Annotated in this window: 39 protein-coding genes and 1 tRNA gene; 24 read left to right on the top strand and 16 right to left on the bottom strand. The window is 62.4% G+C overall.

What is annotated here, in order from left to right; all coding sequences use genetic code 11:
* Positions 1–919: 919 nt before the first annotated feature.
* Genes QWE_RS23915 through QWE_RS23905 form a run of 3 tightly spaced genes read right to left on the bottom strand, consistent with a single transcriptional unit; the run spans position 920 to position 2,555 of the window.
* Complete coding sequence (locus QWE_RS23915; RefSeq protein WP_006728765.1) at positions 920–1,498, bottom strand: cob(I)yrinic acid a,c-diamide adenosyltransferase; 579 nt, start codon at positions 1,496–1,498, stop codon at positions 920–922.
* Between the two features lie 4 nt (positions 1,499–1,502).
* Positions 1,503–1,700, bottom strand: coding sequence for a twin transmembrane helix small protein (locus QWE_RS23910; RefSeq protein WP_006728764.1), 198 nt, complete (start codon positions 1,698–1,700; stop codon positions 1,503–1,505).
* A gap of 30 nt (positions 1,701–1,730) precedes the next feature.
* Positions 1,731–2,555, bottom strand: coding sequence for an SDR family oxidoreductase (locus tag QWE_RS23905; RefSeq protein WP_006728763.1), 825 nt, complete (start codon positions 2,553–2,555; stop codon positions 1,731–1,733).
* A 93-nt stretch (positions 2,556–2,648) separates the two neighbouring features.
* Here QWE_RS23905 and QWE_RS23900 point away from each other — a divergent pair, with 93 nt between their 5' ends.
* Complete coding sequence (locus QWE_RS23900; RefSeq protein ID WP_006728762.1) at positions 2,649–3,542, top strand: YihY/virulence factor BrkB family protein; 894 nt, start codon at positions 2,649–2,651, stop codon at positions 3,540–3,542.
* Here QWE_RS23900 and gluQRS read toward each other — a convergent pair.
* On the bottom strand, positions 3,513–4,409 hold the full coding sequence (gene gluQRS / locus QWE_RS23895; protein ID WP_006728761.1) for a tRNA glutamyl-Q(34) synthetase GluQRS: 897 nt from the start codon (positions 4,407–4,409) through the stop codon (positions 3,513–3,515). The genes QWE_RS23900 and gluQRS overlap by 30 nt on opposite strands.
* A 44-nt stretch (positions 4,410–4,453) precedes the next feature.
* On the opposite strand from gluQRS, the gene QWE_RS23890 reads away from it, so the two are divergent.
* Together QWE_RS23890 and QWE_RS23885 are read left to right on the top strand one after the other, a co-directional pair.
* A complete protein-coding gene (locus QWE_RS23890; protein ID WP_006728760.1) occupies positions 4,454–5,098 on the top strand; it encodes a DNA-3-methyladenine glycosylase family protein in 645 nt (214 codons plus the stop codon).
* Positions 5,099–5,205: 107 nt separating this feature from the next.
* Entirely contained in the window at positions 5,206–5,763 is a 558-nt protein-coding gene (locus QWE_RS23885; protein WP_006728759.1) for an HNH endonuclease, read from the top strand.
* Positions 5,764–5,814: 51 nt separating this feature from the next.
* On the opposite strand, the gene QWE_RS23880 is transcribed toward QWE_RS23885, so the two are convergent.
* Both QWE_RS23880 and QWE_RS23875 read right to left on the bottom strand, forming a co-directional pair.
* Entirely contained in the window at positions 5,815–6,330 is a 516-nt protein-coding gene (locus QWE_RS23880; protein WP_006728758.1) for a disulfide bond formation protein B, read from the bottom strand.
* 11 nt (positions 6,331–6,341) lie between these two features.
* Positions 6,342–6,923 (bottom strand): YqaA family protein, encoded by a 582-nt coding sequence (locus QWE_RS23875; protein WP_040300934.1) that lies wholly within the window; start codon positions 6,921–6,923, stop codon positions 6,342–6,344.
* 179 nt (positions 6,924–7,102) lie between these two features.
* Here QWE_RS23875 and QWE_RS23870 point away from each other — a divergent pair.
* From QWE_RS23870 to QWE_RS23860, 3 genes are all read left to right on the top strand, one after another.
* Positions 7,103–7,187, top strand: a tRNA-Leu gene (locus tag QWE_RS23870).
* 22 nt (positions 7,188–7,209) lie between these two features.
* Positions 7,210–7,701 (top strand): hypothetical protein, encoded by a 492-nt coding sequence (locus QWE_RS24915; RefSeq protein ID WP_157790757.1) that lies wholly within the window; start codon positions 7,210–7,212, stop codon positions 7,699–7,701.
* Between the two features lie 203 nt (positions 7,702–7,904).
* Positions 7,905–9,539 (top strand): AMP-binding protein, encoded by a 1,635-nt coding sequence (locus QWE_RS23860; RefSeq protein WP_006728755.1) that lies wholly within the window; start codon positions 7,905–7,907, stop codon positions 9,537–9,539.
* A 32-nt stretch (positions 9,540–9,571) separates the two neighbouring features.
* Here the strand turns inward: QWE_RS23860 and QWE_RS23855 are convergent, their stop codons facing one another.
* From QWE_RS23855 to secA, 4 genes are all read right to left on the bottom strand, one after another.
* Entirely contained in the window at positions 9,572–10,843 is a 1,272-nt protein-coding gene (locus tag QWE_RS23855) for a GNAT family N-acetyltransferase (RefSeq protein ID WP_006728754.1), read from the bottom strand.
* Positions 10,840–12,234, bottom strand: a complete 1,395-nt coding sequence (locus QWE_RS23850) for a lipopolysaccharide biosynthesis protein (protein ID WP_006728753.1) — start codon at positions 12,232–12,234, stop codon at positions 10,840–10,842. The genes QWE_RS23855 and QWE_RS23850 overlap by 4 nt, the downstream gene beginning before the upstream one ends.
* Before the next feature lie 62 nt (positions 12,235–12,296).
* Positions 12,297–13,502 (bottom strand): acyltransferase family protein, encoded by a 1,206-nt coding sequence (locus QWE_RS23845; RefSeq protein ID WP_006728752.1) that lies wholly within the window; start codon positions 13,500–13,502, stop codon positions 12,297–12,299.
* A 100-nt stretch (positions 13,503–13,602) separates the two neighbouring features.
* A complete protein-coding gene (secA, locus tag QWE_RS23840) occupies positions 13,603–16,299 on the bottom strand; it encodes a preprotein translocase subunit SecA (protein ID WP_006728751.1) in 2,697 nt (898 codons plus the stop codon).
* 245 nt (positions 16,300–16,544) lie between these two features.
* On the opposite strand from secA, the gene QWE_RS23835 reads away from it, so the two are divergent.
* The 6 genes from QWE_RS23835 (at position 16,545) to QWE_RS23810 (ending at position 20,548) form a co-directional block, all read left to right on the top strand.
* A complete protein-coding gene (locus QWE_RS23835; RefSeq protein ID WP_006728750.1) occupies positions 16,545–17,396 on the top strand; it encodes a peptidylprolyl isomerase in 852 nt (283 codons plus the stop codon).
* A 66-nt stretch (positions 17,397–17,462) separates the two neighbouring features.
* A complete protein-coding gene (argJ, locus tag QWE_RS23830) occupies positions 17,463–18,704 on the top strand; it encodes a bifunctional glutamate N-acetyltransferase/amino-acid acetyltransferase ArgJ (RefSeq protein WP_006728749.1) in 1,242 nt (413 codons plus the stop codon).
* On the top strand, positions 18,685–19,488 hold the full coding sequence (locus QWE_RS23825) for a GNAT family N-acetyltransferase (RefSeq protein WP_006728748.1): 804 nt from the start codon (positions 18,685–18,687) through the stop codon (positions 19,486–19,488). Before argJ ends, QWE_RS23825 begins: the two co-directional genes overlap by 20 nt.
* Complete coding sequence (gene mutT, locus QWE_RS23820; RefSeq protein ID WP_006728747.1) at positions 19,485–19,898, top strand: 8-oxo-dGTP diphosphatase MutT; 414 nt, start codon at positions 19,485–19,487, stop codon at positions 19,896–19,898. The genes QWE_RS23825 and mutT overlap by 4 nt, the downstream gene beginning before the upstream one ends.
* Positions 19,899–19,996: 98 nt before the next feature.
* A complete protein-coding gene (locus QWE_RS23815) occupies positions 19,997–20,317 on the top strand; it encodes a hypothetical protein (RefSeq protein WP_006728746.1) in 321 nt (106 codons plus the stop codon).
* Positions 20,318–20,374: 57 nt separating this feature from the next.
* A complete protein-coding gene (locus QWE_RS23810) occupies positions 20,375–20,548 on the top strand; it encodes a Flp family type IVb pilin (RefSeq protein ID WP_006728745.1) in 174 nt (57 codons plus the stop codon).
* Positions 20,549–20,557: 9 nt separating this feature from the next.
* On the opposite strand, the gene QWE_RS23805 is transcribed toward QWE_RS23810, so the two are convergent.
* Positions 20,558–21,442, bottom strand: coding sequence for a methyltransferase domain-containing protein (locus QWE_RS23805; protein WP_006728744.1), 885 nt, complete (start codon positions 21,440–21,442; stop codon positions 20,558–20,560).
* Between the two features lie 69 nt (positions 21,443–21,511).
* Here QWE_RS23805 and QWE_RS23800 point away from each other — a divergent pair, with 69 nt between their 5' ends.
* The 5 genes from QWE_RS23800 to QWE_RS23780 are packed head-to-tail and all read left to right on the top strand — an operon-like array spanning position 21,512 to position 24,466.
* Complete coding sequence (locus QWE_RS23800; protein WP_083872999.1) at positions 21,512–22,288, top strand: ComF family protein; 777 nt, start codon at positions 21,512–21,514, stop codon at positions 22,286–22,288.
* 46 nt (positions 22,289–22,334) lie between these two features.
* On the top strand, positions 22,335–22,589 hold the full coding sequence (gene grxC / locus QWE_RS23795; protein ID WP_006728742.1) for a glutaredoxin 3: 255 nt from the start codon (positions 22,335–22,337) through the stop codon (positions 22,587–22,589).
* A 13-nt stretch (positions 22,590–22,602) separates the two neighbouring features.
* Positions 22,603–23,460, top strand: coding sequence for a carbon-nitrogen hydrolase family protein (locus QWE_RS23790; RefSeq protein WP_006728741.1), 858 nt, complete (start codon positions 22,603–22,605; stop codon positions 23,458–23,460).
* Positions 23,457–23,885, top strand: coding sequence for a DUF1178 family protein (locus QWE_RS23785; protein ID WP_006728740.1), 429 nt, complete (start codon positions 23,457–23,459; stop codon positions 23,883–23,885). The genes QWE_RS23790 and QWE_RS23785 overlap by 4 nt, the downstream gene beginning before the upstream one ends.
* On the top strand, positions 23,882–24,466 hold the full coding sequence (locus tag QWE_RS23780; RefSeq protein ID WP_006728739.1) for a DUF3291 domain-containing protein: 585 nt from the start codon (positions 23,882–23,884) through the stop codon (positions 24,464–24,466). Before QWE_RS23785 ends, QWE_RS23780 begins: the two co-directional genes overlap by 4 nt.
* 8 nt (positions 24,467–24,474) lie before the next feature.
* Here the strand turns inward: QWE_RS23780 and QWE_RS23775 are convergent, their stop codons facing one another.
* Together QWE_RS23775 and ubiG are read right to left on the bottom strand one after the other, a co-directional pair.
* Positions 24,475–25,026, bottom strand: coding sequence for a DUF924 family protein (locus QWE_RS23775; RefSeq protein WP_006728738.1), 552 nt, complete (start codon positions 25,024–25,026; stop codon positions 24,475–24,477).
* Positions 25,023–25,778, bottom strand: a complete 756-nt coding sequence (gene ubiG, locus QWE_RS23770; protein WP_006728737.1) for a bifunctional 2-polyprenyl-6-hydroxyphenol methylase/3-demethylubiquinol 3-O-methyltransferase UbiG — start codon at positions 25,776–25,778, stop codon at positions 25,023–25,025. The genes QWE_RS23775 and ubiG overlap by 4 nt, the downstream gene beginning before the upstream one ends.
* 169 nt (positions 25,779–25,947) lie before the next feature.
* On the opposite strand from ubiG, the gene QWE_RS23765 reads away from it, so the two are divergent.
* Positions 25,948–26,502 carry an SH3 domain-containing protein gene (locus tag QWE_RS23765; RefSeq protein ID WP_083873001.1) on the top strand — a complete coding sequence of 185 codons (555 nt, stop codon included), beginning with the start codon at positions 25,948–25,950 and terminating at the stop codon, positions 26,500–26,502.
* Between the two features lie 45 nt (positions 26,503–26,547).
* Here the strand turns inward: QWE_RS23765 and QWE_RS23760 are convergent, their stop codons facing one another.
* Positions 26,548–27,924 (bottom strand): virulence factor family protein, encoded by a 1,377-nt coding sequence (locus tag QWE_RS23760; protein WP_006728735.1) that lies wholly within the window; start codon positions 27,922–27,924, stop codon positions 26,548–26,550.
* Positions 27,921–30,521 carry a bifunctional lysylphosphatidylglycerol flippase/synthetase MprF gene (gene mprF, locus QWE_RS23755; protein ID WP_006728734.1) on the bottom strand — a complete coding sequence of 867 codons (2,601 nt, stop codon included), beginning with the start codon at positions 30,519–30,521 and terminating at the stop codon, positions 27,921–27,923. Before mprF ends, QWE_RS23760 begins: the two co-directional genes overlap by 4 nt.
* A gap of 282 nt (positions 30,522–30,803) precedes the next feature.
* On the opposite strand from mprF, the gene QWE_RS23750 reads away from it, so the two are divergent.
* The 6 genes from QWE_RS23750 (at position 30,804) to clpB (ending at position 40,294) form a co-directional block, all read left to right on the top strand.
* Entirely contained in the window at positions 30,804–32,078 is a 1,275-nt protein-coding gene (locus tag QWE_RS23750; RefSeq protein WP_006728733.1) for an aspartate kinase, read from the top strand.
* A gap of 86 nt (positions 32,079–32,164) precedes the next feature.
* The gene (gene ptsP, locus QWE_RS23745) at positions 32,165–34,432 is read left to right on the top strand and encodes a phosphoenolpyruvate--protein phosphotransferase (RefSeq protein WP_006728732.1); all 2,268 of its coding nucleotides are present in this window, start codon (positions 32,165–32,167) and stop codon (positions 34,430–34,432) included.
* 27 nt (positions 34,433–34,459) lie between these two features.
* Entirely contained in the window at positions 34,460–35,539 is a 1,080-nt protein-coding gene (gene prfA / locus QWE_RS23740) for a peptide chain release factor 1 (RefSeq protein WP_006728731.1), read from the top strand.
* Positions 35,539–36,411: a peptide chain release factor N(5)-glutamine methyltransferase gene (prmC, locus tag QWE_RS23735; protein ID WP_006728730.1), complete on the top strand. Its 873-nt coding sequence runs from the start codon at positions 35,539–35,541 to the stop codon at positions 36,409–36,411. The genes prfA and prmC overlap by 1 nt, the downstream gene beginning before the upstream one ends.
* Positions 36,412–36,742: 331 nt before the next feature.
* Entirely contained in the window at positions 36,743–37,483 is a 741-nt protein-coding gene (locus tag QWE_RS23730; RefSeq protein WP_006728729.1) for a DUF4167 domain-containing protein, read from the top strand.
* Positions 37,484–37,690: 207 nt separating this feature from the next.
* Complete coding sequence (gene clpB, locus QWE_RS23725) at positions 37,691–40,294, top strand: ATP-dependent chaperone ClpB (RefSeq protein ID WP_006728728.1); 2,604 nt, start codon at positions 37,691–37,693, stop codon at positions 40,292–40,294.
* A gap of 87 nt (positions 40,295–40,381) precedes the next feature.
* Here clpB and QWE_RS23720 read toward each other — a convergent pair whose 3' ends face one another.
* A complete protein-coding gene (locus QWE_RS23720; protein WP_006728727.1) occupies positions 40,382–42,325 on the bottom strand; it encodes a M23 family metallopeptidase in 1,944 nt (647 codons plus the stop codon).
* Between the last annotated feature and the right edge of the window lie 747 nt (positions 42,326–43,072).

The raw sequence follows: 43,072 nt of genomic DNA, 5'->3' as shown, positions 1-43,072 counted from the left end.
CAACGGTCTCCCTCCGGACGAGGGGCTGGTAACGAAGGTTAAGGGGTCGGATGCCTCTTCACCGGATACCCCGATCGGAAGGACGTGCCTCAGAGGCACACAGACAAGGCGCCCACGCCGTCGCGAACATCACCAGACGGCGGGGCGGATAAAACGGCGGGGATGATGGTCGGTCGCGAATGACCAGGGCTTCATCCCCCGGGCGAGGGTCCCGGTCGGAATGGTGCACCATCCGGCGGGAACCTCCCGGGCCACCGGCCAGGCTTTGGCAGACATTCCGCAAGGAGGTGACTGCCAAGCCGGACCCGCGCCCGGTCATCCTCGGTCCTCGGGTCAAACCCGAGGATTACGAGGACCGTCGCCGCCTTGCCAGAGAGACGCATGCAGCGGGAAAAAACGCCGAACGAGGCGCCGGAAGGAGCCACATAAAACTACTTAGACAGGTTGCTTCTGGCGCCTCGTCCGAGACAAGTTTCAAGCAACCCGGAGGGAGCAATCCCGACCGGAGGCGAAGCTTGGGGTTTTTGACAGCACTAGATTTCCCCTCACCCTGAGGTGCCCGACCCAGTCGGGCCTCGAAGGGCCAGGCCACCAGCGCAGGATGCTTCGAGGCCCGCGCTTCACGCGGGCACCTCAGCATGAGGGATCGTGCCGAAAATGCGGAGCCCACCTCCCCCCGTGTGGGGGAGGACGGAAAATCGAAGGCTTAGGCGAGCGCAAGCCGCCTAAACTTCAGATTTTCCTGGTGAGGGGATCAGTGCAGTTAGCAAGAGAGAACGGCCCCCGCCATGAAGAGTGATTTGGGGACAATGCCCGCAGCACCGATCCCCTCACCAACAAAATCTGAGGTTTAGCCCTGATCGGGCTAAACCCTCGATTTTGTAACCTCTCCCACAAGGGGGAGAGGGGGATTCACTGCCTACCTATTCTTCCCCGGCACCCACAAAATATCCGCCTTGCCGCCGTCATTGGCATGCCGTGCCGCCACGAACAGAAAGTCCGACAGCCGGTTCACATATTTCAGCGCGGGTTCGCCGACGTCCTCGCCGTCGAAGCGGGAGAGCTCGACCATGATGCGTTCGGCCCGGCGCGAGGTGGTGCGGGCGAGATGCAGATAGGCGGCGGCGGGGGTGCCGCCGGGGAGGATGAAGGATTTGAGCGGGTCGAGATCGGCATTCAGCTGGTCGATCTCCTTCTCGATCCGGTCGACCTGCGCTTCGATGACGCGCAGCGGTTCGTAGGAGAGCACTTCCCCGGTTTCGGGGGCTGCCAGATCGGCGCCGAGGTCGAAGAGGTCGTTCTGGATGCGCATCAGCATGGCATCGAGCTCAGGCATATCTGCCGTGTGCAGCCGTGCGATCCCGATTGCCGAATTGGTCTCGTCGATCGTGCCATAGGCATCGACGCGCAGGTCGTGCTTCAGGCGGCGCGGGCCGGTGACCAGTGCCGTGGTGCCGTCATCGCCGGTGCGGGTGTAGATCTTGTTGAGCTTGACCATGGGTTCAGCGTCCCCCGCCCGTCAGCCAGAGTGTCAGCATGATCAGCGCGATCGCGATCGCCTGCAGCACGATACGGGCCTGCATCAGCTTGTTCGAGGTATTGCCGTCGCCGCCCTTCAGCATGTTGAAGAGGCCTCGCAAGAGGACAAGGGCAACAAGCCCCATGACGATGATGGCGAGGACATAGGTGAATGTGGACATAACGTGGGATGTGCCTTTGTTCGTCGCCGGTCAGTCCAGCGAGCGCATCAGTCGATAGAAGAGGTCGGCCGGCAGCCAGCGCTTGATCAGGGCCCCCTGTTTCGCCGGCTTGGTTACGAGATAATGTGGGCGGGCACGCCGGGCGGTCAAGGCGTGGATGAGGACTTTGTATACGGCTTCCGGCCCCAGTTTGTGCCGGTTGACGGGGCCTGTGCCATCGAGTCGCGCCAACTGCCGGCGGTAGTCCTCGGCATGCACGGAGTTTTCAAGGTCGATTACGCGGCGGATGTGATGGAGCGCATTGGCGGTGAAGCGGCTTTCAATCGGGCCGGGCTCGATCAGGCTCACCTGCACGCCGGAGCCTTGGAGCTCCATGCGAAGCGTCAGCGACAAACCTTCCAGCGCAAACTTCGAGGCCGTATAGGCGCCGCGCCAGCGATAGGGCACGATGCCGAGGATGGAAGAGCATTGCACGATGCGGCCCTCTCCTTGCGCCCGCATTGCCGGGATGACACGGCGGGTCAGATCGTGCCAACCGAAAAGATTCGTTTCGAACTGGTCCCTCAGCGCTTCCGTCGGCAGATCTTCCACGGCGCCCGCCTGGCCATAGGCGCCATTGTTGAAGAGGGCATCGAGCCGGCCGCCGGTGCGCTCGAAGACCGTGGCGACAAGGGCTTCGATGCTGGCTTGATCGGTGTAATCCATGAGCAGGGCCTCAATGCCCTTCGCCTCGAGCGGGCCCAAGTCTTCCGGCTTGCGCACCGTCGCAAAGACCCGCCAGCCGTCGCGCTTCAGGGCCTCGGCACAATAGGCGCCGATGCCGGAGGAACAACCGGTGACGATGATGCTCTTCACGGGGATAACCTCGTTATTGCTTTGCAAACGGCGATGGGTTTCCCATATTCGGCCCGAGCCTGCAATCGTGCCCCGCGTTCTTGAGGAGACTGGATGCCGACTTTCCTGCGTATGCTCTACAAGGTCGGCTTTGACGCGTTCTGGCATTTCACCGAGGACGATGGCTGGGCGATGGCGAGCCATGTCGCGCTGTCGGCAATTCTTGCGCTTTTTCCATTCCTGATCTTCGGCACGGCGCTTGCGAGTTTCCTCGGCGCCGACCAGTTCGCCGAGACGGCGGTGCATCTGATCTTCGACACCTGGCCGGAGACCATCGCCAAACCGTTGTCCGACCAAGTGGTGCAGGTGCTGACCATACCGCGCGGCGGGCTGCTGACGATTTCGGTGCTGGCAGCCGCCTATTTCGCCTCGAACGGGGTGGAGGCACTGCGCGTCTCGCTCAACCGTGCCTATCGCGTACCCGAGACGCGGCCGTGGTACGTGACCCGTCTGGTGAGCCTTGGTTTCGTGCTCGCCGCCGTCGTCGTGCTGGCGGCCATCAGCGCGCTGCTTGTTGCCGTCCCCGTGGCGCTCGCCTATGCGGAAAACCTCTTCCCCTTCCTCAAGGATTTTCTCGCGACCGTTGCCAACTGGCGGGTCTACGGAACGGTTCTTTTCCTGGTCCTGGCGCTGGTGGTCTTCCATCTCGGCCTGCCGGCCGGGCGGCGGCGGCTGATCGACGTCTTGCCTGGCGTGCTTCTCACGCTGGCGCTCTGGCTCGTCGGCGCGCTTCTGTTTGCCTATTACCTTGCCGCTTTCGCGAATTACGCCGCGACCTATGCCGGTCTCGCCTCGATCATGATCGTGCTGGTCTTTCTCTACATGGTCGGCGCGATCTTCATCATCGGCGCAGAATTCAACGCGGCGCTGATGAAATTCCGGGTGGTGCCGGTCAAGACCCTGCCGGAAGGCGGGATCTCAAATCCCGACCATGGCGCGAATATCTGACGGCGTCTTGCCCTCCGTTCTGAGCGCCGACAAGGCCGTGTCGCCGAGGCTCTTGGAGAGCTTGCGGCCATCGGGCCCAAGGATCAACCGGTGATGATGGTAGAGGGGCGCGGGCAGGCCGAGCAGGGTCTGCAGCAGGCGATGGATTGAGGTCGCATGGAAGAGGTCGAGGCCGCGCACCACGTGGGTGACGCCCTGGGCTGCGTCATCCACAGTGACGGCGAGGTGGTAACTTGCCGGCGCATCGGATCGCCAGAGCACGACATCCCCCCAGGCGGCCGGATCCGCTTCGATCTCCCCTGTCGGCCCGTCGCCGGTTTCCTGCCAGGTCACAGGTCCCCCAAGCAGACGTTGTGCCTTGTCGATGTCGAGCCGCCAGGCGTAGCGTTCGACTGTGGCCAGCCTTTCGGCCCGCTCGGTCTCGGACAGCATGCGCTCCTCGGTCGGATAGAGCGGTGCGCCGTCCGGGTCCCGGGGCCAGAGGCCGCCTTCGCGCTCGAAGGCCGAGACACGGGCTTTCACCTCGCCACGCGTGAGAAATGCGGGATAGACCAGCCCCATGGCCTTCAGGCGGTCGAGGGCTTCGCGGTAAAGCGGAAAGTGTTCCGACTGGCGGCGGACGGGTCGATCGAAGGGAATTCCGAGCCAGATGAGATCGTCGATGACCGCCTGTTCAAGCTCGGGCGTGCAGCGCGTCAGATCGATATCCTCGATTCGCAGCAGAAGGCGCCCACCCGTTTTTTCGGCCATATCGGCGTTCAACAGAGCAGACAGTGCGTGGCCGAGATGCAGCCGGCCGTTGGGGCTCGGTGCGAAACGAAAGACGGGGGCATTGTGTCCGGTGGTTTGACGATCGCGTTCGGTCATGCTTTTCCTTCGCATGAGAGTGGAATGAGGAAAAGGGGACGGGTTTGACGACGATCCGATGCGAGGCCGATCTCGCTGCGGGGCTTTCCCTTTTGCTGACATGCGATCCCCGGCTCTGTCCGATCGCAGACGCCTGCGGGCCGCTGCCGCTTCGCCTGTCGCCACCGGGCTTTGCGGGGCTTGCCTCGATCATCGTCTCGCAGATGGTGTCGAGGGCCAGCGCCGATGCGATCTGGCGGCGGATGACGGCGGTCTTGGGAAACAGGCCGCTGGCGGAGGATTATCTGGCGCTCGGTCCCGAACTGATCGGCACCTTCGGCCTGTCGCGTGGCAAGGCCCAGGCACTCGAAGAGGCCGCCAAGGCCGATCTCGGTGGACCCTTCCGGCTCGATGAACTGGCGGAAATGCCGGCCGAGACCGCAATGGCAGCGCTGACCGGTCTCAAGGGCATCGGCCCCTGGACGGCCGAGGTCTATCTGATGTTCTGCGGCGGCCATCCGGACATCTTCCCGGTCGGCGACGTGGCACTCAGGATCTCCGTTGGCGATGTTTTCTTTGCCGGAGAACGGCCAGCTCCCGAGCTCGTGGCGGAGTTGGCAGAAGCCTGGGCACCCGTCCGATCGGTCGCTGCACGGCTGTTTTGGGCGCATTATGCCCTGATCACCGGCCGCACCGCTTTGCCCCGTTGAAGGGCGCGCCGAGAGGTCGCAATGCGTCTCAAAGATTCAGGCTTCACAATGCTGTAACAACGGACCTAATATAGAAGGGCAGATGCCGAATCGATCAGGAGTACCCCTTGACGATTGCAGTTTCTCCCCAGGCCCTGCCGGCGCTCGTCCTGAATGCCGACTACCGGCCACTGAGTTATTATCCCTTGTCGCTCTGGTCCTGGCAGGACGCGATCAAGGCGGTCTTCCTCGACCGTGTGAACATCATCGCCGAGTATGAACACTCCGTCTGCTCGCCGAGTTTCTCGATGCGACTGCCAAGCGTGGTCAGCCTCAAGACCTATGTTCAACCGACCCGGAACCCGGCCTTCACCCGCTTCAACGTCTTCCTGCGCGACAAGTTCGAATGCCAGTATTGCGGTTCGCCCGAAGACCTGACCTTCGACCATGTCATCCCGCGCGCCCATGGCGGCGAGACGACCTGGGAGAATGTCGTCGCGGCCTGCTCGCCGTGTAATCTGCGCAAGGGATCGAAGCTCCCCAAGCAGGCCGGCATGCATCCGCACCAGGCTCCCTACCGGCCGACGGTGCAGGACCTGCACAACAACGGCCGGCTTTTCCCGCCGAACTACCTGCACGAAAGCTGGATGGACTATCTCTACTGGGATACGGAATTGCAGCCGTAGGGCGTGGATCCAATCGAGTTGGGGCGGCGCGATCGCGCCGCCGAAACGACCTCAGACGGCTGGCTTGCGGAAGACGCCCCAGAGCGCGAGAGCTGCAAGGGCCGCACTCGTGAGCACATTCCAGCCGGCGAAGGACAGGCCAAGAACGCGAAGCGTCGCATCCGTGCAGGACGGCGCCTTGGTGGTGTTCAAGGCTTCCAGCACATTGACCGGGGTATCCCCGCCCGTGGCGCCGATGGTGCAGCTTGATGGACCTTCCCAGAATCCCCATTCGACGCCCGAGTGATAGATGCCGAGGCCCATGCCGGTAAGCATCAAAAGCGCAATTGCGACCAGCAAGACCTTGGTGACAACAGGCGGCAGGCGGAAGACGGCAGAAAGGACGGCCAGGATGCCGACACCGATGCCGATGTAGTAGGGATTGCGCTGCATCAGGCAGAGCGCGCAGGGGATATAGCCGCCGATATGCTCGAAGCCGAGGGCAGAGCCCACAACGAGCGCCATGCCGAAGGTGAGCAAGGCGGCGAGCGCGCCGTCGGACTTCAGGGGTGTCAGGATCGAATTCATCTGCAGCACTCTCACAAGGCGAATTTCACGAGGTAGAAGCCGCCGATCAGCAGCAGCATGAAAAGGGTAAAAAGAAGACCGAGATATTTCTCGATGAAGAGGCGAATGGGTTCGCCATAGAGCTTCAGCAGGAAGGCGACGAGGAAGAAACGGAACGCACGGCCAATGATGCTGACAATGGTGAAGACGAGGAAGTTCAGCCCCGTTGCCCCGGAGAAGATCGTCAGGACCTTGTAGGGGAAAGGTGTGATCGCGGCAAAGAGCACACCCCAGCCACCCCAGGTGTTGTACCAGCCCGCCACCTGTTCGAAGGCGTCCTCCTTGCCGTAGAAGGCGAGGATGGGGCGTCCGATCGCCTCGAACAGGAACATGCCGATGGCATAACCGAGGAATGCACCGAGGACGGACGCGAGCGTGCAGAGGAGTGCCAGCCTGAACCAGTGGTCCCGGCGCCTGATGACCATGGGAATGAGCAGAACGTCCGGCGGAATCGGAAAGAAAGAGCTTTCGACGAAGGACACGCCAGCTAGGGCCCGATCGGCGTGGCGCGTGCCGGCGAGCGACATCGTCCAATCATACATACGACGCAGCATTGAGACTTCCGTGGGTAGATGGTTCACGGCGTTCTAGGGTGCGCATGGCCGCCTGTAAATGGTGCCGCCGCGCCGTCGGACGCAAGCAGTGAACGATTGCGTGAAGTGATGCTCGAAAAAGGCGTTGACCGAAACACCCCGGCTCGTATAGTCCGGCGCTGTCCATCCGACGCTCATGTGCCCCATTGGCGGAACTGGTAGACGCGCTCGACTCAAAATCGAGTTCCGAAAGGAGTGCTGGTTCGATTCCGGCATGGGGCACCACAATCTCAAAAAGGCAGAAGGCATGAGCAACACCGGGAAGAAGATCCGTATGGCGCAACCTGTCCAGCAGGTGGTGGTGGATGCCGGCCTGTTGCCGAAGGTGCCGGCGCAGCTCGTTGCCGCCAAGGGCAAAGGCAAGCCGCAGGCGGCTGCATCCCTGGCCGCGTCGCCTGCCGCTCCTGTTGATGGCAAGCAGAAGATCAACATCGTGGCACCGGTTGCGCCGCAGGTTGCGGCCATGCGCCAGAAGCTTCGGCAGCAGTCTGTCCAGACGCAGATCGCCCGTATCGATGCAGCTATCGAGGCCGGTACCGTGTCGGCTGCCGATGCAAAGACGCTGGTTCTGACGCTTGCGATGAAGCGGCTCGGCGCGAAGGAGGCGGCAGAGAAGTGGTATCGCAGCCAGAAGCTCGAGGCTTTTGCCGGGCGCACGCCGGCGCAGATGGTACGTGCCGGCGAGCTCAAGGCGCTGGTTGCCTTGATGCGCGCAGAGGGCGCCCAAGCCAAGGGCTGATCTTTCAAGGCAGTTCGCGCGCATGGAGGGGCGTTGCTCTGCCTTTGGAGAGCTGATGTCATCGCCTCTTGCCGGTTCCTCGCCTATTGCCCAGCCTGTCGCCTTCTCCCGTTTGCCGGTCGTTCACGCTAATGTGTGCCGCTTGTTGTGCACTTGCGAGATGAATGTTAGCACTGACAACATGACGATCCGGACACTCAGCCATGCTGCTTGAGCCGCGCGAGACCTTCGAGGCCCTGCGCCGCGAATTCCGCTGGAAAATTCCTAACGATTTTAACATCGGGCGCGTGGTCGCCGACGACTGGGCGGCGAAGCATCCCGAGCGCGTGTGCCTTCAGCACTTCTCGCCCGATGGCCGGCATCTTTCGATGACCTATGGCGAACTCTCGTCGCAGTCCTCGGCACTGGCCGAGGCCTTGACCGAGCTTGGCGTCTTCAGGGGTGACCGTGTGGCGCTTCTCATGCCGCAATGCTTTGAAACGTTCATTGCGCATGTCGCGATCTACAAGATGGGTGCGATTACGCTGCCGCTTGCACTGCTCTTTGGCGAAGAGGCGCTGGAATACCGGCTCAGGGATGCCGGCGCCCGCGTGATCGTCACCAACAGTTTCGGCCTGCAGAGGCTCAAAGCCATCAAGGCCCGTCTGCCGGCGCTGCAGACGGTGATCTCGGTCGATGGTCCCGGTCCCGATGTCATCGGTTTCCGTTCAATGATCGAGGGCCGGTCCGGCATGTTCGACATTGTCGAGAGCGGTCCCGATACGCCCGCGTTGATGATCTACACCTCGGGTACGACGGGGCCGCCCAAGGGTGCGCTGCACGGACATCGCGTGCTGGCCGGTCACATCCCCGGCTTCCAGTTGGCGCATGACTTTCTGCCGCAGCCTGACGACAAGATCTGGACACCCTCCGACTGGGCCTGGGCCGGCGGGCTGCTCAATGCGCTTTTGCCGGCGCTGATGCTCGGTGTGCCGGTCGTGTCCTCACCGGCGCAGAAATTCGATCCGCATATGGCCTTCCGGATCATGGCAGAGATGAAGGTGCGCAATGCCTTCATTCCGCCGACGGCGCTTCGGCTGCTGAAGTCGGTCGAGAAGCCCCGCGAGGCCTATGATCTCGTGCTGCGCAGCATCGGGTCAGCCGGAGAATCGCTCGGGCGCGAGACCTATGAATGGGTGAAGACGGCGCTCGGCATCGTGCCCAACGAGTTCTACGGCCAGACGGAATGCAATTTCGTGCTGTCCTCGGCGGCCCATCTCGGGATCTCCAAGGGCGGTTTCATCGGCAAGGCCGTGCCGGGCCATGAGGTGGCGATCATCGATGCCGAGGGGCGGGAATTGCCGGCCGGCGAAACCGGGCAGGTGGCGATCAAACGTCCGGATCCGGTGATGTTCCTGGGATACTGGAACAACGATAAGGCGACGGCGGAAAAGTTCGTCGGCGACTGGATGAAGACCGGCGATCTCGGACGGCAGGACGAAGAGGGCTATGTGCAGTTCTTCGGCCGTGACGACGATGTGATCACCTCGTCTGGCTATCGCATCGGGCCGGCCGAGATCGAGGACTGCCTGATCGGGCATCCGGCGGTGCGGCTCGCAGCCGTCATCGGCAAGCCGGATGTGCTGCGGACGGAGATCGTCAAGGCCTTCGTCGTGCTGCAGGACGGATATACGGCGCAGCCAGCGCTGTCGGCCGAAATTCGCGACTGGGTGAAGAACCGGTTGTCGATGCACGAATATCCGCGCGAGGTAGAATTCGTCACCGAGCTTCCGCTGACGACCAGCGGCAAGGTGATCCGCCGGCTCTTGCGGGATCAGGAAATCGCCAAGGCGAGCTGAGCCTCTGCGCTTGCTCGCCGCTCAACCCGCTTTCAGCCGCCAAAGCGGCGGTTCAGCACCTTGTCGCGCAGGATGCGGGCGATGTTGCGCGTGTTGCGATACATGTGCAGCTGTGCACCGACCTGGCGCACGTCACGGTCGGCATTGGTTTTCAGGCCGATCACCAGGGTGCCCATGGCCTCGCGCTCCGTCCAGAAGCGGCTCATGATCGGGTGGTCGGGGGCCGCACAGCTGTCGGTGCGCTCGATGTTGGCATCGTCGAGATGCCATTCGGTGAGATCCGCCATCAACAGCTTGCCGGGCGAGAACCTCGCATAGCGCTCGTCATAGGCGGTCTTCCAGGTATAGGCCTCGCCGGCCATGATGAAGACGACCATGGAGGCGATCGCCCGGCCATCGAGGTCGAGCGTGTGGATACGCACGGCATCGGCTTCGGCAAGATTGGTGATGGCCTCGCGGGCGAAGGCCGCACGCAGACGATCGTTGACCATGGCGGAGCGCTTGCGCCCCTTCCAGCCGCTGGCTTCCAGCGCCAGAAACTCTTCCATCCGCAGACGGATCTCTTCCGGCTGGCGGGCGACGTTGTAGCTTAGCGTTCCCTGGGCGGAGAGCAGCTTTGCCTGACGTCGCATCTCGCGCAGGTGGCTCTTGCTGAGCGTCGACTGCAGATAGGCTGGTCCGTCCAGCTGGCTCTCCAGCATGGGGCGCTGGTATTCGTTGGTGATGGTCAGAGGCAGGTCACGGGCAAGCGCCACGGCACGGGCGAGCTGGGCGAAACGTCCGTCGAGCCGCAGATCCGGAATGACGAGTACGCCGGGAAGCCGCGCTTCGGCATGGGCGAGAGCGTCGAGCATGTTGTCGATCGTCTCCGCCGCCCCTTCGGCATCGACCAGAGGCGTGCCGAGCGGCCCGAAGGGATTGGCCCAGACACGAATGATCGAGGGGCCGACGGAGAAGCCGGGCTTTTCGATCGAGAAGGGAAAGAGGAGACGCAGGCGCGAGCGGCGATCGTCCTCGTCACGGATGACGGCAAAACGGACCTGGCGCTCCTCCAGCCGCGGCATCGCCGGGGCGAGGAAGCGCGGGGCGAAGAAGACATTGGCTTCCATGACCCGGTAGGTCAGGTAGTCGAGTTCGTCCTGGAGCTCGTAGCCCATCTGGCTCGGATAGATGCTCAGCCGGCGGCCGGCGCGGCCGGTCGCGACCTCCGTTTCCGCCACGGGCTTCACACGGGCACCGGCAAGGCTGCCGACCAGGCGGTTGGCGCCGCTGTTCATGCTCTCGTCGTAGATGCTGTCGGTCATGGGCGGACGGCCTCCGTGCGGGGCGTCAGGGCATGCGGATCGGCAAAGGCGAAGACGACGATGCCGAGTGCGCGGCGGACCGCGATGTGCAGGAGCACGGCTTCGACGGCCATGGCCGTGGCGGTCGCGGTTGCCGCGCCGGCCAGGCCCCAGGCGGGGATCAGTGTGATGTTGAGGCCGATATTGCAGGTGAGCGCCACCGCATAGACGGCGACGCAGAGCTGCTGTCGCCCGGCCATGGTCAGGAGCATTTCGGCCGGACCGACAAGCGCCTTTGCCATGTTGCCGGCAAAGAGGATCACCATCAGCATGTAACCGGCGGTGAAGGCGGAGCCGAAGAGACCGAGCAGCAGATCCCCGAGCATCAGGACGACGATGCCGACGGCCAGTGAGGGCCAGAAACTCCAGCGCGCGGCCGTGCCCGCAAAGCTGCTCAGTCCCCGGCGGTCACCTTCGGCCATCAGGCTGGAAAAACGCGGCGTCGCGCCGGCCTTTACCGCGAAGAAGACAAACTGCATGAGCGCCATGGTCTTGGCGGCGGCAAAATAGACGGCGACCTGGTCCGGCGGCAGATAGAGGCCGACGACGATGACATCCGAATTGGTCAGCAGAAAGCCGAAGCCTTCGATGAAGAATATCGGCAGGGCGACCTTGAACCAGCCGGCAAAATCGATCTTGCGATCGCCACGCGCGTAGCGGTTCACCAGGCGGCGGTCGACCAGCAAGAACTGTCCGAGTGTCGTCAGATAGGTTGCGGCGAGCGCTGCCTGCATAGCGGTGACAGCGGTTGCGGGCGCACCGCCGCTGACGGCCAGAAGCATGATGGCCAGGATCAGGGTCGGACGGACGATATAGGTGGGGCTCAAGCCGAGCAGGGCCCAGCGATTGGCCCGGGCCGTGCCGTCAAGCACGTCGCCAAGCGCGATCATCGGCAGGGCGAAGACGGCGAGAAAGAGGGGGACGAGGTAATAGTGCTCGATGCTGTTTCCGAAGAAATGCAGGGCCGCGATGCCGCCGAGTGCCAGGATGCTCGCGCTCGTCATGGCAAAGAGGCGTGCCGTGGAGGTCAAGCCGCGGATCTCGGCATCGGCCTTGTCCTGGTCGTATTGCGGAAGGAAGCGAATGACGGCGGTGTGGAAGCCGAGGCAGGAGAAATTGCCGGCGAGAACGACCAAAACCCAGACGAAGACGAAAATGCCGTATTCGAACTCGCCCATCAGGCGGGCCTGAATGATCTGCGACACGAAGGCGATGGCGGCACTGACGATGCGGACGGCAAAGGCGATCGCGGCCATGCGCTGGGCGCGGGCCGTATCGTCTTCAGCACGCAGCGCGCGCACGAGACGCAGGCCCGCGGGCAACCATTTTTCCGCTGCTTCCAGAACAGTCATCGGTACGGACGCAATACTTCTCGCTGGGTCGGAATAGAGTGACCAGTGATGACAGATCAGGGTTAACGAAGTGTGGGCAGCCGCCTATCCGGCCGGTCGGTGTTCCCCGAATTGAGGGCGGGTCGCACGCCGTTGAAAAGGAAGAGCGCCAGGGGCGAGCGCCGGATCAGGCGGTGGATGCCATAGGACAAGGCGAAAGTCGCGAGGCAGATCAGGAAGAACTCCACGACCGGCGGCGATTCCGCCAGGATGAAGAGTGCCGCAAGCGCGTAGATGATGGGATGGTGCAGCAGGTAGATGCTGAAGGAGGCGTCGACGATGCGGTCGATGCGCGGGTCCGGACGGTTCCAGAAGCGTTTGGCGATGCCGATGAGAACGACGCTCAGGAGGATGGCAGCCGCGCCGTCGAACGCGTCGTAGGTGATGCCCCAAGTGCCGGCTTCCACCCCGCGCAGCGCTGCGGCGAGGATCGCGGCGGCGATGCCGAATGCAGGCAGGCCGTAGCCCTTCGTCCAGACGAGAGCACAACGGATATCCGGCGAGGCCCTGAGGACGGCGCCGATCAGGAAGAAGGGCAGGTAGCGGAGATAGGGATCGATGCCATGGGCGAGGAGATAGGGAAGGGCACCCGGTCGCGCCAGCATGTCCTGATGCGAGAGGTGGATCATCATCTCCCATGCCGCGGTCGCGAGGATCAGGAGCATGAGCGTCAGCCCTGGGCGCGCCCGGCAGATCGCCTCGGTGCGCTCGATGACGTGATCTAAACGCCCGAAGCGGCGTCCCGCCATGATCAGCACCAAGAGCCCGCTATAGGCGAGGAGCGCCGGCAGGAACCAGAGATGCATGATCCAGTTGGCGCCGGGATGGATGAGATCCTCGCCGACCTGATCGAGCGCCGTGGTCATCGAGATTGCGCCGGTAAGGGCAGTTTCGAGATCGATCACGGCAATCTGGATCGGCGCGAGCAACACCAGCCCGGTGAGGAAGGGGATTCCGAGGCGGATGATCCGGCCGCGAAGCCACGATGCGGGCTTGCGTCTCTCCAGCATCATGGCCGCGAAGTATCCGGCCACGATGAAGAAGGCGGGCATGCGAAAGGTCACGAGCACGCCGCTCAGGAAGGTCAGGATCTCGCTCTTTTCAGGCGATTGAATGTCCCAGAGGACGCGGGCGTTGTAGGCCATTGCGGCGTGGTAGGGGATGCCGAGGAGCATCAGGAAGGCGCGCAGCCAATCCCACTGGTGCTCCCGCGCTGTCACAGCCGACATCAAGCCCTCCAAAGGAAAAGGGGAACCGGGCCGTTTGGCGCGGTTCCCCTTTTGTCAGAGGCTAAAGGCGAAAGGTTGAAAAAGCCTCAAACCCTCACGGTCACGCTTCGAGTGCGCCGTGGCAGTGCTTGTACTTCTTGCCGGAGCCGCAGGGGCAGGGCTCGTTGCGGCCGATCGGACCCCATGTCTTCGGATCCTGGGGATCGCGCTCGCTGGCGGGAACGGCCGAGCCTTCACCGACATCGTCTTCGCCAGTGGTGGCGTCGATGTGGTGGGCCTGCATCGGCGGCAGGGTCGGAGCCGGCGGGGTTTCGCGGACCAGCTCGACGCGCGACATCTGCATGGTCACGGCATCGCGCAGATTGGCAAGCAGCGCCTGGAAGAGTTCGAAGGCTTCGGCCTTGTATTCCTGCAGCGGGTCGCGCTGGGCGTAGCCGCGGAAGCCGACGACCGAGCGCAGGTGGTCGAGGTTGACGATGTGTTCGCGCCACAGGTTGTCGATGGTCTGCAGCACGACGGAGCGTTCGACATAGGTCATCAGCTCGGCGCCGAAGCGCTCTGCCTTGTCGGCATAGGCCTTGTCGGCGGCTTCCATGATGCGGTTGTAGATGTCGTCCTCGGCAATGCCTTCTTCGGCAGCCCAGGCCTCGATCGGCAGGTCGAGGTTGAGGGTGGTCGCGACCTTCTGCTTCAGGCCGGCGACATCCCACTGTTCGGCATAGGCGTTCGGCGGGACATGGATGCCGACCATGGTCTCGATGACTTCGTGGCGCATGTCGGTGACGGTCGCCGAGACATCGGTCGCATCCATCAGCTCGATGCGCTGCTCGAAGATCACCTTGCGCTGGTCGTTGATGACGTCGTCATACTTCAGAAGGTTCTTGCGGATGTCGAAGTTGCGGGCTTCGACCTTCTTCTGGGCTCGTTCGAGCGCCTTGTTGATCCAGGGATGGACGATCGCTTCACCATCCTTCAGGCCGAGCTTCTGCAGCATGCTGTCCATGCGGTCAGAGCCGAAGATGCGCATCAGGTCGTCCTGGAGCGACAGGTAGAATTTCGAGCGGCCCGGGTCGCCCTGACGGCCGGAACGGCCGCGCAGCTGGTTGTCGATACGACGGCTTTCATGGCGCTCGGTGGCGATGACGTAGAGGCCGCCGGCTTCGAGGGCCTTCTGCTTGAGAGCTGCGATTTCAGCCTTGATCGCTTCGGCACGTGCGTCGCGCTCTGCGCCCGGCTCCATTTCGGCCAGTTCGTGGTCGAGGCGCATTTCGAGGTTGCCGCCGAGCTGAATGTCGGTGCCGCGGCCGGCCATGTTGGTGGCGATCGTGACGGCACCGGGAACGCCGGCCTGCGATACGATATAGGCTTCTTGCTCGTGGTAGCGGGCATTCAAGACCTTGAAGTCCTTGAAGCCGGACTGGCTCAGCATGTTGGCGAGAAGCTCGGACTTTTCGATCGAGGTGGTGCCGACGAGAACCGGTTGGTTGCGTTCGTTGGCAGCCTTGATCTCTTCGATGATCGCCTTGAACTTTTCCTCGACGGTCCGATAGACCTCATCATCCTCGTCGATACGCTTGATCGGCAGGTTGGTCGGGACTTCGAGGACGTCGAGACCGTAGATGTTGGCGAATTCTTCCGCTTCGGTTGCCGCCGTACCGGTCATGCCGGCGAGCTTCTTGTACATGCGGAAATAGTTCTGGAAGGTGATCGAGGCGAGCGTCTGGTTCTCGGGCTGGATCTGCACCTTTTCCTTGGCTTCGAGCGCCTGGTGCTGGCCTTCCGAATAACGGCGACCCGGCATCATGCGGCCGGTGAATTCGTCAATGATGACGATCTCGTCGTTGCGGACGATGTAGTCCTTGTCGCGCTGGAAGAGCTTGTGGGCCTTCAGCGCGTTATTGATGTGGTGAACGATGGCGACGTTCTCGACGTCGTAGAGGCTCTCGCCCTTCAGGAGACCGGCGTCCCGCAGCAGGTTTTCGAGCTTCTCGGTGCCGACTTCCGAGAAGTTGGCGGCGCGCTGCTTTTCGTCGATCTCGTAGTCTTCTTCCGACAGGAGCGGGATGAAGGCGTCGATCGTGTTGTAGAGATCGGAGCGATCGTCGAGCGGTCCGGAAATGATCAGAGGCGTGCGGGCTTCGTCGACGAGGATCGAGTCCACTTCGTCGACGATCGCGAAGTTGTGGCCGCGCTGCACCATCTGGCCGCGCTCATACTTCATGTTGTCGCGCAGATAGTCGAAGCCAAGCTCGTTGTTCGTCGCATAGGTGATGTCGCAGGCATAGGCCGCACGGCGCTCGTCGTCTGACATGCCGTGGACGATGACGCCGGTGGTCATGCCGAGGAAGCTGTACATCTTCGCCATGGTGGCTGCGTCGCGGCGGGCGAGGTAGTCGTTGACGGTGACGACATGCACGCCCTTGCCGGCGAGCGCGTTGAGATAGACGGCGAGCGTCGCAACCAGCGTCTTGCCTTCGCCGGTCTTCATTTCGGCAATGGAATTGTCGTTGAGGATCATGCCGCCGATCAGCTGAACGTCGAAGGGACGCATGCCGAGTGCACGGCGGGCACCTTCGCGGGCGACGGCAAAGGCGGGTACCAAGATATCGTCCAGTGTCTTGCCGGCGGCCAGTTCTGCCCGGAACTCGCCGGTCTTGGCGGCGAGCTGTTCGTCGGTCAGCGCCTTCACCTTCTCTTCGAGGGCTGCGATCTGAGCTACTCGAGGGTTATAGGATTTCACGCGGCGCTCGTTCGACGAGCCAAAGATTTTGCGCGCAAGTCCACCAAGACTGACCATATCGATGGTCCTTTCTGACCTTCGTCATATCGTTGACGTACCCTTCAGACCACCATTAGCGTGGACGAATAGGCACAAGGCGTCCTGAAACTACTCTGGACGCGAGGTTGCGTGACAGATAAGAGGGGGGTCGAATGATGTCAACGGCGCAGGCTGGTGCCAAATCCCCTCGGTCGCCGGGCATCTGACAATATTTTGCCCGATTCGAACGGTCTTGAAACGGTTCACCATCCGAAAGGTCTTTCATGCTTCGCCTCAATAAAATCGTGCTTGCCGCCTGCGTTTCCCTCTCGGCCCTCACCGGTGCGGCTTTCGCTCAGGACGCCACTGTCGTCGCAAAGGTCGGCGATCTCGAGATCACCCAGTCCGAACTCGACTTGGCAGTCGCCAACCTCGATCCGCAGCTGTCGCAGCTTCCCGACGAGCAGAAGAAGGTCGCAGCCCTTTCCGGCGCCATCGACGTCAAGCTGCTCGCGGCAAACGCGACGGCGGAGGGTCTGCAGGACGATCCGGAATACAAGCGCCGCATGGCCTTCATCGCCGAACGCGAATTGCACAACGCTTTCTTCAAGAAGAACGTCGTCGATGCCGTGACCGAAGACGAAGTGAAGGCACGCTATGACCAGGAGGTCGCAGCGCTTCCGAAGCAGGAAGAAGTGCGCGCCCGCCACATCCTGGTGAAGACCGAGGAAGAGGCGAAGCAGATCATCACCGATCTCGATGCCGGCAAGGACTTCATCGAAATCGCCAAGGAAAAGTCGACCGACCCGAACAAGACGGAAGGTGGCGACCTCGGCTATTTCACCAAGGGCCGCATGGTCCCCGAGTTTGAAGAGGTGGCTTTCGCGCTCGAAAAGGGCACTTACACGAAGACCCCGGTTCAGACCCAGTTCGGTTTCCACGTTATCCTTGTCGAAGACAAGCGTGATGCTCCGCCGCCGGCCTTCGAAGCCGTCGAGCAGCAGGTTCGCCAGCTCGTGATGCGCGACAAGTATCTCGAGCTGATCGAAAAGGCGAAGACCGAGCAGACGATCGAGATCGTCGACGAAGCCCTGCGCAAGGGCTACGAAGAAGCCAACAAGGCAGAGCAGCAGTAAGCTCTTCCCCAATCGTTGTTTGTTCCAAGGCCCGCAGTTTGCGGGCCTTCCATTACGGGCCGCGCCATGTCTTCCAGCATTTCTCCCCTCGCTCCGAAAACCTATGCCGAAATGCCTCAGATCCGCGGCGTGCGGATGGCGACCGCGGCTGCGGGCATCAAGTACAAGAACCGCACCGATGTGCTGTTGATGGCCTTTGATGAGCCGGCTTCGGTGGCGGGTGTCTTCACCAAGTCGAAGTGCCCATCGGCCCCGGTCGATTTCTGCCGGCAGAATCTGGCGCATGGCGTGGCGCGCGGCGTCGTCGTCAATTCGGGTAATGCCAATGCCTTTACCGGCGTGAAGGGCAGGGCCGCGACCGAGCTTACGGCGAAATCGGCAGCGGCGGCGCTGGGCTGCGGGGAGAACGAGATCTATCTCGCGTCGACGGGTGTCATCGGCGAACCGCTGGATGCGACCAAGTTTTCCGGCGTGCTCGACCAGATGGCGACAGATGCGACCGGTGATTTCTGGTTCGAGGCAGCCAAGGCGATCATGACCACGGATACCTATCCGAAGGTCGCGACGCGCAGTGCTGTGATCGATGGCGTGACCGTCACCATCAACGGCATTGCCAAGGGTGCCGGCATGATCGCGCCTGACATGGCGACCATGCTCTCCTTCGTGGTCACGGATGCGGATATCGCGCCCGTAGCCCTCCAGGGCCTTCTGTCTGAAGGCGTCGAGCCAAGCTTCAATTCCATCACCGTCGACAGCGACACATCCACCTCGGATACGCTGATGCTGCTTGCGACCGGTGCCGCATCGGCCGATGGCCAGGCGAAGGTCGAGCGGGCGGACGATGCCCGTCTCGGCGATTTCCGGGCGGCGCTGAACGATCTCCTCAAGGATCTGGCGCTGCAGGTCGTGCGCGACGGTGAAGGTGCGCGCAAGATGGTGGAGATCACCGTCAAGGGCGCCGAAAACGATCTCGCAGCCAAGAAAATCGCGCTGTCGATCGCCAATTCGCCGCTGGTGAAGACCGCCGTTGCCGGCGAAGATGCCAATTGGGGCCGTATCGTCATGGCTGTCGGCAAGTCCGGCGAGATGGCCGATCGCGATCGGCTGGCAATCTGGTTCGGCGATGTGCGCGTAGCCGTGAATGGCGAGCGCGATCCGGCCTATTCGGAAGAGGCGACCACCGCCGTGATGGAGCGCGAGGATATCCCCGTGACCGTCGACATCGGTCTCGGGTCGGGCACGGCGACGGTCTGGACCTGCGATCTGACAAAGGAATATGTCGCCATCAATGGCGATTATCGGAGCTGATGCCCGAATGCATGCAATGGTAAGTGATCCAAATCTGCCGCTGGTGCGGCGTCTTGAGGCCGTCGGTTTCAGAGCCTGGCCGGCGAGCAGCGTCGTTTTCGACGGAAGCTGGCAGGTGCGCCTGACCGGAGGACATCCCGGCAAGCGGTTGAATTGCGTCGTGCCGCTCGATCCCTCCGATAGCCGCGACATCGCGCTGCGGATCGAAAAGGCGGGCAAGCGTTTCGAGGCGCATGGGCGACCGCTTTTGGTGCGGCAGACCCCGCTTTCGCCGAGGCCTCTGATCGACTTTCTGGCCTCCGACGGCTGGGAATGCTTCGAGGAGGTCGTCACCATGACGGCCGATCTCGGGCGCATGACTTTTCCGGATACACTGGACCATCTGCCGACCCAGGATGTCGGTCGCTATGTCGATGCCGATATCGCGGTGCATGGCAGCGATCCTGGTTTGAAGGCGGCGCTGGCGGAGATCCTTGGAAACATCAAGCCGGCGTCTGGCCTCTTCGTGATTGAGGACGCCGTCAAGGGGGCGCTGGCGGCGGCTCTATGCGTGCAGGACAATGATCTTGCAGGCATCATGTCGCTCGCTGTCCGTCCCGATCACCGTCGACAGGGGCTCGGCATCGAGATCCTGAGCTCGGCACTGCGCTGGGCCCGGATGCGTGGTGCGCGGACCGCTTGGCTGCAGGTGGTTGCCGACAACACGGAAGCGATGACGCTCTACACCAAGATGGGCTTCGAGGAAGCCTATCGTTATGCCTATTGGCGGAAGGCCTCCGCATGAGCGATGTGAAGAAGCCCATCCTGCTGGTCGCGGCCTGTGCACTCGTCGATACCGACAATCGCATCCTGCTTGCCCAGCGTCCCGAGGGAAAGTCTCTGGCGGGCCTCTGGGAATTTCCCGGCGGCAAAGTCGAAGCCGGCGAGACGCCCGAGGAAACTCTGGTGCGTGAACTCGAGGAGGAGCTCGGGATCAAGACCAAGGTGGCCTGCCTCGCACCGCTCACCTTTGCGAGCCACACCTACGAGACGTTTCACCTGTTGATGCCGCTCTATATCTGCCGCCGCTACGAGGGCATTCCGCAGGGGCGGGAAGGGCAGGCGATCAAGTGGGTGAAGGCCAAGGCGCTTCGCGAGTATCCGATGCCGCCGGCGGACGAGCCGCTCATTCCGGTTCTTCAGGATCTTCTCTGAGAAAAGCCTGATCCAAGCCGCGTCGTTAATCAAAAGTTTATAACCCTTACCGCAATATACCCTCTGTTCATGCGTCGGATACGTGTGTGGAGCGTAATATGGTAAACGAGGATTTCTGGAAGGCCGCACGGTCCCGAGAGCGGTCTTCGATCAAAACGGGCAGGACCGGGGTCTTGAATATCGCCTTGCTGTTCGGCACGGCTGCGATCGCCCTTTCGCTCGTCTTGACCCCCATGCTTGCCTCCAAGACAGACCGCAAGACGCTGGCTTTCCAGCCTGACGAGTTCGACATGATCACCACGGGGTCGATCCCGAGGGACGAGAGCGGCAAACGGTATACGATCCGCCGCAGCGTGCTTCAGAAGACACCGGGTTCCGTCTGCATCATCGACGGCTATGGCTCAGGCCCCGGCTGCTAATTCCCATTGGCCGGGGCGGGGGGCAACCATCTCGGATCCAGACTGTCAGGAGCGAGAATGCGTCTTTTACGCCAGTTGATGTCGGACCTTCGTGGCGCGACCGCCGTCGAATACAGTCTGATCGCCGCCATTATCAGCGTGGCACTGCTTTCCGGTTACAGCGCGTTCACGGGCTCGCTTCTCAGCACGTTCAACACTGTCGAAACCCACTTTACCGAAGCGAACAAGTAACGATCGCCGTCAGGGCTGATCTTGTCGCCGCGCTGGATCGAGCGCATCGGCGAGGCGCATCTTTGCAGAACCGGGCTTCAGCGGCTTCTGCTGGCTCTCATGCGGGGCCCATCCCGATAGGAAGACGATCGAGAAGGTGGCGCGGATGCGGCCATCCGGATCAGCGAATCGTTCGGCATAGAGTTCCGCTGCTCGAAGGAAAAACTTGCGCGAGACGGGGCGACGGCTGCGTCCCAAGAGCGGATTTGCCATGCCCATGGCCTTGAGGTCCCGCATCAGCGCGAAGATGTGATCATAGCGGACGGTGAAGCTTTCCTCGTCGATGACGGGAAGGGCAAACCCCGCGCGCTGCAAGAGCGAGCCGATGTCCCTTATGTCGGCGAAGGGGATGACGCGGGGGCTTGCACCGCCATAGATCTCCGTTTCGGCCGCCAGCAAAACCTCGCGCAATTCGGAAAGCGTTCCTGAACCTGGCATGGCGGCAAGCAGCAGGCCGTCGGGTTTCAGCGCACGGCGCATCTGGATCAGCATGCCGGGCGTGTCATTGGTGAGGTGCAGCGAGAGCGGCGAGAGAATAAGGTTTACCGATTGCGGCTCGAGCGGCACGCTTTCGTAACCGGAGACGGTGACCGGGTTCTCCGCTTCGCCGAAACTGGCATCGGTTTCGATGCGCCTGAGAGCGCCGATCTTGCCGGTTGCGAGTGCCGCCCTTGCGGTCAGCCCGGTCCCGCCGAAGAGTTCGACCGCATCGTCGAAACGCCGCTCGACCAGCGACAGGCGGTCGGCGAGTTCGCGAGCGGCCAATTCCAGCAGAAAATCGCTGCCGGCCGCGTTGCGGGCCATGGCACGCGCACGGTTGCGGGCGATCAGGGCTTCGTCGAAAATCTCGTTCATGGCGGGAATCCTGGATTGCAGCCTTGTTCCGGCATTGGCCGAACGCCCGAGCGAGCGTAAAGTCGATGCATGTGGGCTCATTTAGTGCAGAAAAGCGCATCCGTCAGCCGGCATCATGCCGGATCGGCGCTGCGCGGGCTGTTTCATCTCATCTATCCACCGGCCTGTGCTCATTGCCATGCCCGTGTCGCCAGCCATCATGCGCTCTGTGCCGCGTGCTGGGGCGGTATGCGGCTGATCGACAAGCCCTTTTGCCCTGTTCTCGGTCTGCCGTTCGCCCATGATCCGGGTGAGGGGATGGTTTCACCACAGGCGATCGCCCATCCGCCGGTCTTCGATCGCCTGCGCTCGGTCGCCCTCCACGAGGGGGTGGCACGGCATCTGGTGCATGATCTCAAGTATCGTGATCGGGTGGATCTGGCGCCAATGATGGCCGGTTGGATGCTGCGGGCAGCCTTTCCGGAAATTGCCGCCGCGGACGCCATCGTCTGCGTGCCTCTGCACCGAATGCGGATGTTTCGGCGCATGTTCAACCAATCGGCGGAGCTGGCGCGGCATTTGGCGCGGCAATCGGGCAAACCCTTTCTCGCGGACGTGCTGGTGCGGCGGAAGCGCACGCAGCAACAGGTGGGCCTGACGGCGAACCAGCGTTCGCTCAACGTGCGCGGTGCCTTCGAGGTGCCGGACGCACGACAGGATCACGTCTTCGGCAAGCGTCTGGTGCTGGTCGACGATGTCTACACGACGGGGGCGACGGTCAGTGCGGCGACGACTGCCCTGAAAAAGGCAGGCGCTCAGGATGTCACTGTTTTGACCTTTGCAAGGGCACTTGCCGGGCCTATATGAGGGGACCAAACCCCTGTCTACCCGACGCTTTCCGGCGGAGAACTTCATGGCTGACGTCACGATCTACACACGGCAATTCTGCGGCTACTGTGCCAGCGCCAAGGCGCTGCTCGATAAGAAGGGCGTCGGCTATGTCGAGCATGACGCGACAGGCAAGCCGGAACTGCGTGAGGAAATGATCGCCAAGTCCGGCCGCAACACCTTCCCGCAGATCTTCATCGGCAGCCAGCATGTCGGCGGCTGTGATGACCTGCATGCGCTCGACCGGGCCGGCAAGCTCGATCCGCTTCTCGCAAACTAAGGACTGATTGGTCATGGTATTCAAGGCTGCCGCCGTCCAGATGTGCTCCGGGGTCGATCCGGAGAAGAATGCCGAAAGCATGGCGCGGCTCGTGCGCGAGGCTGCCCGCCGCGGGGCGATCTATGTCCAGACGCCGGAAATGACGGGCGCGGTGCAGAAGGATCGCGCCGGTCTTGCCGCCGTGTTGCGCGACGAAGAGACCGATCTCATTGTCAAAAAGGCGTCGGAGCTCGCCAAGGAGCTTGGCATCCATCTGCATGTCGGCTCGACCGCGATCAAGCTGGCCGACGGCAAGATCGCCAACCGGGCCTTTCTGTTCGGGCCTGACGGCAAGAAGATCACCTCCTACGACAAGATCCACATGTTCGACGTCGATCTCGACAATGGCGAGAGCTGGCGTGAAAGCGCGGTCTACCGGCCGGGCGAGAGGGCTGTTGTCGCCGATCTGCCATTTGCCAAGCTCGGCTTCGGCGTCTGCTACGACGTGCGCTTCCCGCATCTCTTCCGGGCGGAAGCCATGGCGGGTGCGCAGATCCTGACGACGCCGGCCGCCTTTACCAAGCAGACCGGCGAGGCGCATTGGGAGATCCTGCTTCGTGCCCGCGCGATCGAAAACGGTGCCTATGTCATTTCGGCCGCCCAGGCGGGCGTGCATGAAGATGGGCGCGAGACCTTCGGTCATTCGATGATCGTCGGGCCCTGGGGCAAGGTGCTGGCGTCGGCCGGTGGCACGGGCGAGGACGTTGTTGTCGCCGAGATCGATCTCGAGGCCGTGAAGGCTTGCCGGGCGAAGATCCCGAACCTGAAGAACGGTCGCGACTTTGCGCTCGACATCGCGCCTGTCCTCGCCAAGGGAGGCGTTACGGTTTGATCCGCTATTCGCTGTGCTGCGAAAAAGCCCACGAATTCGAAGGGTGGTTTTCGGAGAGTGCCGAATTCGACCGGCAGAAGGCTTCGGGTTACCTGACCTGCCCCGTCTGCGGATCGGCCGAGGTGGGCAAGGTGCTGATGGCACCGGCCGTCTCGACCGCCCGTCAGAAGGAAGAGACCCAGGCGCTTGCCGTCTCCGAGGTACAGAAGCAGGCCTTCGTCAAGCTCAAGGAGGCGATCCGGGAGATCCGCGCGAGCAGCGAGGATGTCGGCGAGAAGTTTCCCGAGGAAGCCCGCAAGATCCACTATGGCGAGGCAGAAGCCCGCGGCATCATCGGCCAGGCCTCGCCCGTCGAGGTCAAATCGCTGATCGAGGAAGGGATCGAGATCGCGCCGCTGCCGGTCCTGCCTGATGACGTGAATTGACGACCGCCTCGCATCATCTCGCGATCTATAATTTCGGCGTCCATACGGAGGCTTATCTTACGGGGTCTGTGCAGGGATTTTCGCTCAGAGAACCGTTCAACTTCGAGGCTGCAAGCCGTGCGGCCGGTTTTGTCGGTCGCTCGGGCTATGCGGGTGAGCCAGGGCCTGAAAGCTGGGGCGAACAGGTTTTTCCACGCTTTCTGAGGGAGATCGGTCGAGACAGCGGTGTGTCGTCACTCTCGCTATGGCTCGATATCGAGTGCCTTGTCGCTTTCACCTATGCAGGGGTGCATGCGGATGCCCTGAAGCATGCGCGTCAGTGGAACGAGCGACAGGGCTGGCCGCCTTTGGTGCTCTTCTGGGTCAAGGCGGGAGAGACACCCGGCTGGAGCGAGGCAGTGCGGCGCTTCGAGCTTCTGGCAGATCAGGGGCCTTGTCCGGACGCCTTCAGTTTCAAAAGTGCCTTCACCGCCGACGGTGGCCCCTATCTCGTCAATCGAGAGCGCATCAAGCAGCTGACCGCCGAAAATCTCGAAGCGCAGGCCGATCTGATGTCAGCCGTCAAAGCCTTGCCCGTCTGATCAAGGGCTTAGCCCTTGAAACCGTCTTCGTCGAGATAGGCCTGCTCTTCGGGCGTTGTCTTGCGGCCAAGAGCGGCGTTGCGGTGTGGAAAGCGACCGAAGCGCTCAATCAGATCCAGATGCAGAACGGCCCATTTCAGCGCTTCTGCGTCCCCGGTCTCGTCGCGGTGCTTCTCGAAAAGCGAGACGCTGTAGCGCTGGTCTTCCATGTCTTCCGAGTGTTCGAAGGGCAGGTAGATAAAGGGCCGCAGGATCGGCTCGACTTGCTTGTCGAAACCCTTGGCCAACGCGTGATGCGCAATCGTTCGGGCAAGCGGATCGGTTGCATAGGAATGCGCGCTGCCGCGAAAGAGATTGCGCGGAAACTGGTCGAGCAGCAGAAGGAGGGCGAGGGTGCCCTCCGGGGTCTCCTGCCAATCCGACAGTTCGTTGCGCGAGGCCTGGAAATGCAGCTCGGCATAGTCCGCTGCGATTTCGGCGTCGAGCGCTTCGTTGCGTGAGAACCAGGCTTCCGGGCCGTGGCGGAGCCAGAAGTCGATGATCGTCTGCGGCGCCGTCATGTCGCCGATCCCGGGCGTCTCGCCAGCATCATGTAATTCACATCGATGTCTGCCGAGAGATTCCACTGGTTCTGAAGTGGATTGAAGAAGACACCCTTGGTTTCGAGGATCTGCATGCCGTTTGCCGAGAGGGGCCGTTCGATTTCCTCGGGACGGACCAGCTTCTCGTATTGATGGGTGCCGCGGGGCAGCCAGCGCAGGACATATTCGGCGCCGACGATGGCAAGGGCTGCGGCTTTCAGCGTCCGATTGATGGTGGAGACGAGCATCAGGCCGCCGGGGCGAACCATGGAGGCGCAGGTCGAGAGGAAGAAATCGACGTCGGCAACATGCTCGACGACTTCCATGTTCAGTACGATGTCGAAGGTCTCGACCTGAGCCGCGAGCGCTTCGGCCGTCACGGCACGGTAATCGACATCGACGCCGCTCTGGGCGGAGTGGGTCATGGCGATCTTGATGTTCTTCTCTGAAGCGTCGGCGCCGAGCACGCTCGCGCCCATGCGGGCAACGGGTTCGGACAGAAGGCCGCCGCCGCAACCGATGTCGAGGACACGCAGCCCTTCCAGCGGGCGGGGACTCTTCGGATCGCGGCCGTAATGCTCGACCACCTTGTCCCTGATATAGGCGAGGCGCACCGGATTGATCTTGTGCAGCGGCTTGAATTTGCCGGTTGGATCCCACCACTCGGCCGCCATTGCGGAAAAGCGGTCGACTTCGGACTGATCGATGGTGGTGCGGGCCTCTGCACTCATGACGGAACCTCCTGGCGCGTTTGGTCATGAAGTCGTCTCGATGACCTTTAAAGTCAAGGGTGGAGACGTCGCAGGTGCGGCGCCCGAGCGGAACCGGCAGACGCAATTGCGCGTTGCCCTGCCAGACAAGACCGGCTCGCCGGTTCTGCGCAGACAGGAGATCACGATCATGAAGTCAATCTGGTTCGCTGCAGCGCTGGCTGCATCCGCAGGCGCCTTGCCGGCAGTCGCCGAGGCGGCCTCGGCCTTCTCGACGGCCAATGTCAACATGCGGTCAGGGCCCAGCACGCAGTATCCGGCGGTCGTCGTAATCCCGTCTGGCACCCGCGTGAACATCCAGGGCTGCCTTTCCAGCGCCAACTGGTGCGACGTCGCCTTTGCCGGGTATCGCGGCTGGGTTTCCGGATCCTATCTGCAGACGACCTATTCGCAGCGGCGCGTCAATGTGGGGCCGCAATATTATCGCCCGCTCGGCATCCCGACCGTGACCTTCAGCATCGGTCGCTACTGGGACGATCATTACCGCAGCCGACCGTTCTATCGTGATCGAGACCGCTGGCGAGACGGTGATGTGCGCGACAACCGACGCGACCGCGATCGTGATCGCCGCGTCGACAATGACAGGCGCGGACGCGAGATCGAGCGACAAAGCGACCCGGGACGGCTTCCCTTGAGGCGGATGATGCAGGAGCGCTGCGAACGAGACCCGAGCGCCTGCCGCTAAGGCTATCGACCATCACTTTGAGAGGGAGCGAAATGCTCCCTCTTTCTATTTGACCATTCGTTTGTCGAGCCCGTCGAGGATCCGCTTCGCGAGAGCGGGGTAATCCCCGTCGAAATGGTGGCCGCCCTTGATGCCGATCGTCTCGACCGGTCCGCCGACCAGCTGCTTGCAGGCATCATCCTCTTCCTCCGTGCCGAACATGCACTGAACGATCGACGGATCGATCTTCGCCACGTCTGTCAGCGGATCGGATACCCCGCCGTTGCTTGTGCCCAGCCAGCCGGAAACTGAGACCTCGTAGTCTGCCTGATGCGAGAGTGCGAGCAGGCTGATCTGGGCGACGCGCGGTTTTAGCTTTTCGGGCAGGCCATTGTAGGCGGCGGGCAGGATGTCAGCGCCGAAGGAATAGCCGATCAGCAGCACGTGTTTCACCTTCCAGCGTTTCTCGTAGGTGTGGATGATCGTGGCGAGATCGGCGGTTGTCTGCTCGGGTGTCTTCTTCGTCCAGAAATAACGCAGCGAATCCACGCCGACGACCGGGATGCCGGACGCCTGGAAATTGGTGCCGACCTGGCTGTCGAGATCGCGCCAGCCGCCGTCGCCGGAATAGACTACGGCCATCGTATCTCGGGTCGGCACAGCGTCGAGGACGGTGAGCGGCAGACCGAGCGGCGTCTCGGTGGCGTTGCCGGCGGCGATCAATTCGTCGATGGTGTCGGAGAAGGATTTCGACGGATCGCTGCCAGCGTCGCGCTGGTCTATGTCCGGATGGCTGGTTTCGAGCGCGGCCACGTGGGCACGGGCGTCGGCCTTGGCTGCCGGACTGAACAGAACGGTTGCGGGATCGGGCAGCTCGCCCGGGCTGAGGCCGTAGATCATCCTGTCGCCGACGACCTTCTTTTCCGCCGGGGTGCAGAACTGCTTGGTGAGCGGGACGCCGGCCTCGGGATCGAGAGCGAGCGTCTGGCCGATCGTGGCCTTCGGCGTCTGGGCGAGGATGGCAAGCGCGAGAGCGCCGCCTTCGCCGCGACCTGCGATGATGGGCGGGAGGAGATTGGAATTTCCGGCCCTGCGCTGCAATTGGTGGGCAAGCGCCTCGATATCCGAAACTGTGTAGATGCAGTCGCCTTTGTCCTGCGAGAGGGATGCGATGTATTTGGGTGTGTCTATGCCGACGACAATTGCCCCATTGGCTTGCAGCCGTTCCGCTTCCAGCTGGTCTGACGGTTGCCATCCTGGTGCATCGGAGAGCAGCACCACAAGCGCCTGGGGATCACCGTCGGGCATGAGAGTGAGGGGCGAGGGGATCATGCCGGTGTCGAGCGGCGGGTCCTCCGCATAGGCATTGTTGTCCGGGATGAGGTGGGTGAGAGCCGCGAGGAGGGGAAGAGCGAGGATGGTCGTCCGCAGCAGGGATTTCATTTCTTCACCACGCCTTTCAGGCCGCCGCCGATCAGTAGTGTCGCGTCGAGCAGGGCCAATACGGGATTGAGACCACCGGCGACCGCAAGATAACGCGGCTGCCAGTCGGGATGGAATTTGGACTTGAAGGCGCGAAGGCCCTTGAAGTTGTAGAAGCGTTCGCCGTGTTCATAGAAGGTGTTGGCGACGCGGTCCCAGACAGGGGCTACCTCGCGGCGTGAGAGACCCGAGAGTGGCGCCATGCCGAGGTTGAAATGGCGATAGCCCTGGTCGCGCAGTGTCGTCATCAGGCGGACGAAGAGGAAGTCCATCGCGCCTTTCGGGGCATCCGGGGCGAAGCGCATCAGATCGATCGAGGCCTCCTCGCGGGTGTCCGTCAGTAGCAGGTTGGCGAAAGCGACGATCCGGCCTTCGTGGCGCAGGATGGCGACCGGTTGTGCTGTCATATAACCATCGGTGAAAGCGCCGAGGGAAAAGCCCTTCTCCTTCGCCCGGTGATGGTCGAGCCAGGCGTTGGAGATCTGGCGGAGATCGTCGAGAATCGGGGCTAAACCCTCCGTCGGGATAATCTCGAAGGTGAGGCCGTCGCGCTCGCCCTTGGCAGCGGTCTGGCGCAGGCCCGCCCATTTGCCGCCCTTGAGGTCGAAGCGCTCGAGATCGACCACGGCCATCTCGCCGAGTTTGAACGCCTTCATGCCGGCATCGGCAATGACCGGCAGGATGGCGGGTGAAGCCTGGTAGAAGACGGCGCGGCATCCGCTCGCACGGGCTTTCTCGACAAACTGCCAGACGAGCTCGTCGCGAGAGGATTTAGGCCCGATCGGATCGAGAAATGCGATCAACGAGCGGCCCTGACGTCCGTACATCAGGAAGGCTTCGCCATCGGGCGAGACCATGACCGACTTGTCGCCGGTGCGCACTAGATTGGCGTCGGCCACGTCGTTCCGGTCTAAAATGGCGACGGCTTTCGCCAGTTCCTCCCCGTCAGCTGGACGGATGGCCGGGGCTGCCGGGCGCATGAGGCTGAAGAGGCAGACGCCCATGGCAACCACGGTGAGGCCGAGCATGGCGCGCAGCGAGCGGGGCGCTTCGGCATCGAAGGCGAACTGCCACCAGAGCGCATGGCTGTATTCGACATCGCGATAGACGAAGAGCAGCACGACGATCGCGCCGCCGATCAGGATGGCGACGGCGAGCAGCCAGGAAGACGTCAGCGCCTGGCCGAGAGACGCCTTGCGATGAAATAGCCGGCGGCTCGGGAGGAGCGCGAGGACCAGAATGGCCAGAAGGGCCGCTTCATAGATGGCGACCGCCTTGGCAAGCGACAGGGCCAGAGCGAGCAGCGCGATAACGAGGGCGCCCCACCAGGCACCGTCCAGTCTCTGGGCGAGGCCGCGGGCGACGATGACAAGCATCAGGCCGAGAATGCTGGCGAGGAAATGCGCGCCCTCGACAACGGGGAGCGGCAGGAACCCGGCGAGCAGGTCGAGATTGTCGCCGGGCGTCGGCGTGACGCTCGACAGGACGAGCATGGCGCCGAGAACGAGGGCGAGGGCCGCGAGAAGAGTCGGCGCAAGGCGGCCGGCAGTTCTTGCCGCACCCGATGCCAGCGGGCTCGATTTCAGCCGGTGCAATTCCGTGGCCGTGACCAGGAGGATCGCGATAACCAGCGGCAGGACATAGTAAATCGCGCGGTAGACGACGAGCGAGGCTAGCAAGGCATCGGCCGGTACCTGGGAGCCGAGGGCGGCGAGCATGACGGCTTCGAAGACGCCGAGGCCCGCCGGTACATGGCTGACGACGCCGATGCCGATGGCAACCGCGAAGACAACGAAGAAGGCCGGCCAGGAGATCTGCGCCTCCGTCGGCAACAGCGCGTAAAGTACGGAGGCGGCAAAGGCGACGTCGAGAACGGTCACCAGGAATTGCCGGGACAGGGTCCCGGTATCGGGAAGGTTCAGTGTGCGGCCGGCAATCCGTAGACGGCCGCGCCGGGCGATGCCGAGAAGCAAGAGGATCGCGAGCAGGATCGCGGCGCTGACCGTCGCAAGCGTCCCGGAGGTCATGCCGAGGAGCGGCGCGATTTCGCCCGCCATCGGTATCAGGCTTCCGGTAGTCAGAATTGCGAGGCCAAGTGAGAAGGAAAGCGTGACGAAAGCGATGATGCGGCCGATTTCATCCGGTGACAGGCCGGCGCGGGAATAGGCGCGGTAGCGGATCGCGCCGCCCGACAGGGCTCCGAAACCAGCGACATTGCCGACGGCATAGGCGCTGAAGGCGGTGAGCGCGACTTCCGGCCAGGGGCGCTTGCGGCCGATGAACGACAGTGCGTTCAGGTCGTAGAAGCAGAGTGTCAAGAAGCTCAGCATGGTGAAGATGATCGCAAGTGCGATCGAGGCGGTACTCGTCGCGGCCAGCGACCGCAGGACATCCGCATAGCTGACCTCTTCCGTCAGTCGGTAAACGGCATAACCGACGGCGGCGAAGACGACGAGAGCCATGATCGCTGCGATCGACTTCGCATGCCTGTTGAAGAAAGAGGGCGGCGGGAGCGTGTCGCCCTGGAGAACCTCGGGAAATTCGTCTGCAACTTTCATGACGCCCTGTCCGGTATCGGTCGACCCGTGTGCGACAGCCCAGCCTCCCAGCCTGAGCGTCGTGTCATGGTTGGCTCCCGAATTCGATCCAAATTATGGCAGGGTTCCAGGGGCATTGCGGCACCGAAAAAACCGCGCCTTACCGTACCGTTTGGGGGGCAAGTGGCCGTTGCGCCCCGGGAACATATAGACTAAAAGCCCCGCAACCTGAGGCTTATCCGCTCAGGTCGGTGTTTCTGTGCCGGGGTTCCGGCGTCTTTCAAGGGCATATGGTTCAAGTCTATGGCTCGCATCGTCATGAAGTTCGGCGGGACATCCGTCGCCAATCTGGATCGCATCTATAACGTCGCGCGCCATGTGAAACGCGAAGTGGATGCGGGTCACGAAGTGGCCGTCGTCGTCTCCGCCATGTCGGGCAAGACGAACGAGCTGGTCGACTGGGTGCAGACCATGCCCAAGGTCGCGGGTGCCGACTCGCCGTTCTACGATGCGCGCGAATATGATGCGGTCGTGGCCTCCGGCGAACAGGTCACATCCGGTCTTCTCGCCATCGCTCTCCAGTCGATGGGCATCAATGCCCGCTCCTGGCAGGGCTGGCAAATCCCGATCAAGACCGACAATGCTCATGGTGCTGCCCGCATCCAGGAGATCGACGGCACCGACATCATTCGCCGCATGGGCGAGGGCCAAGTGGCGGTCGTCGCCGGTTTCCAGGGCATCGGTCCTGATAACCGCATCGCGACGCTCGGCCGTGGTGGCTCGGATACGTCTGCCGTGGCGATCGCTGCTGGCGTGAAGGCTGACCGCTGCGATATCTATACCGACGTGGACGGCGTCTACACGACCGACCCGCGCATCGAGCCCAAGGCACGCCGCCTGAAGAAGATCGCGTTCGAGGAAATGCTCGAAATGGCCTCGCTCGGCGCCAAGGTGCTGCAGGTTCGCTCCGTCGAACTCGCCATGGTGCACAAGGTCCGCACCTTCGTGCGCTCCAGCTTTGAAGATCCCGATGCACCGGGCATGGGTGATCTGATGAACCCGCCCGGTACGTTGATTTGCGATGAGGAAGAGATCGTGGAACAGGAAGTCGTCGCCGGTATTGCCTATGCCAAGGATGAAGCCCAGATCTCGCTGCGGCGCCTCGCCGACCGGCCGGGTGTTTCCGCTGCGATCTTCGGGCCGCTGGCTGAATCCCACATCAATGTCGACATGATCGTCCAGAACATCTCGGAAGACGGTTCGAAGACCGACATGACCTTCACCGTGCCCTCGGGTGACGTGGACAAGGCGCTCGCCGTTCTCGGCTCCAACAAGGAGAAGATCGGCTTTGACGTTGTCCAGAGCGAGAAGGGTCTCGTGAAGGTGTCCGTCATCGGCATCGGCATGCGCAGCCATGCGGGTGTTGCCGCGACCGCCTTCCGGGCGCTGGCCGAGAAGGGCATCAACATCAAGGCGATCACGACCTCCGAGATCAAGATCTCGATCCTGATCGACGGCCCCTATGCCGAGCTCGCGGTTCGGACTTTGCATTCCTGCTACGGTCTGGATAAGAATTGATTCCTGAGAGCGGACTCGCGTGACCCGACCCCTGAAAAGGCAAGGGTAACAATCCGCTGACCAATGGGAAGTGGAGCAAAAACGCGATGAGAGACCTTTCTGCGGGTCCCCGCGTCCTCCTCAAGCGGCTACGCGAATTGATGGCGGAGCCGCTCGAGCCGCAGGAGCGACTGGATCGGATCGTTCGCCAGATCGCGAACAACATGGTCGCAGAGGTGTGCTCCGTCTATGTGCTCCGCTCCGACGGCGTTCTCGAGCTCTATGCCACCGAAGGTCTGAACAAGGACGCGGTTCACCTGGCGCAGCTCAAGATGGGCCAGGGTCTCGTCGGTACGATCGCGGCCTCGGCGCAGTCGCTCAATCTTTCGGATGCCCAGGCGCATCCGGCCTTCCGTTACCTGCCGGAAACCGGCGAAGAGATCTACCACTCCTTCCTCGGCGTGCCGATCCTGCGCGCCGGACGAAGCCTTGGCGTTCTCGTCGTACAGAACAAGGCGCAGCGGAACTATCGCGAGGACGAGCTCGAGGCGCTCGAGACGACCGCGATGGTGATTGCGGAGATGATCGCCACCGGCGAGCTCAAGAAGATCACTCGTCCCGGGCTCGAACTCGACCTGACGCGACCCGTCTCGATCGACGGGGACAGCTATTCCGAAGGCATCGGTCTCGGCTATGTCGTGTTGCACGAGCCGCGCATCGTCGTCACCAATCTTTTGAACGAAGACAGCGAGACGGAAATCCGCCGTCTGGCGACGGCCCTGGGGTCACTCCGGATCTCGATCGACGACATGCTGTCGCGGCGCGAGATTTCCATGGAAGGCGAGCATCGCGACGTGCTCGAAACCTACCGCATGTTCGCCCATGACCAGGGCTGGGTGCGGCGCATGGAAGAGGCGATCCACAACGGTCTGACGGCGGAAGCTGCGGTGGAGAAGGTACAGAGCGACACCAAGGCGCGCATGATGCGCCTGACCGATCCCTATCTGCGCGAGCGCATGCACGACTTCGACGATCTCGCGAACCGGTTGCTGCGCCAGTTGACCGGCTTTTCGCCGCACAGTGCGGCCGAAGGTTTCCCGAACGATGCGATCGTCTTTGCCCGCGCCATGGGAGCGGCCGAATTGCTCGACTATCCGCGCGAGAACCTGCGCGGCCTTGTGCTCGAAGAAGGGGCCGTCACCAGCCATGTGGTGATCGTCGCGCGTGCCATGGGCATCGCCGTGGTCGGCCAGGCGGCCGGTGCAGTGGCACTTGCCGAAAACGGCGATCCGGTCATCATCGACGGTGATGACGGCAAGGTGCATGTGCGCCCGGTTGCCGATCTGCAGCGGGCCTATGAGGAAAAGGTCAAACTCCGGGCCAAGCGGCAGGAGCAGTTCCGGGCGCTGCGCGATGTCGAGCCGGTCACCAAGGATGGGCACCGGATCAAGCTGCAGATGAATGCCGGTCTTTTGGTCGACCTGCCGCAGCTGGCCGATTCCGGCGCCGATGGCATCGGGCTGTTCCGCACCGAATTGCAGTTCATGATCTCGTCCACGATGCCGAAGGGCGAGGAGCAGGAAAGCTTCTATCGCAATGTGTTGAAGCAGGCGGCTGGTCGTCCGGTCACCTTTCGCACGCTCGACATCGGCGGCGACAAAGTAGTTCCCTATTTCCGCGCCCAGGAAGAAGAGAACCCAGCACTTGGCTGGCGTGCGATCCGCCTGTCGCTCGATCGGCCGGGGCTCTTGCGCACGCAGCTGCGCGCGCTGTTGAAGGCAGCCTCCGGCGCCGAGTTGAAGATGATGCTGCCGATGGTCACCGAGGTCTCGGAGATCCGGGCCGTGCGCGAGCTGATGCAGAAGGAGATCCAGCACATCTCCAAGTTCGGTCATCAACTGCCGAAGAAGCTGCAGTTCGGCGCGATGCTCGAAGTGCCGGCGCTGCTCTGGCAGCTCGACGAGCTGATGGACGAGGTGGATTTCGTCTCGGTCGGATCGAACGACCTGTTCCAGTTTGCCATGGCCGTTGATCGCGGCAATGCACGGGTGTCCGACCGCTTCGACGTGCTCGGGCGGCCGTTCCTCCGGATTCTCAGGGATATCGTCCGTGCCGGCGAGCGCAACAAGACCCCGGTGACGCTGTGCGGTGAGATGGCGTCGAAGCCGCTTTCGGCCATGGCACTGCTCGGCATCGGCTTCCGTTCGATCTCGATGTCGCCGACCGCGATCGGTCCGGTGAAGGCGATGCTGCTCGGTCTCGACATCGGTCAGCTCTCCGAGGTTCTGATGGCTGCGCTTGACGACGACACCCCGGGCGTGTCAGTGCGCGACCTGCTCCTTCGCCATGCGGAAGAGCACAACATCCCCGTCTGACTTTGACGACTGACCTTGGAGTAAAGGGTGGCGAAGCTTCCTGTCGAGAAAATGCGCGAACTCGAACGCCGCTTCGGCGAGATCGAGGCGCGAATGTCTGCGGGACCGGCAGCCGACGTCTATGTGAAGCTCGCATCGGAATATTCCGAACTCGAGCCGGTCGTGAAGAAGATCCGCGAATACCAGGCTGCGATCGATGAGGCCGACGGCTTGCGCGCCATGCTGTCCGACAAGGCGACGGACCGGGAGATGCGCGAGCTCGCGGAGATGGAGCTGCCCGAACTCGAAAGCCGGATCGAGGCACTTGGAGACGAGATGCAGATCCTGCTCCTGCCGAAGGACGCGGCCGACGAAAAGAGCGCGATCCTCGAAATCCGCGCCGGAACCGGCGGGTCCGAGGCAGCACTCTTTGCCGGCGACCTGTTCCGGATGTATGAGCGCTTTGCCTCGACCAAGGGCTGGAAGGTCGAAGTGCTCTCCGCCAGCGAAGGGGAAGCCGGCGGCTACAAGGAAATCATCGCCACGATCAGCGGTCGTGGCGTGTTTTCCAAACTGAAGTTCGAGTCCGGCGTACACCGCGTGCAGCGCGTGCCGGAGACTGAAGCGAGCGGACGTATTCACACCTCTGCGGCAACCGTTGCAGTGCTGCCTGAAGCCGAAGACATCGACATCGAGATCAAGCCCGAAGACATCCGCATCGACACGATGCGCGCCTCGGGTGCCGGTGGCCAGCACGTCAATACGACGGACTCGGCCGTGCGCATCACGCATTTGCCGACCGGCCTGATCGTGACGTCCTCGGAGAAATCACAGCACCAGAATCGCGCCAAGGCTCTGCAGGTGCTGCGGTCGAGGCTCTACGACATCGAGCGGCACAAGCTGGACAGCGAGCGATCGGCCAACCGAAAAAGCCAGGTCGGCTCCGGCGACCGCTCCGAACGCATCCGCACATATAACTTCCCGCAGGGGCGCGTGACCGATCATCGGATCAACTTGACGCTCTACAAGCTCGACCGGATGATCGAAGGCGATCTCGACGAGATGCTGGATGCGCTGATCTCCGACTATCAGGCCGGACAGCTCGCCCAGCTCGGCGAAACCCAATGATGGACGCGGCGCCCTCGGCTAAGTCTCTGATCGTCGAGGCGCGGCGGCGCTTCGAGGCGGCTGGATTGGCCGATGCTGCTGGTGATGCGCGGGTGCTCGTCTGTGGCCTTCTCGAGCTTAGCCCCACGTCCCTGTTGCTCGAGGGTGAGAAGCCGGTTTCGCAGGAAGGCGTGGCACGGGTGGAGGCGGGCGTGCTTCGGCGGCTCGCTCGCGAACCGGTCCATCGTATCCTCGGCCGGCGTGAATTCTACGGGCTCGATCTCGGGCTGTCGGCCGGGACGCTCGAAACCCGACCGGATACGGAAATCCTGGTTGACGTGATCCTGCCACATCTCAGGTCTATGGTTGCGCAAGGTCGCAAGCCGAGACTTGTCGATCTTGGAACGGGAACCGGAGCGATCGCGCTTGCGCTGCTTCACGAATGTCCCGAGGCCGAGGCCGTGGGGATCGATATCTCCGAAGATGCCTTGAAGACAGCGGCTGAGAATGCCGAGCGCAACGGGCTGGCGTCACGTTTTGCCACGCGGGCAGGTTCCTGGTTCGACAAGACAACCGAACGCTTCGACATCATCGTTTCCAATCCCCCCTATATCCGCAGCGATGTGGTCAAGGGACTGGAACCGGAAGTGACCAAGTTCGATCCGATGGCAGCGCTGGATGGTGGTCCGGATGGGCTCGACGCCTACCGAGCGATTGCCGAGGGGGCGGCAAGCCACCTCGAAGACCAAGGGCTTATCGGTCTGGAGATCGGTTTCGACCAGCGTCGTGATGTTGCGCAAATATTTGAACTGGCAGGTTTTTCCCTTGTCGAAGAGCGCCGCGACTATGGTGATAACGACCGTGTCCTGGTGTTTGCGAAGCGGCTTGATTAGCGCTTTTGCTGCGGCTGCTAAGGATAATTACGGGAAACATAGAAAAAGGCTTGGTTTTCCGGATGAAGCGTAATAGTTTGCGGGCACGCAACGGGCGGCGGGGAAAGAACGAAGATTCGTTCGCGACTGGGCCGGCTTCGAAAAAGGTTCGCTGTCGAACTCAGCGAAGCACGACAGGACTGTTGCGTAACTCAGTAAACTCGACTTTCACCAGCGGCGAGCAAGGCGAGAGCGCGGTCTGTCGGCGGCGCGTGGAGACTTGGTCCGGTTCAACCAGAGCCAATGACGTTGCCCTTTATCAGCACAACAAAGACATTCAGGTGAATCATCTATGAGGCCAGGACAGCAGAATAAGCGTGGTCGGGGGCGTAACAACAATGGCGGCGGTGGCGGCGGCGGTGGAAACAATTTCAACCGCAAGGGCCAGAACCCGCTGACCCGGACCTATGACAGCTCCGGCCCCGATGTGAAGATCCGCGGCACCGCCCAGCACATTGCCGAGAAATATGGCGCACTCGCACGCGACGCCCAGAGCGCCGGCGACCGCGTCATGGCGGAAAACTATCTGCAGCATGCCGAGCACTACAACCGCATCATCGCGGCCGCTCAGTCGCAGATGCAGGAACGCTTCCAGCGCGACGACCGCGAGGGCGGCGACGATCGCCAGGACTATAACGAGCGCGATGGCGAGGACTTCGACGGTTCGGACGACAATGTCGGCCAGGCCAGCGAACGTTCGCAGCAGCCGGCCCCGCAGCCGCAGCAGCAGAACCGTCCGCAGCATGAGCGCCGCCAGCGCGAGCCGCGTGAGCCGCAGGCTCAGCCGCAGCCGCAGGCAGAGATTGCCGGTACGGGTCCGCAGCCGGTCATCGAAGAGATGCCAGCTGAAGCGGCAGCCGCTGCTGCCGAAAGCCAGGCGGATGCCGGGGCCGAGCGCCAGCCGCGCCGTCGCAATGCCGGCAACCGTCCGCGTCGTCAGCCGCGCCGCAGCGCTGCCGGTGATGAAGGTGGCGAAGGTGGAAATGGCGAAGGCGGCGAAGCGCCCGCTCTTGCCGAAGCCACTTCGGAATGAGCTTTTCGAGCTCGACTTGACGATTGCAAAACTCCGGGCCCAGGCCCGGAGTTTTTCGTTTATCTGCCTCTTTAAAGGGCAAAATCCCGCTCCCATATCTCGGTCAAGGGAGCGGTTTCCGCTCCGGGGTCCGCCGCTTTCGGGGGCCTCATCCACAACATCCGACCTGCGCCGAATGCGGGCAGGGCGGGGAAACGGAGAGTGACGATGAATATCGAGAAATATTCCGAACGCGTGCGCGGTTTTCTGCAATCGGCGCAGACCTATGCCCTGTCGGAAGGGCACCAGCAATTCACACCCGAACATGTGTTGAAGGTTCTGCTCGACGACGAGCAGGGGATGGCCTCCTCGTTGATCAGCCGTGCGGGTGGCGATCCGAAGGCGGTACGCATCGCCAATGATGCCGCTCTTGCCAAGCTGCCGAAGGTGTCCGGCGGCAATGGTCAGGTTTATCTCGCACAGCCGCTCGCCAAGGTGTTTTCGACCGCCGAAGACGCGGCCAAGAAGGCTGGCGACAGCTTCGTCACCGTCGAACGCCTGCTGCTGGCTTTGGCGATTGAATCCTCTGCTTCGACCTCAGCGTCGCTGAAGAAGGGCGGAGTGACGGCCGGCGCCCTTAACCAGGTGATCAACGAGATCCGCAAAGGCCGGACCGCCGATGGTGCGAATGCCGAAGCGGGCTTCGATGCTCTGAAGAAATATGCGCGTGACCTGACCGAGGAGGCCCGTGAAGGTCGGCTCGATCCCGTCATCGGGCGCGATGACGAGATCCGCCGCACGATCCAGGTTCTGTCGCGTCGCACGAAGAACAATCCCGTTCTGATCGGTGAACCCGGGGTTGGCAAGACGGCGATCGCCGAGGGCCTGGCGCTGCGCATCATCAATGGCGATGTGCCGGAAAGCTTGAAAGAGAAGAAACTGATGGCACTCGACATGGGTGCCCTGATTGCCGGTGCCAAATATCGCGGTGAATTCGAGGAGCGGCTGAAGGCGGTGCTCAACGAGGTGCAGGCCGAAAACGGCGAGATCATCCTGTTCATCGACGAGATGCATACGCTTGTTGGTGCCGGCAAGGCCGATGGCGCCATGGATGCTTCCAACCTCCTGAAGCCGGCGCTTGCCCGCGGTGAACTCCACTGCGTCGGGGCGACTACGCTCGACGAATACCGCAAGCATGTCGAAAAGGACCCGGCGCTCGCCCGGCGCTTCCAGCCGGTTATGGTTGAGGAACCGACGGTCGAGGATACGATCTCGATCCTGCGCGGCCTGAAGGAAAAGTATGAACAGCACCATAAGGTGCGGATCTCCGATTCCGCTCTGGTTGCTGCTGCGACGCTTTCGAACCGCTACATCACCGACCGCTTCCTGCCGGACAAGGCGATCGACCTGATGGACGAGGCCGCCTCGCGGCTCCGGATGCAGGTGGATTCCAAGCCCGAGGAGCTCGATGAACTCGATCGCCGCATCATTCAGCTGAAGATCGAGCGCGAAGCGCTGAAGAAGGAAACCGATGCGGCCTCCGCCGACCGGCTCGCGCGTCTCGAAACCGAGCTCACCTCGCTCGAGGAAGAGGCGGATGCACTGACAGCCCGCTGGCAGGCGGAAAAGCAGAAGCTTGGCCTTGCCGCAGACCTCAAGCGTCAGCTCGACGAAGCCCGCAACGAGCTTGCGATCGCGCAGCGTCAGGGTGAATTCCAGCGCGCCGGCGAACTCGCCTATGGCGTGATCCCGAAGCTCGAAAAGGAGCTGGTGGATGCCGAAGCGCAGGATGGCTCGGCCGCCGGCAACATGGTGCAGGAGGTGGTCAATCCCGACGGGATTGCCCATGTCGTCTCACGCTGGACCGGCATCCCGGTTGACAAGATGCTGGAAGGCGAGCGCGACAAGCTGCTTCGAATGGAAGACGACCTGGCGAAATCGGTCGTTGGTCAGGGTGATGCGGTGCAAGCCGTGTCGCGTGCGGTGCGCCGTGCGCGTGCCGGTCTGCAGGATCCGAACCGGCCGATCGGCTCGTTCATCTTCCTCGGACCTACGGGCGTCGGCAAGACCGAGCTCACCAAGTCGCTCGCGCGTTTCCTGTTCGATGACGAGACGGCCATGGTTCGCCTCGACATGTCGGAATACATGGAGAAGCACTCGGTCGCCCGGCTGATCGGGGCGCCTCCGGGCTATGTCGGTTACGAGGAAGGCGGGGCGCTGACGGAAGCGGTGCGGCGCAAGCCCTACCAGGTCGTGCTGTTCGACGAAATCGAGAAGGCGCATCCTGACGTCTTCAACGTTCTCCTTCAGGTGCTCGACGATGGGCGTCTGACGGACGGGCAGGGCCGGACGGTCGACTTCAAGAACACGATCATCATCATGACCTCGAACCTCGGGGCCGATTATCTGACCAGCCTCGGGGAGGATCAGGATGTCGACCAGGTTCGTGAGCAGGTGATGGACGTGGTCAAGGCCTCGTTCCGACCGGAATTCCTCAACCGTGTCGATGAGATCATCCTCTTCCACCGGCTGCGCCGGACGGAGATGGGCGCGATCGTCGATATCCAGATGAAGCGGCTTTTGTCGCTGCTGTCGGAGCGCAAGATCCGCCTGGATCTCGCCCCGGACGCCCGCGCCTGGCTCGCCGACAAGGGTTACGACCCGGTTTATGGTGCCCGTCCGCTGAAGCGGGTGATCCAGAAATACCTGCAGGATCCGCTCGCGGAGCAGATCCTATCGGGTCAGGTGCTCGATGGATCCGATGTGACGATCGAGGCGGGCAGCGACCGGTTGTTGATCTCGCCCAAGGCATCGGTCAGCGCTGCGGCCTGAGCCCAACTGCGTCGTCAGTCCAAAAACAAAAACGGCGGTCCTTGCGGGCCGCCGTTTTTCGTTTGTCCGAGGGGTCGATGGTTCAGTTCAGCGGCTTGCGACCTGGGCCGGGCGTCCACCACTCTGCAGCAGGGTGTCGATGCGCTGGCGCTCCTGCTGGAAGGCGGCAAGTGCCGGACCCTCGAGCGCCTTGCCACCGGGCAGGCGAACTTTCATCGCATCGACCTTCGTACCGTTGACGATCAGCTCATAATGCAGGTGCGAGCCGGTCGAGGCGCCGGTCGAGCCGACGAAGCCGATCACCTGGCCCTGGTTGACCTTGGCGCCGGGCACGATGCCCTTGGCGATGCCGCTCTGGTGATTGTAGGAGGTGACATAACCATTGGCATGGCGGATCAGCGTCTGGTTGCCGTAGCCGGAGGCCCAGCCGGCTTTCTCGACGACGCCATTGCCGGCGGAAATGATCGGCGTGCCGCGCGGGGCTGCCCAGTCGACGCCGGTATGCATGCGCGAGTAACCGAGGATCGGATGCCGGCGCATGCCAAATCCCGAGGTGAAGCGGCCATTCGGCACGGGGTTTCTCAGCAGGAACTGGCGGATCGATTTGCCGTTTTCATCGAAATAGTCGATCGATCCGTCTTCGGGATCCTGAAAGCGGTAGAACTGAGTGATCGAGTCGCCGAAGCGGGCGCGCACATAGAGGAGATCGCTGTCCTCGGTCGCGCGACCTTCATCGTCGGTGACGGAGAAGATGGCTTCGAGCATGTCGGTCGGCTTCAACTGTGCCTGGAAATCGACATTGGCAGCGAGAAGCCGGATGACCTGGGCCGTCAGATCCTGGTTCATCCCGTAGGATAGGGCGGCGCGGTAGATGCCGTCATAGACGCGGGGCAGATCGCGGCCGGACATCAGCGCCGGCTGGGAGGTCTCGAACGCACCCGCCACGGCGTCGAGTTCCGGCGGTTCCGCACCCTCGACGAGACGGCCGACGTCATTGACGGCCATCGTCACGATATGATCGGCCCGATGGTAGAGGGAAAAGCGCACGAGGCGGACCTCTTCACCACGCTGCAAGAGCCCGACGCGGATCACGTCGCCCTCGACGAGCTCGTCGCCCTTCATGAAAGGCGCCAATGCCTTGCCGACATCCTCGGCCTTGGACTCAGGGTAGCCGGCTGCCTGCATCAGAGCGGCCACGGATTGCGGCCGTCGGACCGGCAGGATGTCGTCGGCATATTCCGGGGTCATCGGCGTGATGATCTCCGGTTCGGCGACGCTCATGTTTTCTTCAACGATGCGCGCGGCCATGCCAACGGAGAGATCGAGCCCCGTTTCCTCGGCATCGAAGCGACGCGGGTCGATATAGTAGAGGGCCGCGACCTGGGCATTGCCGTCGGTCAGCACGGAGCCGTTCGAGCGGACATTCTCTTCGACCTCGTCAAAGGTCATTTCGCCGGCCAGCGGCTTGTTCGGAACCGTCGGAAAGGGGCTCGACTTCAGAATGACCTCGGATTCGACATCCGAACCATAAAGCGAGCCGGTGCGATTGGCGACCGCCGGGGGCGTGTCGTCGGTGGCGAAGATCGCCAGCGGGTCGAAACGCGGATAGCGCTCCTGATTGGCATAGTCGGCGGCAAGAACCATCTTCACATGGGCGAAGGGCAGCTTGCGGACCACCTCGCGCTCACCGTCCTTGAAGACGGTGGGCACGTCGAGAATGGCCTTGTCGACCGGGCGAGCTGCGATTTTGGGGGCGAAGATCCTGTCGCCACGCATGGTTTCCTCGGCGGAACCGTCGCCGAGATCGGGCGGCACGACGGCAAAGGCTTCGGCCGGGATGGCGAGCTGCTGGCGGCCGTCGAGTGCGGCAAACAAGGCGACGCCCATCAGAATGCAGGAGGTGATGCCGGTGAGGAAGGTGCCGGACAGCCAGCGCAGGGAGATCTCCCGGCGATCGGGCGCACGAAGACCGTCGGCCAGGATCGGAGGCTCACCACCAAGCGAGCGCATCAGGTCGCGGTCTGTCGTCATGCCGTCTTCTGGTCTGTGGCGTAAGGGCAGGGCCCTGGCCGGTTCTTCGACTGGATCACGTCTTCATGTCTCATGTTTTGGCCCGACCCGTCAAATCGCGGCGGACGACCGCCTTAAGATCAGGCAAATATGGAAATTGCGCGGCACGCGCACGCGCACACGAGGGCATGCACCTATGCGAGGGGACATGGCGCGGTCAGAGAGAGGTGCCAGGGGCGGGGATTGGACGGTATTTTGAGGCAAAAGGGGCGTCAAACGCTGGGGTCCGTGGGCTGTCAGATATGCGGTGTTTGAAAAATCTTGCAATTTCAACTGCTTGTCGATTTTCTCAGATTTTCTCGAAGAAGCCTGTTGACTGCTCGGAGAAGCGAATCTATACATCCGCTCACTGACGAGGGCGGCGGCGCTGCTAGCGACGAAGTCCTTCGTTCTTGAAAATCTCTTGAAATTGGCTGCGATGCTGGTTTTGTTGCCCGACTTGAGGGTTGGGCGGTGATGGATTTTCGACGGGTTTTGGTCCGTCTGTTTTTTGACAATTGAAGATGGAAGAAAGAGAAACGTGGGCGGCGGTCTTGCGTAGATGAAGTGGAGACACTTTGTCTTAGAAGACAAGATGACGGTCACGTTTTGATATGAGAACACCAGATTGGTAGCGCAGTGATGCGTTTTCAATCGAGTGAGTTCTCGTCGATTCAGAACATAAAGTGATTAGTCACGATTGAATTCTCAACTTGAGAGTTTGATCCT

The sequence above is a fragment of the Agrobacterium albertimagni AOL15 genome, assembly GCF_000300855.1.
GTDB lineage: Bacteria > Pseudomonadota > Alphaproteobacteria > Rhizobiales > Rhizobiaceae > Allorhizobium > Allorhizobium albertimagni.
The sequence above is the reverse complement of the archived record's forward strand: the minus strand, read 5'-3'. Positions and strand labels throughout refer to the sequence as shown.

What these genes read in the sequence shown, in the direction of transcription:
- QWE_RS23915 (WP_006728765.1), bottom strand. Translation starts at nt 1,498, where the DNA reads ATGGTCAAGCTCAACAAGATCTACACCCGCACCGGCGATGACGGCACC.
- QWE_RS23910 (WP_006728764.1), bottom strand. Translation starts at nt 1,700, where the DNA reads ATGTCCACATTCACCTATGTCCTCGCCATCATCGTCATGGGGCTTGTT.
- QWE_RS23900 (WP_006728762.1), top strand. Translation starts at nt 2,649, where the DNA reads ATGCCGACTTTCCTGCGTATGCTCTACAAGGTCGGCTTTGACGCGTTC.
- gluQRS (WP_006728761.1), bottom strand. Translation starts at nt 4,409, where the DNA reads ATGACCGAACGCGATCGTCAAACCACCGGACACAATGCCCCCGTCTTT.
- QWE_RS23880 (WP_006728758.1), bottom strand. Translation starts at nt 6,330, where the DNA reads ATGAATTCGATCCTGACACCCCTGAAGTCCGACGGCGCGCTCGCCGCC.
- QWE_RS23875 (WP_040300934.1), bottom strand. Translation starts at nt 6,923, where the DNA reads ATGCTGCGTCGTATGTATGATTGGACGATGTCGCTCGCCGGCACGCGC.
- QWE_RS24915 (WP_157790757.1), top strand. Translation starts at nt 7,210, where the DNA reads ATGAGCAACACCGGGAAGAAGATCCGTATGGCGCAACCTGTCCAGCAG.
- QWE_RS23860 (WP_006728755.1), top strand. Translation starts at nt 7,905, where the DNA reads ATGCTGCTTGAGCCGCGCGAGACCTTCGAGGCCCTGCGCCGCGAATTC.
- QWE_RS23855 (WP_006728754.1), bottom strand. Translation starts at nt 10,843, where the DNA reads ATGACCGACAGCATCTACGACGAGAGCATGAACAGCGGCGCCAACCGC.
- QWE_RS23850 (WP_006728753.1), bottom strand. Translation starts at nt 12,234, where the DNA reads ATGACTGTTCTGGAAGCAGCGGAAAAATGGTTGCCCGCGGGCCTGCGT.
- QWE_RS23845 (WP_006728752.1), bottom strand. Translation starts at nt 13,502, where the DNA reads ATGTCGGCTGTGACAGCGCGGGAGCACCAGTGGGATTGGCTGCGCGCC.
- secA (WP_006728751.1), bottom strand. Translation starts at nt 16,299, where the DNA reads ATGGTCAGTCTTGGTGGACTTGCGCGCAAAATCTTTGGCTCGTCGAAC.
- QWE_RS23835 (WP_006728750.1), top strand. Translation starts at nt 16,545, where the DNA reads ATGCTTCGCCTCAATAAAATCGTGCTTGCCGCCTGCGTTTCCCTCTCG.
- argJ (WP_006728749.1), top strand. Translation starts at nt 17,463, where the DNA reads ATGTCTTCCAGCATTTCTCCCCTCGCTCCGAAAACCTATGCCGAAATG.
- QWE_RS23825 (WP_006728748.1), top strand. Translation starts at nt 18,685, where the DNA reads ATGGCGATTATCGGAGCTGATGCCCGAATGCATGCAATGGTAAGTGAT.
- mutT (WP_006728747.1), top strand. Translation starts at nt 19,485, where the DNA reads ATGAGCGATGTGAAGAAGCCCATCCTGCTGGTCGCGGCCTGTGCACTC.
- QWE_RS23815 (WP_006728746.1), top strand. Translation starts at nt 19,997, where the DNA reads ATGGTAAACGAGGATTTCTGGAAGGCCGCACGGTCCCGAGAGCGGTCT.
- QWE_RS23810 (WP_006728745.1), top strand. Translation starts at nt 20,375, where the DNA reads ATGCGTCTTTTACGCCAGTTGATGTCGGACCTTCGTGGCGCGACCGCC.
- QWE_RS23805 (WP_006728744.1), bottom strand. Translation starts at nt 21,442, where the DNA reads ATGAACGAGATTTTCGACGAAGCCCTGATCGCCCGCAACCGTGCGCGT.
- QWE_RS23800 (WP_083872999.1), top strand. Translation starts at nt 21,512, where the DNA reads ATGTGGGCTCATTTAGTGCAGAAAAGCGCATCCGTCAGCCGGCATCAT.
- grxC (WP_006728742.1), top strand. Translation starts at nt 22,335, where the DNA reads ATGGCTGACGTCACGATCTACACACGGCAATTCTGCGGCTACTGTGCC.
- QWE_RS23790 (WP_006728741.1), top strand. Translation starts at nt 22,603, where the DNA reads ATGGTATTCAAGGCTGCCGCCGTCCAGATGTGCTCCGGGGTCGATCCG.
- QWE_RS23775 (WP_006728738.1), bottom strand. Translation starts at nt 25,026, where the DNA reads ATGACGGCGCCGCAGACGATCATCGACTTCTGGCTCCGCCACGGCCCG.
- ubiG (WP_006728737.1), bottom strand. Translation starts at nt 25,778, where the DNA reads ATGAGTGCAGAGGCCCGCACCACCATCGATCAGTCCGAAGTCGACCGC.
- QWE_RS23765 (WP_083873001.1), top strand. Translation starts at nt 25,948, where the DNA reads ATGAAGTCAATCTGGTTCGCTGCAGCGCTGGCTGCATCCGCAGGCGCC.
- QWE_RS23760 (WP_006728735.1), bottom strand. Translation starts at nt 27,924, where the DNA reads ATGAAATCCCTGCTGCGGACGACCATCCTCGCTCTTCCCCTCCTCGCG.
- mprF (WP_006728734.1), bottom strand. Translation starts at nt 30,521, where the DNA reads ATGAAAGTTGCAGACGAATTTCCCGAGGTTCTCCAGGGCGACACGCTC.
- QWE_RS23750 (WP_006728733.1), top strand. Translation starts at nt 30,804, where the DNA reads ATGGCTCGCATCGTCATGAAGTTCGGCGGGACATCCGTCGCCAATCTG.
- ptsP (WP_006728732.1), top strand. Translation starts at nt 32,165, where the DNA reads ATGAGAGACCTTTCTGCGGGTCCCCGCGTCCTCCTCAAGCGGCTACGC.
- prmC (WP_006728730.1), top strand. Translation starts at nt 35,539, where the DNA reads ATGGACGCGGCGCCCTCGGCTAAGTCTCTGATCGTCGAGGCGCGGCGG.
- QWE_RS23730 (WP_006728729.1), top strand. Translation starts at nt 36,743, where the DNA reads ATGAGGCCAGGACAGCAGAATAAGCGTGGTCGGGGGCGTAACAACAAT.
- clpB (WP_006728728.1), top strand. Translation starts at nt 37,691, where the DNA reads ATGAATATCGAGAAATATTCCGAACGCGTGCGCGGTTTTCTGCAATCG.
- QWE_RS23720 (WP_006728727.1), bottom strand. Translation starts at nt 42,325, where the DNA reads ATGACGACAGACCGCGACCTGATGCGCTCGCTTGGTGGTGAGCCTCCG.